The sequence below is a fragment of the Rhodococcus sp. ARC_M5 genome (assembly GCF_022810405.1).
Taxonomy (GTDB): domain Bacteria; phylum Actinomycetota; class Actinomycetes; order Mycobacteriales; family Mycobacteriaceae; genus Rhodococcoides; species Rhodococcoides navarretei.
The window spans coordinates 112,611-152,985 of the sequence record NZ_JALGQE010000012.1 but is presented as its reverse complement, the minus strand read 5'-3'; the positions used below and the strand labels follow the sequence as shown (position 1 = coordinate 152,985).

The 40,375-nt window shown below is 65.2% G+C and carries 38 protein-coding genes (1 of these 38 running past the window's edge); 16 read left to right on the top strand and 22 right to left on the bottom strand.

The features are described from left to right. Positions 1–143 precede the first annotated feature (143 nt). Both MTX34_RS18665 and MTX34_RS18660 read right to left on the bottom strand, forming a co-directional pair. A complete protein-coding gene (locus tag MTX34_RS18665) occupies positions 144–551 on the bottom strand; it encodes a limonene-1,2-epoxide hydrolase family protein (RefSeq protein ID WP_243610360.1) in 408 nt (135 codons plus the stop codon). Then, positions 548–2,140, bottom strand: coding sequence for a serine hydrolase (locus MTX34_RS18660; protein ID WP_374639998.1), 1,593 nt, complete (start codon positions 2,138–2,140; stop codon positions 548–550). Before MTX34_RS18660 ends, MTX34_RS18665 begins: the two co-directional genes overlap by 4 nt. Before the next feature lie 130 nt (positions 2,141–2,270). Here MTX34_RS18660 and MTX34_RS18655 point away from each other — a divergent pair, with 130 nt between their 5' ends. After that, on the top strand, positions 2,271–3,128 hold the full coding sequence (locus MTX34_RS18655; RefSeq protein ID WP_243610358.1) for an acyl-ACP desaturase: 858 nt from the start codon (positions 2,271–2,273) through the stop codon (positions 3,126–3,128). A 76-nt stretch (positions 3,129–3,204) separates the two neighbouring features. Here MTX34_RS18655 and MTX34_RS18650 read toward each other — a convergent pair whose 3' ends face one another. The 4 genes from MTX34_RS18650 to glpX all read right to left on the bottom strand — a co-directional run bounded on the left by MTX34_RS18650 (position 3,205) and on the right by glpX (position 7,146). Continuing rightward, a complete protein-coding gene (locus MTX34_RS18650) occupies positions 3,205–4,047 on the bottom strand; it encodes an IS3 family transposase (protein ID WP_243610357.1) in 843 nt (280 codons plus the stop codon). After that, positions 4,044–4,532, bottom strand: coding sequence for a helix-turn-helix domain-containing protein (locus MTX34_RS18645; protein WP_243610356.1), 489 nt, complete (start codon positions 4,530–4,532; stop codon positions 4,044–4,046). The genes MTX34_RS18650 and MTX34_RS18645 overlap by 4 nt, the downstream gene beginning before the upstream one ends. 125 nt (positions 4,533–4,657) lie before the next feature. After that, on the bottom strand, positions 4,658–6,058 hold the full coding sequence (locus MTX34_RS18640) for a class II fumarate hydratase (RefSeq protein ID WP_243610355.1): 1,401 nt from the start codon (positions 6,056–6,058) through the stop codon (positions 4,658–4,660). A gap of 47 nt (positions 6,059–6,105) precedes the next feature. Next, positions 6,106–7,146, bottom strand: coding sequence for a class II fructose-bisphosphatase (gene glpX / locus MTX34_RS18635; protein ID WP_243595998.1), 1,041 nt, complete (start codon positions 7,144–7,146; stop codon positions 6,106–6,108). A gap of 135 nt (positions 7,147–7,281) precedes the next feature. Between glpX and MTX34_RS18630 the strand changes: the two genes are divergently transcribed. Further along, a complete protein-coding gene (locus MTX34_RS18630; RefSeq protein ID WP_243610354.1) occupies positions 7,282–7,854 on the top strand; it encodes a DUF4245 domain-containing protein in 573 nt (190 codons plus the stop codon). Here MTX34_RS18630 and MTX34_RS18625 read toward each other — a convergent pair. From MTX34_RS18625 to MTX34_RS18615, 3 genes are read right to left on the bottom strand one after another with little or no spacing between them, the layout of a single operon-like run. Next, positions 7,851–8,072 (bottom strand): exodeoxyribonuclease VII small subunit, encoded by a 222-nt coding sequence (locus MTX34_RS18625; protein WP_037191413.1) that lies wholly within the window; start codon positions 8,070–8,072, stop codon positions 7,851–7,853. The genes MTX34_RS18630 and MTX34_RS18625 overlap by 4 nt on opposite strands. 14 nt (positions 8,073–8,086) lie before the next feature. Further along, a complete protein-coding gene (xseA, locus tag MTX34_RS18620) occupies positions 8,087–9,349 on the bottom strand; it encodes an exodeoxyribonuclease VII large subunit (protein WP_243610353.1) in 1,263 nt (420 codons plus the stop codon). Then, a complete protein-coding gene (locus MTX34_RS18615) occupies positions 9,346–9,963 on the bottom strand; it encodes a lipid droplet-associated protein (protein ID WP_243610352.1) in 618 nt (205 codons plus the stop codon). The genes xseA and MTX34_RS18615 overlap by 4 nt, the downstream gene beginning before the upstream one ends. 123 nt (positions 9,964–10,086) lie before the next feature. Here MTX34_RS18615 and MTX34_RS18610 point away from each other — a divergent pair, with 123 nt between their 5' ends. After that, a complete protein-coding gene (locus MTX34_RS18610) occupies positions 10,087–11,094 on the top strand; it encodes a 4-hydroxy-3-methylbut-2-enyl diphosphate reductase (protein WP_243595994.1) in 1,008 nt (335 codons plus the stop codon). An 82-nt stretch (positions 11,095–11,176) separates the two neighbouring features. On the opposite strand, the gene MTX34_RS18605 is transcribed toward MTX34_RS18610, so the two are convergent. Beyond that, complete coding sequence (locus MTX34_RS18605) at positions 11,177–12,346, bottom strand: DUF6542 domain-containing protein (RefSeq protein ID WP_243610351.1); 1,170 nt, start codon at positions 12,344–12,346, stop codon at positions 11,177–11,179. Positions 12,347–12,366: 20 nt separating this feature from the next. Beyond that, on the bottom strand, positions 12,367–13,533 hold the full coding sequence (locus MTX34_RS18600) for a DNA recombination protein RmuC (RefSeq protein WP_243610350.1): 1,167 nt from the start codon (positions 13,531–13,533) through the stop codon (positions 12,367–12,369). A 123-nt stretch (positions 13,534–13,656) separates the two neighbouring features. On the opposite strand from MTX34_RS18600, the gene MTX34_RS18595 reads away from it, so the two are divergent. Then, on the top strand, positions 13,657–14,847 hold the full coding sequence (locus MTX34_RS18595; protein WP_243610349.1) for an exonuclease SbcCD subunit D: 1,191 nt from the start codon (positions 13,657–13,659) through the stop codon (positions 14,845–14,847). Further along, positions 14,844–17,852: an AAA family ATPase gene (locus MTX34_RS18590; RefSeq protein ID WP_243610348.1), complete on the top strand. Its 3,009-nt coding sequence runs from the start codon at positions 14,844–14,846 to the stop codon at positions 17,850–17,852. Before MTX34_RS18595 ends, MTX34_RS18590 begins: the two co-directional genes overlap by 4 nt. Here MTX34_RS18590 and MTX34_RS18585 read toward each other — a convergent pair. The 6 genes from MTX34_RS18585 to MTX34_RS18560 all read right to left on the bottom strand — a co-directional run bounded on the left by MTX34_RS18585 (position 17,834) and on the right by MTX34_RS18560 (position 24,959). Further along, complete coding sequence (locus tag MTX34_RS18585) at positions 17,834–19,075, bottom strand: AI-2E family transporter (protein WP_374230312.1); 1,242 nt, start codon at positions 19,073–19,075, stop codon at positions 17,834–17,836. The genes MTX34_RS18590 and MTX34_RS18585 overlap by 19 nt on opposite strands. A gap of 96 nt (positions 19,076–19,171) precedes the next feature. Further along, positions 19,172–19,669, bottom strand: a complete 498-nt coding sequence (locus tag MTX34_RS18580) for a methylated-DNA--[protein]-cysteine S-methyltransferase (protein WP_243610346.1) — start codon at positions 19,667–19,669, stop codon at positions 19,172–19,174. After that, the gene (locus MTX34_RS18575; RefSeq protein ID WP_243610345.1) at positions 19,666–21,132 is read right to left on the bottom strand and encodes a DNA-3-methyladenine glycosylase 2 family protein; all 1,467 of its coding nucleotides are present in this window, start codon (positions 21,130–21,132) and stop codon (positions 19,666–19,668) included. The genes MTX34_RS18580 and MTX34_RS18575 overlap by 4 nt, the downstream gene beginning before the upstream one ends. A 57-nt stretch (positions 21,133–21,189) precedes the next feature. Further along, positions 21,190–21,360, bottom strand: coding sequence for a YbdD/YjiX family protein (locus MTX34_RS18570; protein ID WP_094641195.1), 171 nt, complete (start codon positions 21,358–21,360; stop codon positions 21,190–21,192). Continuing rightward, entirely contained in the window at positions 21,361–23,634 is a 2,274-nt protein-coding gene (locus MTX34_RS18565) for a carbon starvation CstA family protein (RefSeq protein ID WP_243610344.1), read from the bottom strand. It abuts the gene before it with no gap. Between the two features lie 143 nt (positions 23,635–23,777). Then, complete coding sequence (locus MTX34_RS18560; protein ID WP_243595985.1) at positions 23,778–24,959, bottom strand: ROK family transcriptional regulator; 1,182 nt, start codon at positions 24,957–24,959, stop codon at positions 23,778–23,780. 142 nt (positions 24,960–25,101) lie between these two features. Here MTX34_RS18560 and edd point away from each other — a divergent pair, with 142 nt between their 5' ends. Then, the gene (edd, locus tag MTX34_RS18555; RefSeq protein ID WP_243610343.1) at positions 25,102–26,925 is read left to right on the top strand and encodes a phosphogluconate dehydratase; all 1,824 of its coding nucleotides are present in this window, start codon (positions 25,102–25,104) and stop codon (positions 26,923–26,925) included. A gap of 29 nt (positions 26,926–26,954) precedes the next feature. Then, on the top strand, positions 26,955–27,572 hold the full coding sequence (gene eda, locus MTX34_RS18550) for a bifunctional 4-hydroxy-2-oxoglutarate aldolase/2-dehydro-3-deoxy-phosphogluconate aldolase (protein WP_243610342.1): 618 nt from the start codon (positions 26,955–26,957) through the stop codon (positions 27,570–27,572). A 1-nt stretch (position 27,573) separates the two neighbouring features. Here the strand turns inward: eda and MTX34_RS18545 are convergent, their stop codons facing one another. The 4 genes from MTX34_RS18545 to MTX34_RS18530 are packed head-to-tail and all read right to left on the bottom strand — an operon-like array spanning position 27,574 to position 32,456. Further along, the gene (locus MTX34_RS18545; protein WP_374639985.1) at positions 27,574–29,298 is read right to left on the bottom strand and encodes a glycoside hydrolase family 13 protein; all 1,725 of its coding nucleotides are present in this window, start codon (positions 29,296–29,298) and stop codon (positions 27,574–27,576) included. A gap of 40 nt (positions 29,299–29,338) precedes the next feature. Next, entirely contained in the window at positions 29,339–30,163 is an 825-nt protein-coding gene (locus MTX34_RS18540; protein WP_243595981.1) for a carbohydrate ABC transporter permease, read from the bottom strand. A gap of 2 nt (positions 30,164–30,165) precedes the next feature. Beyond that, positions 30,166–31,113: a carbohydrate ABC transporter permease gene (locus MTX34_RS18535; RefSeq protein WP_243610340.1), complete on the bottom strand. Its 948-nt coding sequence runs from the start codon at positions 31,111–31,113 to the stop codon at positions 30,166–30,168. After that, complete coding sequence (locus tag MTX34_RS18530; RefSeq protein WP_243610339.1) at positions 31,110–32,456, bottom strand: ABC transporter substrate-binding protein; 1,347 nt, start codon at positions 32,454–32,456, stop codon at positions 31,110–31,112. Before MTX34_RS18530 ends, MTX34_RS18535 begins: the two co-directional genes overlap by 4 nt. A gap of 100 nt (positions 32,457–32,556) precedes the next feature. Between MTX34_RS18530 and MTX34_RS18525 the strand changes: the two genes are divergently transcribed. The 3 genes from MTX34_RS18525 to MTX34_RS18515 all read left to right on the top strand — a co-directional run bounded on the left by MTX34_RS18525 (position 32,557) and on the right by MTX34_RS18515 (position 35,166). Beyond that, the gene (locus MTX34_RS18525) at positions 32,557–33,630 is read left to right on the top strand and encodes a LacI family DNA-binding transcriptional regulator (RefSeq protein ID WP_243610338.1); all 1,074 of its coding nucleotides are present in this window, start codon (positions 32,557–32,559) and stop codon (positions 33,628–33,630) included. Between the two features lie 78 nt (positions 33,631–33,708). Then, on the top strand, positions 33,709–34,788 hold the full coding sequence (locus MTX34_RS18520) for an ABC transporter ATP-binding protein (protein WP_243610337.1): 1,080 nt from the start codon (positions 33,709–33,711) through the stop codon (positions 34,786–34,788). Positions 34,789–34,863: 75 nt separating this feature from the next. Next, entirely contained in the window at positions 34,864–35,166 is a 303-nt protein-coding gene (locus MTX34_RS18515) for a CD225/dispanin family protein (protein ID WP_243610336.1), read from the top strand. Between the two features lie 11 nt (positions 35,167–35,177). On the opposite strand, the gene MTX34_RS18510 is transcribed toward MTX34_RS18515, so the two are convergent. Then, the gene (locus MTX34_RS18510; protein WP_243610335.1) at positions 35,178–35,948 is read right to left on the bottom strand and encodes an SDR family NAD(P)-dependent oxidoreductase; all 771 of its coding nucleotides are present in this window, start codon (positions 35,946–35,948) and stop codon (positions 35,178–35,180) included. 102 nt (positions 35,949–36,050) lie between these two features. On the opposite strand from MTX34_RS18510, the gene MTX34_RS18505 reads away from it, so the two are divergent. The 6 genes from MTX34_RS18505 to MTX34_RS18480 all read left to right on the top strand — a co-directional run. Then, the gene (locus MTX34_RS18505; RefSeq protein WP_243610334.1) at positions 36,051–36,887 is read left to right on the top strand and encodes a helix-turn-helix domain-containing protein; all 837 of its coding nucleotides are present in this window, start codon (positions 36,051–36,053) and stop codon (positions 36,885–36,887) included. Between the two features lie 103 nt (positions 36,888–36,990). Next, positions 36,991–38,070 carry a redox-regulated ATPase YchF gene (ychF, locus tag MTX34_RS18500; protein WP_032380545.1) on the top strand — a complete coding sequence of 360 codons (1,080 nt, stop codon included), beginning with the start codon at positions 36,991–36,993 and terminating at the stop codon, positions 38,068–38,070. Positions 38,071–38,296: 226 nt separating this feature from the next. Next, positions 38,297–39,292: an alpha/beta hydrolase family protein gene (locus MTX34_RS18495; RefSeq protein WP_243610333.1), complete on the top strand. Its 996-nt coding sequence runs from the start codon at positions 38,297–38,299 to the stop codon at positions 39,290–39,292. Positions 39,293–39,547: 255 nt separating this feature from the next. After that, positions 39,548–39,868, top strand: a complete 321-nt coding sequence (locus MTX34_RS18490; protein WP_243610332.1) for a DUF1801 domain-containing protein — start codon at positions 39,548–39,550, stop codon at positions 39,866–39,868. A gap of 118 nt (positions 39,869–39,986) precedes the next feature. Next, entirely contained in the window at positions 39,987–40,271 is a 285-nt protein-coding gene (locus MTX34_RS18485) for a type II toxin-antitoxin system Phd/YefM family antitoxin (protein WP_243610331.1), read from the top strand. Further along, a protein-coding gene (locus tag MTX34_RS18480) for a type II toxin-antitoxin system RelE/ParE family toxin (protein ID WP_308198551.1) crosses the window boundary here: on the top strand, positions 40,268–40,375 show its start. The gene runs 156 nt beyond the window's last position; 108 of the gene's 264 nt are visible here — the first part of the coding sequence; its start codon is at positions 40,268–40,270; its stop codon lies off the right edge, out of view. Before MTX34_RS18485 ends, MTX34_RS18480 begins: the two co-directional genes overlap by 4 nt.

Sequence of the window (40,375 nt, the reverse complement as noted above, 5' to 3'; positions counted from 1 at the left end):
ACTGCTACGCAGTGACCAGAACGCCATCCGAACCTGATGAGAGAAACCCGGGTGAACCATCGCAAACATCCCTAATGATCAGGCACGTTGCAACCACCGCTCGAATCCGCCCGTAGCCCACTACGAAGTTCCGCTCACCTGGGTCACCGGCCCACTACGGCCCGGAATGTGCCGCGCACAAGGCCTTTCAGGAAGTCGACGTTGTCGAAGTAATCTCGCCACACGGCTATTCTCCCGTCGCGCAGCTCGAAGGTTCCGCACACCCAGAATTCGATCCGGAGCCGCCGCCAGATCAGAACGTCGGTGCGCTCGGTGAGGACGACAGCTCCGTCGGCGGCGATGTTGTGCACGATCACGTCGAAGCCGAACGCAGGCTTGGCAAGCGTGGCCATGAACCTGCCCACGTTCGAGTGACCGCGTACCTTCGGTAATCCGACGTTGTGCCACACGATCCGGTCGTCGAGGAGAGACATCGCGCGCTCGGTATCTCGACTTCTCAACGCGTCGAACAGATCCACTACGGTCTCGGTTGCCTGCTGCGTCTCGGTCATTTCGTGAACCGCCCCAATCCATCGCCGTCGAAGAACTCGAGTGTCAGCGTATTCGCGTCGAACGTCGCCTGGGAAATGGACCCGTCGGGTGCATTCTCACCGCTCGGCTCGAAGGTGAACGTGTCACCGTCCCAGGGCATCAGTTCGTATGTGGTTCCATCGGGGCCCAGGGTCAACGTCAGCTTCTGGTCGACCTCCGTTACCGTCGCAGGCCCCCAGTAGCTGTTCTGATACACCCCCTCGTACGATGAGAGGGCTTGTGGTTCAGCAGCATTCGAGGGACGGGTCGTGCCCGCGAGCTCGCCCTCCGGCTCACTCATTCCGGCGAAGGCATTCTTGTACAGCGTTCGCCAGTCCTCACGCACCTCGCCGAACTGGACGAGGTCCGCGAACTCGGCAGTCACCGTTTCGGCGATACCGATCGGTGCGGCGTTGGTCAGTACGACGATGGCCACGTCGAGCGAAGGAATCCACACGAAGTTGGTGCCGGCTCCGAGGGCGAACGCTCCCGAATGGCTCACCGTCGTGCGGCCGGCCGCACTGGTGGAGACGTTGAACCCGAAGCCGTAGTAGCCGGCGCGTGAATCCGGGGTCGCGGAGGGGCTCGAGACGATCTGCGCGCTGACGGCAGGCAGGAGGGCGTCGGGATCGACCAGCTGTCGGCCGTCGTGGGTCCCGTCGGCCACGAGCATCGTCAGCCACTTCGCGAGATCGTTCACCGAGGAGCTGACGCCACCGGCCGGGGTCTGTGGATCGGGTTGTCGCTGATACTTCGCCTGGTACTCGCCGTCGACGAGGACATGAGGTACGGCCCGATCGGCCCGAGCCATGTAGTCCGCAAATGACGAGCTCGTCGAGGTCATGCCCAGAGGGCCGTAGATCGTGTCCTGGCTGAGCGTGTCCCAGTCCTTTCCCGACGCGGCGGCGACGGCTTCGGCCGCAGCCGTGATGCCGAAGTTGGTGTAGTGGTAGGTGGACCGGAACGGGTCGAGGGGTACCTCGCGCAACCGCTCCAGGATTTGCCTTCGGTCGTAGCCGAGGTCCTCGAGCAGATCGCCTTCGTGTTCGGGCAGGCCGCTTCGGTGCGCATAGAAGTCGCCGACCGTCACGTTCTGAGTCACCCACGGGTCGTCGAGCGCGAACCACGGCAACTGCGAGACCACCGGCGTCGACCAGTCGATCACACCCGCTCCCACTTGGGACGCGATGACCGTCGCACCGACCGATTTGGACAGTGAGGCCAACTGGAACACCGAGTCACCGTCGACGGGGTCGTCCGTGCCCACTTCGCGAACGCCGAAGCCTTTCGAGTAGACGACGTCCGAGCCGTGCACGATGGCAATGGCCATACCGGGGATGTTCGACGACGCCATCAGCTCCTCGGTGATGCCGTCGAGCTTGCCGACGGCCTCGTCGATGCGACCGGAAGGAACATCGACGCCCGCGACCTGACCGGGGGAGAGGTCGCTGGGCGGGGAGGGCTCGGAGGTCGGGGGACTGGATGCGGTGGGTGCGTCGTTCGAGCACCCGACCAGCGCGACCATCGAGCACACAACAGCAAGACACAGAAAATTTCGACCCGACCGCATCATGAGGAGTCCTCACTTCGATGACTGGATGCACCTGAGAATAGACCTGCGACGACCTGGGCGTTAGGACAATTCACAATGGTCAGGGGCGCGACGTCGGGCGCTCGGGCGCAGGCGCTACGGTTACCGCATGTCTACGAACCTGTCCGACGGTGATCTGCTGGTCCGTTTGGAGCCCGCGGTCGAAGAGAATCTACGACGCCACATCGAGGCTGCCAGCGACTGGCATCCCCACGATCTCGCGCCGTTCGACGAGGGCAAGAACTTCGCGTTCCTCGGCGGCGAGGACTGGACGCCGGAGCAGTCGCACCTCAGTGATGTCGAAATCCTGTCCGCCACGGTCGGCGTGCTGGTGGCGGACAACCTGCCCGCGTACCACCGCGAATTGGCCCACGCGCTCACCGGCCTCGGAGCCTGGTGGAAGTGGACCGGCCGCTGGACCTCGGAGGAGAACCGGCAGTCCATCGTGCTGCGCAACTTTCTGGTGCTCACGCGCGCGGTCGACCCGGTCGCCCTCGAGCGCGTTCGGATGGAGCACATGACACTCGGATTCGATGCGCCCAGCCAGGGTCTGCTCGACATCCTCGCGCACTTCGCCATCGAGGAAGCGGCAGCCTCGCTGCGGAACCGCAACACCATCGCCCTCGGCAAGGACCCGGTGCTCGCCACCATCCTCGGCAAGATCGCCGACGACGACGCGCTGCAGTCGGCATTCTTCGCCAGCATCCTCGACGAGGCCTTCGCCGTGGTGCCCGATCAGGCCGCCCGCGCCATCGCAGACCGCATCAACGGATTCAAGATCCCCGAGGTCGACCTCCCCGACCGCGGCAGCAGCACCGCCGCCCTCGCCGAAGCCGGAATCTACGACGCCGATCAGGAACGCGACAAGGTGTTCAAGCCGCTGCTCGCGGGCTGGAAGATCTTCGATCGCACCGATCTGGGCGAGGACGGCCTGAAGGCACGCGAGGAACTCGCGCACCTGGCCTGAGGTTCGCCCCTTTCGAAACCGTGAATGGTCCATTGCACTGCACTGGACCCCGTGGGTTGGACTGCTAAATCAAATCCTAGGCTGCGAGGGCCTGGGCTCGGTATCGCACCGGGCTCAGGCCGTCGAGGCGTAGCGAGATGCGGTCATTGTTGAACCAGTCGATGTAGTCCTCGATCGCGGTGTGCAAGGCGTCGAGGTTCGAGTATCGGACGTGATGAAACATCTCCTCTTTGAGGTGACCGAAGAAGTTCTCGATGATCGCATTGTCGTAACAGTTCGCTTTGCGGGACATCGACTGGATCGCTCCCGCATCGGCCAGCAACCGCCGCCACGACGAGTGCTGATAGTGAAAACCTTGATCCGAGTGCACAATTGGACACTCCTGCTCGCCGAGGGTGCCCAACGCGGCCCGCAGGGAACGGTTGGTGAACTCCGTCGTCGGAGACTTTCCGATCGAATACGAGATGATCTGGCGGTCGAACAGATCCATCACCGGCGACAGATACAACTTCGCCTCCCCGACCCGGAACTCGGTGACATCGGTGACCCACTTCTCGTTCGGGGTCGCCGCCGTGAACTGACGGTCGAGGATGTTCGCCGCGACCGCCCCGACCTGACCCTGATACGAGACATACCGTCGACGGTGCCGCACACGGCACGCCAACCCGAGCTCGCGCATCACCGCGAGCACGGTCTTCTTCGCCACCCGCCACCCTTCGTCGACGAGGACTCGGTGCACGTAGCGTCGGTGGTTGTTCTCGAAAGCCCTGGTCACCGCGGCTTTCAGCGCAGCCTTCGGGTCGGGTCGGCGTAACTGCGCTTGACGGTAGAAGAACGTCGACCGGGCCAGGCCGGCGACGTCGAGCAGCACATCGAGACGGTACTGCGCCTTGAGGGCGATGACAGCGAGAACCTTCACCGTCGTCCCTGTTCCCTCAAGGCCCGCAATTTTCCCAGGTACGCCACCTGAGTGCGCAACCGCTCGTTCTCCTCACGCAACCGGTCGAGCTCGCTGGCCTCGCCGGGATCAGAACTCGACGGTGCCGGTCGACGTCCCGCGCGCTTCGGTCGTAGCGCCTCGTCGCCGTCGCGGCGGTATCCGCGGACCCAGGGCTCGATGATTTTCGCCGACGACAGTCCGTACTCACATGCGAGCTCGATCTTGTTCTCGCCAGCCAAAACACGTTGCACCACAGCAAGTTTGAACTCGAACGAGAAGTGTTGTCGATCCGGTTTCTCCACCAACGCATTCCTCCCTCGAACCCGCCACCGGTCGTAGAGCAAGATCACTGGGCCTGCCCCGCCACCGACCTTCGCAGCAGCCGAGACGGCACCCACACCATCCTCGAACAACGCTACCGCCGCGACCCGCTGATCCTCGGTAAGTGAACTTCGTGCACGCATACAAAACTCCCCGGTAGTCGGAACTGAATTACTCAGTCCAACTTCCGGGGAGCGGTGCACACACGTCTCGGCGGTGCAATGGACCATTCACGCGTTCAGGGGGTCCGGCAGGGCGAACGGGAAAACTAGTCCTTGACCTTCGCCATGGCGAGGACGTCCAGGCGCTTGTCCAGTTCGGCCTCGCTGAGTTTGTCGCCGATCAGTCCACGGTCGATGACCGTCTGACGGATCGTCTTCTTCTCCTTGAGTGCCTGCTTGGCGACGGCGGCCGCTTCCTCGTAGCCGATCGCGGAGTTCAACGGCGTCACGATGGACGGCGAGGACTCGGCGAGGGTCTTGAGGTGCTCCACATTGGCTTCGAGGCCGACGACGCACTTGTCTGCGAACAGTACCGAGACGTTGGCGAGCAGCTTGAACGATTCGAGCACGTTGCGCGCCATCATCGGGATGTAGACGTTGAGCTCGAATGCGCCCGATGCGCCGCCGAATGCGACTGCGGCGTCGTTGCCGATGACCTGGGCCGCGACCTGCGTAACAGCCTCGGGCAGAACAGGATTGACCTTGCCGGGCATGATGGAGCTGCCGGGCTGCAGGTCAGGAAGGGCGATCTCGCCGAGTCCGGTGAGCGGTCCCGATCCCATCCAGCGAATGTCGTTGGCAATCTTGGTCAGCGAGACCGCGATGGTGCGCAGTGCGCCCGATGCCTCGACGAGTCCGTCGCGGGCAGCCTGCGCCTCGAACGAATCCTTGGCTGCGGTGAGTGCGTCGATTCCGGTCGACTTGACCAGTTCTGCAACGACTTTCGGGCCGAAGCCGTCGGGTGCATTGAGGCCGGTGCCGACGGCGGTGCCGCCGATGGGCAGTTCACCGAGGCGCGGCAGGGTGGCCTCGACGCGTTCGATGCCCGCTTCGATCTGACGGGCGTAGCCGCCGAATTCCTGACCGAGGGTGACCGGAACGGCATCCATCAGGTGGGTGCGGCCGGACTTCACGACGTGCTTCCACTCGGTGGCCTTGGCGACAAGTGCCTCGTGCAGGTGACGCAGCGCGGGCACGAGCGACGTGACGGCAGCCTCGGTGGCGGCGACGTGAGTTGCCGTCGGGAACGTGTCGTTGGAGGACTGCGACATGTTGACGTGATCGTTGGGGTGCACCTCGACGCCGTTCGCCTTGGCGATCGACGCGATGACCTCGTTGGCGTTCATGTTCGAGCTGGTGCCCGAGCCGGTCTGGAAGACGTCGATCGGGAACTGGTCGTCGTGCTTGCCGTCGGCGATCTCGGTTGCCGCGGCGACGATCGCGTCGGCCAGGGCGCCGTCGAGCAGACCGAGATCCTTGTTGACCTGTGCGCAGGCCGCCTTGAGCAGGCCCATCGCGCGGATCTGGGTGCGCTCGAGCGGACGGCCCGAGATGGGGAAGTTCTCCACTGCACGCTGCGTCTGGGCACGCCAGAGCGCATCGATGGGAACGCGAACCTCTCCCATGGTGTCGTGCTCGATCCGGAACTGCTGTTCGTTCTCTGTCATTGACCTCTTGCCTCGGTAGGGGAGCGGAAACTTCGTCGAGCGGACGGTCAGAAGGACGGGATGGCGCCGGAGGTGTCGCCGTCGAAGTCGATGGTCGAGTACTCCTTGAGCTTGTTGAGCTGGTGGTACGCGTCGATCATGCGAACGGTGCCGGACTTCGAGCGCATCACGATGGACTGCGTGTGTGCGCCGCCGCCCGAGTAGCGGACGCCCTGGAGCAGGTCTCCGTCGGTGACGCCGGTCGCGGTGAAGAAGACGTTCTCGCCCGAGACCAGGTCTTCGGTGGACAGGACGCGATCGAGATCGTGCCCGGCGTCGATGGCCTTCTGGCGTTCGTCGTCGTCGGTCGGAGCCAACATGCCCTGGTGCGCGCCACCCATGCAGCGCATGGCGGCCGCCGCGATGATGCCCTCGGGAGTTCCGCCGGTACCCATCAGGATGTCGATGGGTGAGGTGGGCCGAGCGGCGGCGATGGCCCCGGCGACGTCGCCGTCGGAGATCAGTCGAATGCGAGCGCCGGTATCGCGCACCTGCTGGATCAGCTCGGCGTGCCGGGGCCGGTCGAGGATGCACACCGTGACGTCGGAGGTCGATCCCTTCTTGATCTTGGCGACGCGGGCGATGTTCTCCGCGACCGGTGCGGTGATGTCGATGACGTCTGCGAAGTCGGGTCCGACGGCGATCTTCCTCATGTAGAAGACGGCGGACGGGTCGAACATCGCGCCGCGCTCGGCGACGGCGAGAACCGAGATGGCGTTGGGCATGCCCTTGGCCATCAGCGTGGTGCCGTCGACGGGATCGACGGCGAAGTCGACCTCGGGGCCGTTGCCGTTGCCGACCTGCTCGCCGTTGTAGAGCATCGGCGCTTCGTCCTTCTCACCCTCGCCGATGACGACGACGCCACGCATCGAGACCGAGCTGACCAACTGACGCATGGCGTCGACCGCAGCTCCGTCGCCACCTTCCTTGTCGCCGCGACCGACCCAGCGACCCGAGGCGAGCGCACCGGCCTCGGTGACGCGTACGAGTTCGAGTGCGAGGTTGCGATCTGGCGCCATGGCGCGAGTGGACTCGGTGCTGGCCGTCATCGGTTTGTAGCCTCCTGGTTGGTGGGGTGTTACCCAGGCGCGATTATCTCACTTCTGTGATGTCCGCGGTGGGGTCGGGTCGGGTGTGAGGCACGCGCCGACCGAGCACTGCCGCGCACAGGGGATACTGGTGAGGTGGCAAACAGCAAACCTCGGATTCTCAACAACAGCCGCGACATGGTCTGGTCGCTCATTCCGCTGGTCATCGCATGTTTGCTGATTGCGGGTATCGCCAGTCAGTGCTCGCTGAGCCCCGGCGGGCCCAAGCAGGGGCCCATTCCGAACTTCGACATCGATACCGCATTGCAGTACGACGCATCGCAGATCGGCTTTCCGGTGCGCAATCCGGTCGTTCCCGAGGACTGGACGCCGAATTCGGGCAGTAGCGCAACGATCTCGGGCGACAACGGCGGACCGGTGTCGACTGTCGGATACATCACCGGATCGGGTGCGTATCTCCAGCTGACCCAGACCAGCGCCGTCGAGGACGTGCTGGTTCCCTTCGTGGCAGGCGACGAGACGGTCTACGCGTCGGGCGCGCAGAGCGTGTCGGGTCGAGACTGGGTGGTCTACGGCGAGGAAGGTTCGCGGACGTACTGGGTCTCGGACTTCGGCGACGTGCGAATCCTGCTGGGCGGCACCGCGAGCACGGAGGACTTCACCACGCTCGCAGAGTCTCTGGAAGTCACCGAACCGCTCGCGCCCTAGCTGTCCTTCTCGGTGCTCGCGAGCGCGGTCTCGATACGCTTGCGGGCACCGGCGAGTTGCTCCTCGCAGCGAGTGGCCAGCTGCTCCCCTCGCTCCCACAGGGCCAGGGAGGCGTCGAGATCGAGCCCGCCTTGCTCGAGGATCTTCACCACACCCACGAGTTCGTCGCGGGCCTCTTCGTAGCCCAATTCCGATACCGGCTTGTCGTTCTCGCTCATCCGTACTCCTTCTGTCATCTGACTCGTCCCATGACTGCGGCGGTGACGGCACCGTCGGCCACCCGCACTCTGATCTGTGTACCCGGTGGCGCGTCCTCGACCGAACGCAGTACCTCGGGATCCGAACCCGCAACCACCCGCTGTACGACGGCATAGCCCCGAGCCAGTGTGGCAGCCGGTCCCAACGTCGACAGCCGCGCCCGAAGATGTTCGACGAGTGTGTCCTGGGTGGTGAGTTCGCGTTGCACGTCGCGTCGGGCGGCGTCGAGGAGGCGTCGAACCTCCTCGCGACGTTGCTCGAGCGAGGCCAGTGGATCCGCCAGCACCGGCCGGTGTCGGAGCATGTCCAATCCGCGCGCCTCGCGCTCGACCCAATTACGCAGCGCTGCAGCGCTTCTCGACCTCAGTTCCGAGACGAGGGCTTGTTCGGCGACGGCGTCGGGCACCACGAGTTTGGCGGCATCGGTAGGGGTTGCGGCCCGCAGATCCGCGACGTGATCGCTGAGCGGGCTGTCGGGTTCGTGGCCGATGGCACTGACGATCGGCGTCGTCGCCCGAGAGATGGCGCGACACAGAGCCTCATCCGAGAACGGCAGCAGGTCCTCGACGCTACCGCCGCCGCGGGCGAGGATGATGACGTCGACGCCGGGGTCGTCGTTCAGATCCTTCAGTGCGTCCAGAATCGCCGGCACCGACTGCGGGCCCTGGACCGGAGTGTTGCGAACCTCGAATCGGACCGCAGGCCAACGCCTCTGGGCGACGGTGAGTACGTCCTTCTCGGCCGCGCTGGCGCGAGCGGTGATCAAGCCGATGGTGCCCGGCAGGAACGGCAGCGGACGCTTGAGGCGTGGGTCGAACAAGCCCTCGGCGGCGAGCAGGGCTCTGAGCCGCTCGATGCGGGCGAGGAGTTCGCCGACGCCAACAGCGCGAATGTCCGTGGCGCGCAGCGAAATCGTCCCTCGACCGGTGAAGAACGACAGCTTGCCGTAGAGAATGACGCGCGCACCCTCGGTCAGTGGAACCGGAGAACGGTCGAGCAGCTGTGGCGAACACGTCACCGACAACGACATGTCGGCCGACGGATCACGCAGCGTCAGAAAGGCCGTCCTGGTGCCCGGACGAGCGTTGATCTGCGTGAGCTGGCCCTCGACCCAGATGGAGCCGAGCTTGTCGATCCAGCCGGCGACCTTCATGGCGACGGTACGCACCGGCCATGGCTGTTCGGCGGTGCTTGCACCCGGCTGGGTGGGACCGGACTGGGGTGGGGGAGTGCTCACTTGGCCTTGGCGGTGGTGATGCGGTTGGCGAGCATCGTCTGGAAGGGTGCGCGGGAGAGCGTGTCGTTCTCGTAGTCGAGCAGTGTTTCGAGTTCCTCGATCGAGAGTGTGCGCAGACGGGCGCGCAACTGAGCAAGGGCGAGGGTGTCGAAGTCGATCATCTCGACGATCTCGGGCTTGTCTGCTGCGGGACCGCGCTTGGCCGCGGTGTCCTGGACCGGCTCGTCCAGCGGAGGCGTCGAGTACAGCGCGAAGCGGCCGTTCGCCGCGACGGGCTCGGCAACGGGTGCGTCGGGCACGTCGACGTCATCGGTGATGACAGCGGCGTCGAACATCGACTCCGTGACCGAGGCCTCGTCCCCGTCCTCGTCGAAGCTGGCCCAGGCAGGCTGCTGCTCGCTCGGGGTCCCGATGACCGGGAGGCTCGCGATCACCAGATCGCCCTTGATGGCCAACGCGGTCACCTGCTGCTGGAATCGCATGCTGCGCGCCAGTGCCTCGCTGACGACCGTCATCGGCAGCATCAGGGCGGAACCGGGAAGCTTGCGAGCCTCTTCCACGACGGTCACGGCGACGCCTGCAGCCACACGCGCTGCAAAGGGGACTCGAGTCATGTGCACCAGACTGCCCGAAACGGTGAACTTTGGGTAGCCGACAGGCGGTACGACCCCTCGCAGCGGGGGCTGGAGGACGCCGGAAGCGAGGCAGGCGTGCTGGGTGCACGTATCCTGGTAGGTATGTCTTCGGCTGTTCCTCTGAATCTTGGTATTGCACACTCCGCCGGCGCGGGGAAGTCCTCGTACGCCGGGGGTAAACGAGTGCTGCTCGCAGAGCCTCGGGGTTACTGCGCGGGTGTCGATCGAGCGGTCGAGACCGTCGAGAAAGCGCTGGAGCAGCACGGTGCGCCGGTGTACGTGCGCAAGGAGATCGTGCACAACCGACATGTCGTCGAGACGCTGTCCGACCGTGGCGCAGTGTTCGTGGAGGAGACCGACGAGGTTCCCGAGGGATCGCTGCTGGTGTTCTCCGCGCACGGCGTCTCACCTGCGGTGCACGCCTCCGCTGCCGACCGCAGCCTGCGCACCATCGACGCCACCTGCCCGTTGGTGACCAAGGTGCACCAGGAGGCCAAGCGCTTCGCCAGAGACGACTACGACATTTTGCTCATCGGCCACGAGGGCCACGAGGAGGTCGAGGGCACCGCAGGCGAGGCTCCCGAACACATTCAGCTGGTCGACGGCCCCGATTCGGTCGACAGTGTCACCGTCCGAGACGAGAACAAGGTCATCTGGCTGTCCCAGACCACGTTGAGCGTCGACGAGACGATGATGACGGTCGCCAAGCTCCGTGAGCGCTTCCCGACGCTGCAGGACCCGCCGAGTGACGACATCTGCTACGCCACCCAGAATCGTCAGGTCGCGGTGAAGGCAATGGCACCGGAATGCGATCTGGTGATCGTCGTCGGCTCCAGGAATTCCTCGAACTCCGTGCGGTTGGTCGAGGTTGCGCTCGGTGCCGGTGCGCGGGCGAGTTACCTCGTCGACTACGCGAAGGAAATCGATCTGGCCTGGCTCGACGGGGTCGAGACGATCGGCATCACCTCGGGTGCGTCCGTTCCCGAGATTCTGGTGCAGGGCGTCATCGAACTGTTCGCCGAGCACGGCTACGCCGACGTACAGCCGGTCACCACGGCAAACGAGACTCTGGTGTTCTCCCTACCCCGCGAGCTGCGCCCCGCTCGCTAGTGGCAAGGCCCCACAAGAACGCCCCGTATCGGAACCCCTGCCCAGAAGTGAGGGAACCGATACGGGGCGTTTCTCGTGCGGCCTAGTCGCTGGGACGGTCGCGGTAGCGAACCCGCGGCACCGGATGCGGGGGAATGTCGTCCCGATGCGGAGTGGGCAGAGCGTGATCGCCCTGGCTGTCGTCTGCGGAGGAGGCGCTCGTCCGAGGAGTCACGACGGGCCGGGGTCCGGTGCTGTAGGGATCCGCCACCTCGCGCGGAGCGTGAACCCGGGCAGACCGCTCGCGACGAGGTTCGGTCGAATACCGGGCTTGGCCGGAATGACGAGGCTCTGATCCGTAGCGCGACTCGGACGGCTGCGGCCGCTGTGTTTCACGCGACTGTGTTCCACGTGACTGTGTTTCACGTGACTGTGCCGGCCGGGGCTGTGCCTGCGGATACTGCGCTCGCGGGTACTCCGGCGTCTGGTGTTCGGGCTTGCGGTCCTGCCGAGGGGAGTCGGTGGCGGCGTATCGCGACTGCGATGTCGGTGCAGACGAGCGGCGCGGAGTCGCCGGTGAATCAGCCGTGCCACGCGAGCCGGGGCGAGAGGTCGACCGAGGGTCGGTGGCGTTGCGCGGGCGAGAATCGGTGCTTCTGCGACCGACGTACGGCCCGGGCACGATGTCGGTGGCCTCGGCCGCAGAGTCGGGGGTGCGATCGGCTGCGGCTGTTCGCCTGCGAGATCGTTCGGGGCGCTCTTCCTGTGCTCGTCGCTGTGCTCTGGTGGGCTTGTCGTCGCTGAGCTTCGGGCTGCGTCGTTGTGCGGGGGCATGCGTGTTCTGCCGTTTGAGAACGATGCGCAGTGCTCCGAGTCCGACGGCCACCAGGGTGCCGAGAAGCATCAAGGGGAAGCGGTTGACCAGCGGGATGGCGACGTTGAGGATGATGTCCTTGAGTCCGGTGCCGGCGTTGTCGGTGAAGTACTGGTAGGACAGCGGCACCGCTACGAACAGAATCAGTGGGGCTTGCACCATCGCCGTGAACAGTCCACGGAAACGGACGAGAAGAACGCCTGCTATGCAGCCCAGGACGTACATGAACGCGAACGCACCGGTCAGCTCGGTACCGCGGGCGGCATCGACGAGAAATCCGAGAAAGGTCAGTCCCGCGGCGATCGCGACGGCACCCCATGCAGGTACGCCGGGCAGAGTCGCGAGGATGGATCGGTGATCCAGCGGTACCCCGGAGCGGGCACGTTGGGAGGTAGACACCCCCCGAGGTTAGCCGTTGTTCAGCCGACTGCATCGCTGACATGACCGAAGTCGTGCCGGTAGCGGGACGAATCGGACAGTTTCGGTCGCTCGTCCACTCGGGCGATGTCCACCGGCTCGGCGTCGAACAGCTCGAGCTCGTGCAGCTTTCTTGCCGTCACGCTCACCCGGGTATCGACGGACCCGACGGTGGAATTGAAGGACTCGACGGCCTTGCCGAGGTGCGCACCGAGCTTGTCCAGGTGTGTCGACACGACGCCGATACGCGTGTACAGCTCACGTCCCAGCTGCTGGATGCGTGCAGCGTCCTCGGCCAGTGACTCCTGTTTCCACGTGTACGCGACGGTCCTCAGTAGCGCGACCAGGGTGGTGGGGGTGGCCAGGATCACGTTCCGGCCGAAGGCGTACTCCAGCAGACCGGCGTCCGACGTCAGCGCCGCGTCGAGAAACGGGTCGCCGGGAACGAACAGCACGACGAACTCCGGCGTCGGTTCGAATGCCTGCCAGTACGCCTTGTCGGCCAACTGATCGATGTGGGTGCGCAGTTGCTTGGCATGGCGACGTAGGTTCTTCTCGCGCGTGCCGGGTTCCTCGTCCTGAGCGGCGTCGAGGTAGGCCGCGAACGGCACCTTGGCGTCGACCACGATCTGTCGACCGCCGGCGAGACGCACGATCATGTCGGGTCGGATGCCGTCCTTGCCGACCTGAGTGTCGAAATCACAGTGCTTGACCATGCCGGCGAGCTCGACGACGCGCTCGAGCTGGATCTCGCCCCACCTGCCCCGAATCTGCGGCGCGCGCAGAGCCGTGACCAGCTGACCGGTCTGCGTCGACAGATGCATCGACGCGCGATGCATACCGGTGACCTGCTCCGACAGCCCCGCATACGCCCGGATGCGGTTGTGCTCTACCTGCCGTACGTGCTCGGAGAGAGCATCGACGGCGTCGTGCAAGGGCTCCACCAGATGCGAGACCTGCTGACCGATGACGGTCGAATTGCGCCGCGCCGAATCCTCGTTGACCGCACTGAGCGACTGCCGAAGCATGCTCTCGTGCTCACGCAGCGCGGACAGCTGTGCCTCGGCTCGTACGGCACGATCGCCCATCCGGGAGGCATGCAGCAACCAGCCGACGACCGCGCCGATACCGAGGGCGACGAGCAGGCCGAACGCGGTGAGAATGTTCATGGGGCAGATGATGCAGGACGGTACCGACAACTTCGGTTCTCGAAGGCTGTGGACAGCAGCTCACGTCCGACAGGCCGAGGCACCTCGAGGAGTTTGTCGGTGGTTCCCGATAGCGTCGTCCGTATGAGAATCCTGCACACCTCGGACTGGCACATCGGTCGCACCTTTCACGGTGTCGACCTGTTGGCCGATCAGAGCGCTGTGCTGGCGTCCATCGCGGAACTGGTTGCGGCACAATCGATCGATGTGGTGGTGGTGCCCGGCGACATCTACGACCGCGCTGTTCCCAGTGCCGATGCCGTCCTGGTCTGCAACCGCGGGCTCGAGGCGATTCGTGCGGCCGGTGCCGTGATCGTCGCGACGTCGGGAAACCACGATTCACCCGCACGGCTGGGCGCAGGCGCTGCTTTCGCCTCGGCCGGCGGGTTGCATCTGATGACCCGGGTGGGCGACGTCGCCACCCCGGTCGTCATCGACGACGAGCACGGCGGCGTTGCGTTCTACGGGATTCCGTATCTCGAGCCAGAAACCACGCGCCTCGAACTCGACGTTCCCACCGCACGTACTCACTCCGACGTGCTCGGTGCCGCAATGGATCGGGTGCGCGGCGACCTCGCTGCGAGAAGTGAAGCAGGGCAACGCCTTCGCTCGGTCGTGCTCGCCCACGCATTCATCGTCGGCGGTGAGGCGACCGGCTCGGAGCGGTCGATCTCCTCCGGCGGCATCGAAACCGCGCCGGCGTCGGCGTTCGACGGGGTCGACTACGTGGCGCTCGGACATCTGCATTCCCCCCAGACACTGACCGACCGGGTGCGGTATTCCGGTTCGCCGTTGCCCTATTCGTTCGGCGAGCGGTCGCACCGCAAGGCGGTGTGGATTCTCGACCTCGACGCGAACGGGCTCGGCAGCGTAGAGCGAGTTGACCTGCCGGTGGTGCGCGGACTCGCCCGTATCGAAGGCACCGTCGAGGAACTGACAACGGGCACAGCGTATTCCGAGTTCGAGGATCATTACGTTTCCGCCGTGCTCACCGACGAGGTACGTCCGGTCGACGCAATGCGCTTGCTACAGCAGCGTTTCCCGCATGCGATCCACCTGGAATGGCGTCGCCCGGAGGGGTCCGGCGAGCTTCGCTACCGTGACCGCGTGCGCGGCCGTAGCGATCTCGACATCGCCACTTCGTTCGTGACGGATATGCGCAGTGTGCCGACGGCAGCGGAGTCCGCACTCCTGGCTCGCGCTCTGGCCTCCGTCCACCGTGAGGCCGAGACCACCCGCGGGCCGGCCACCGCCGCCGGCCGCGGTGCCGCATGAGGCTGCATTCACTCGAGATCACCGCCTTCGGCCCTTTCGCGGGCACCGAGACGGTGGACTTCGATGCGCTGGGAGCAGACGGGCTCTTCCTGTTGCACGGCCACACCGGAGCGGGCAAGACGACGGTGCTCGACGCCGTGGCGTTCGCGCTGTACGGAACCGTGCCCGGAGCCCGTCGCGAGGGCAAGCGACTGCTGTCCGATCACGCAGCCAAGGGCGCGGTTCCACAGGTCACGTTGGAGGCCACGCTCGGTGGGCGACGCATCAGGATAGTGCGCAGCCCGGAGTTCCTGCGGCCCAAGCTTCGAAGCACGGGTACTACCAAACAGCACGCCAAAGCCAGTCTCACCTGGCTCGACGGCCGCGGGCAGAACCTCACCCGGCTCAATGAGATCGGTGATGCCGTCAATGCGCTGCTCGGGATGAGCGCCGACCAGTTCTTTCAGGTGGTGCTGCTGCCGCAGGGCGAGTTCGCGCGATTCCTCCGAGCCGACAGCGACGAACGCGGAAACCTACTCGAAAGACTCTTCGACACAGGCCGATTCGGTGACGTCGAAGAGTGGTTCGCGCAGCGCCGCCGGGAGCTCGCCGCCGAACTCGCCGACGCCCACCACGCCATCGACATCATGCTGGGGCGCGTATCGCAGGCGTCGGGAGAGCCCGAGCCCACGAGCGAGGACAGCGAACAGCCCGATCCACTCGAGTGGGCGGCCGACGTCCTGGACGATGCCCGGCAGAATCGAACCCTCGCGCAGGGCCGGGCGGTGCTGATCGACGCGGCAGCTCGGCGTGCGTCGGCAGCCCTGGCGAAGGCCACCACCGTTCTCGATCTGCAGCGGCGACGCGCTCTCGCCGAGGGTCAACTCGCGCACTACGAGGAGGGCGAGGCGGCACGACTGGCGCGCAGAACCGAGCTCGCCGACTCCGCGGCCGCAGGACCGATCGCGGACGCGGCCGGAGACCTTCGCCTCGCACGCCTGACCACCGACGCGGCCACCGCCGCACTCGCGGCGGCGGAGCGTGGCCTACCGACAACGGCGGAGGGGCAGCGCTTTCACGCTGCACTGCACTGGCCGCCCGCGCCGACCGATCCGTCGGACGAGCGCGCTGTCGTCGCGCAGTTCGTGCGCGACTGGACCACCGATGTCGCTCGGCTGCAGTCGCTGCTCGGTCTTGCCCGCGAGGCCGACCGACTCGACGGCACTCTCGCCGACTACCGCGCGCAGCAACGCACCACCGCGGCGGCGATCGAGCGCACCGTGCAGTCGCAGGCCTCCGTGCCCGAGAAGATCGCGGCGGTCGAATCACGGATGGCCCGAGCCGCCTCGGCTGCGGCAGAGTTGCCGGGCCTGGAGGAGCGCTGCGGTCGGGCCCGCGCGGCGGCCGAGTCTGCACTCGAATTGGTTCGTCAGCGCGCGACTCTGGCCGAGGCCGAACGTGCCCGCGACGCCGCCGCGGCAGCGCACAACACGGCCTGGGAGCATTTGCTCGATCTCCGTGAGCGACGCATCGACGGGATGGCGGCCGAGCTGGCGGCCCGTCTGGAGGCGGGGGAGCCGTGCGTCGTGTGCGGATCGGAGGTGCACCCGCATCCCGCTGCAGCGTCCACGTCGACGGTGACCAAGGCACAGGAAGACAAGGCCGCTGCCGCAGAACGCAAGGCTGCCGCTGCGCTCGATCGAGCGGTCGCGGAGGTTGCGGAAGCGCGACGTGGCGTCGACCTGCTGCACGACCGTACCGGCGGGGTCTCCGCGGCGGAGTTGACCCAGATGCTCGATGCCGCAACCACTGCAGTGCAGGACGCCCGAGCGCGGGCCGTCGATGTCGAACCGGCAACCGCAGAACTGAACCGACTGCGGAGCGAGTCGCAGGCGCTGACGGTCACGCTCCACGACCTCGTTGCCTCGCGTGGTGCCGTGGACGAACGCATCTCGGCTACCGAGGAATCGCTGGCGCAGATGCGGGCGTCGGTGGCCGAGGAAGTGAACGAGGGCGCGTCGCTGGCAGATCGAATCGCGGAGCGAGAGAACCTGATCGACGGTGCCCGGCGAATTCAGGAAGCGCGCATCGCCTGGCTCGACGCCACCGTGCGGGCGGATGCACTGGCAGCCGAACTGGACCGACGGGTACAGGCGTCGAACTTCGAGTCGGTCGACGCAGCGGCCGAGGCAGTGCTGGCCGCCGACCGCGTCGAGCAGATCGAGACCGAACTGCGCACCGCAGAGGAGACGCGTGCGCATGCCGAGCACGTGCTGCGCGAGCCCGCCATCGTGGACGTGGCAGGTCGACCGCCGGTGGACCTGGAACCGCTCGAGCAGGCGTGCGCCGAGCTGGACGACGCGGTCCGGGCTGCTGCTGCGACGGTGGCGGAAAGCCGAAGGCGCGCAGACGACCTGGAACGCCTGATCGCCGAATTGTTCACCGCCGCCCAGGCCATCGCGCCACAACGCGCCGAATTCGACGAACTCGCCAACCTGGCTGACGTGGTGGCAGGTCGGGGGCAGAATGCGCGCAAGATGTCGTTGCGCTCCTACGTACTCGCGTCGCGGCTCGAGGACGTGGCCGAGTCCGCATCCGCGCGGCTGCGTCGAATGTCCTCGGGGCGCTACGAATTCGTGCACTCCGACGAGGCCGGCGTCCGCGGAAAACGGGGTGGTCTCGGACTGGACATCAGGGACGACTACACCGGCGTCGTGCGCTCGGCCAAGACACTCTCGGGCGGTGAGGCGTTTCTCGCGTCGCTCTCGCTCGCGTTGGGCCTGGCCGACGTCGTGGCCGCCGAGTCCGGCGGTGTCGTCCTCGACACCATGTTCATCGACGAAGGATTCGGCACACTCGACGCCGACACGCTCGAATCCGTGATGGCGGTTCTCGACGAACTACGTGCAGGCGGACGAGTCGTGGGCGTGGTCAGCCATGTCGACGAGATGCGGCAACGCATTCCCAGCCGCCTCTACGTCAAGCGGGAGCGTTCCGGATCCACCCTTCAGGTCGTCGCGTCCTGACCTGAAGCAGGTTTGTCGGATTTCGACTCGTCCTCGTCGTCCAGACCGGCCTGCTCCTCGGTCAGCCCATCGGGCGGCGGGATTTCGTCTTCGAGTTCGTCCTGATCCGGTTCGTTCGAGCGTTCGTCGATCTGCTCGGACAGGTACCGGATCAGCACAGCGGCCACTGCGGCCGCCGGGACGGCGAGGAACGCGCCGATGATGCCGAACAGTGAGCTGCCGCCCGCCACGGCCAGCAGCACGATCGCCGGGTGCAAGTTCATGCTGCGGCTCTGCAGGATCGGCTGCAGCACATTGCCTTCCAACTGCTGGACCGCAACGATGATGGCGAGCACGATCAACGCAGTCGTCAGCCCGTTCGCCACCAGGGCGACCAGTACCGCGAGAGCACCTGCGACGAACGCACCGACGATCGGGATGAAGCCACCGATGAACGTCAGGGTCGCTAACACCAGCGCCAGCGGAACACCCAGAATGACCAGTCCGAGTCCGATGAAGAAGGCATCGATGAAACTGACGATGGCTTGAGTTCGGATGAATCCGCCCAGCGTCGCCCACATCCGTGAGAGCACCTCGCCCAGGTGGCGTCCGGCGCGGCCACCGGAGAACCCGTGCAGCCACGGCAGGAACCTCGGGCCGTCCTTGACGAAGAAGAACGTCAGCACCAACACCAGCGCCAGAGTGACCAACAGCGAGCCGGCCGCGGAGACGCCGGTGAAGACGCCGGTGGCGATGACCTCCCCGCTGTCCTGTAGCCGAGACACGATCGCCGATACCGCCGAGTCGATCTGGTCGTCGCCGATGTTCAGCGGCGGCCCCTTCAACCAGTCCTGAACCTGCGCGATACCGCCGGACGCCTGGTCCACCAACTCGGGGGCCTGTTCGGCGACCGACGGAACGATCAGGGTGATGATGCCGCCGATGACGACGAAGAACACCACGAGCGATACCGACGCGGCCAGTGCGGGAGGAAATCCCAGACGCATCATCAGTTTCGCCGGCGGCCACAGCACCGTCGCGACGATGACAGCGAGCAGAACCGGCAGCAGGATCACCCAGAGGTGGCCGATCAGCCAGCCCAGTACCCACGCTCCGGCAGCGATCGAAATGAGAATGAGCGACCACTTGGCAAGCCACAGACCGCCGACCCCGATGAGGTCACCGCGATCACTGCCGGGCTTCTCGGACTTCGACGTACTACCGGGAACTGCCGATTCGGTCACGGTGGGGTCCTCACAGTCGGCGGTTGGCGGTTCGTGAAGAACCATAACGCCCGGGACCGTTCGGCCGTGGGCCACCGCCACCTGAGGCGGCAGCGGTCAGGCGGCCTCGTGCGCCAGCAACCACTTCTTCGCCGGCAGTCCCCAGCGGAAACCGCCGAGTGCGCCGCCGATGCGCACCACCCGGTGGCACGGCACGAACAGTGCAGCGGCATTGCGAGCGCATGCCGACGCAGCTCCGCGGATGGCCGCCGGTCTCCCGGACAGTTCGGCGAACTCGGAGTAGGTCACCGGCGCGCCGGGTTCGACGGTGCGCAATACGCCCCAGGCATGCATGAGAAATTCGCCGGATCGTTGTGCGACGGCCACGGAGTCGACAGCCCTCAGCTCGCCGCGGTGATAGCTGTCGACGGCGCGGGTCACGTCGCCGAGATCGGACACAGCGCGGACGGTCTCGGGGCGCATCGTCGAGTGGATCAGGACGCGCAGTTCCTCGACGTCGGCGGTCCACCCGGATGCGAGGACGCGCTGATCGGCGTCGACGATGGTGCTGAACGGCCCGATCGGGGTGTCCTGAGTGGCGGCGGTGGCAGTCATGCTCGTCTTCTTTCCAGTGCGGTGATCCACAGGTGCATCGAGACGTACGAACGCCACGGAGCCCAGCGGGCGGAGTCCTTCAGCGAAATGTCCAGGGCTTGTGCGCCCTGGCGGACGACCAGGTCGGTATCGAGCAGAACATCGGGGTCGCCGAGTAGCCGCATCACGACGTACCGGGCGGTCCAGGGGCCGATTCCTTTGAGCGCGAGTAGTTCTCGCTCCAGTTCCGGCCCTTCTCGCGCGGGATGCAGCACGACGGTTCCCGACGCGATGGCGTCGGCGACGCGGATGACGGTCTGGACCCGGGCGGTAGGTCCGGTGAGTACCTCGTGGCCTCGTTCGGCGATGACGGCAGGTTCGGGAAACAACCTGGTGACCGTGTCGTTGCCGAGATCGAGTGGTGCACCGAGAGCGTCGACGAGCCGGGCGGTATGGGTGGCCGCGGCCTTCAGGGAGATCTGCTGTCCGATCACCGTGCGCAGCAACATCTCTGCGCCGTCGACCACTCCGAGGGCGCGAATGCCCGGGTGGGCGTCGACGCTCGCTGCCAACTGCGGGTCTGCGCGCAGGGCGTCGTCGACGGCGAGTGGATCGGCATCGAGGTCCAGCAGGTGCCGGATGCGGGCGACGGCAGGAGCCAGATCGCGCATGTCCTGCAATGTCACTGCGGCACTGACAAATCCGTCCATCACCCGTAGTGCGACGAGTCCGGCGGCGTGCGGCAGGCTCAGGGATCTCACGTATTCGCCGTCCTCGGCGAAGGATTCGATGCCATCGACCACGTGGCCTCGAAGGAACCACTCGATCCAGCCGCGATCGAGCGGTGGGCGGTACGGCAACCGTAGCGTGACGGTTCCGCCTGCGGTCGGTACGGCGGTGCGGTGTGCCTCGCGACGCAGCGTCGACGGGTCGACGGCGAAGACTTCCTTGATGGTGTCGTTGAATTGCCGGACGCTGGAGAACCCGGCCGCGAAGGCGACGTCGGCCATCGACATGTCCGTGGTCTGGATCAGTGTGCGAGCGGTGTGGGCGCGGTGCGCGCGGGCCAGAGCGAGCGGGCCTGCACCGACTTCGGCCGTCAACACGCGGGTCAGTTGCCGGCTCGAGTAGCCGAGGGTGCTCGCGAGGCCGTCGACACCCCCGCGTTCGACGGCTCCGTCGGAGATCAACCGCATGGCGCGAGAACTGAGGTCCGAGTGGATGTTCCACCGTGGGGAACCGGGGGTGGCGTCGGGCTGGCAGCGGCGGCAGGCGCGGTAGCCGGATTGTTGCGCCGCCGCTGCGGTGGCCAGAAACGAGACGTTGCTCGGCTTGGGTGTACGGGCCGGGCAGGAGGGTCGGCAGTAGATGCCGGTGGTGGAGACGGCGGTGAAGAACTGGCCGTCGAACCGTGCGTCACGCGAGGAGACCGCGCGATAGCACCGATCGAAGTCCAGTTCTTGCACCTGCCGTTCGCTGCTCATGCACCTACTGTGTCAGCGCGGACGCGTCGGTGCTAGCGGGAATCGGACATCACCGTGTCAACAGCATCGGGCCCCGGGGTTTCGGTCCGCCTCCGCGTGCCGGTCCTTCCAGTACTGCCGCACGGTCGGCGGTTCCTGATCCGGATGGTGGCGGGCCAGATGGGCGACATAGCGGTCGTAATCGTGGTCGCCCATCACCGAGGTGATCCACCACCACAGCCCGCGCATCTAGTGCGCCGATCCGGGTCGACGGACGGTGCCGGCGTCGATCAGCTCGTCCCATTCGGCCTGGATCTTCTTCTCGGCCGGGGTGAGGACGAAACCGGTGGGACCGAAGATCTTCGACGGCACCTCGGGCTCCTCGTTGTCGGGCAGGGTGTCTCCTCGAACGGCCTTGATGCACACCCACACTCCGGCGAACACGACGACCAGGACGAGTACCGCGAAAATGATCGACAGCGTGCCCTGAATGAAGGTGTTGCGGATGACCGCGTCGATGGCCTCGGGTGTCCCGGCGGTGCGGAACTCGCTGAGGCCCTGAGCCTTGGCGTCGCGGAACTGCGAGTGCTGCGTCCAGTAACCGATGGCCGGGACCGAGGAGAAGATCTTCTGGTACGACGCCGTCATCGTCACGATGAGGTCCCAGGCCAGTGGAACTCCGGGGATCCACGCCCACTTGTAGAGACCTCGTTTGACGACGATGACGAGTACCACCGTCAGCGCGATGGCTGCCAGCAGCTGGTTGGCGATACCGAACAGTGGGAACAGGGTGTTGATGCCGCCCAAGGGATCGGTGACGCCCATGAGAAGGATTGCGCCCCAGGCTGCGACGACGATGATCGAGCAGATCCAGGCACCGGGACGCCACGACGGATCCTTGAACTTCTTGGCCGATGCACCGGGCAGGTTGCCGATGCTGTCGGAGAGCATGAAGCGTGCGACGCGGGTGCCTGCATCGACCGTGGTGAGGATGAACAGCGCCTCGAACATGATCGCGAAGTGGTACCAGAACGACTTGAGTCCCGCTCCGCCGAAGACCTGGCTCAGTACCTCGGACATGCCGAACGCGAGGGTCGGGGCACCGCCGGTGCGGGAGATGATCGACTCCTCGCCCACATCGGCTGCGGCCTGGCTCAATTCGGCCGGGGTGATGTCACCGCCGCTCAAGCCGAGTCCGTTGAGGTATGGCACTGCGGTCTCCGGAGTCCCGCCGGTGAGCGCAGTCGGTGCGTTGAGTGCGAAGTAGAGGTGCTGATCGAGAACGCAGGCGGTGATCAGAGCCATGATGGCGACGAACGATTCGGTCAGCATGCCTCCGTAACCGATCATCCGCATCTGCTTTTCCTTCTCGAGCAACTTCGGCGTGGTGCCCGAGGAGATCAGTGCGTGAAAGCCGGACAGGGCACCGCAAGCAATGGTGATGAACAGGAACGGGAACAGCGAGCCGGCGAACGCCGGGCCGTTGCCCTCGGTGGCGAAGGTGGTCATCGCGGGCATCTGGATCTCGGGACGGGCGATGAGAATTCCGACGGCCAGCAGTGCGATGGTGCCGACCTTCATGAACGTCGACAGGTAGTCACGTGGTGCGAGTAGCAGCCATACCGGCAGGATGCAGGCGAGCAGACCGTAGCCGATGAGCAGCCAGGCGACGGTCACCTTCGACAGCGTGAACCAGTTGTCGCCCCAGTCGGTTTCGGACACCCAGCCGCCGGCGATGATCGCGAACAACAGCAGGACGACGCCGATCAGCGAGACCTCGGTGACGGCACCCGGTCGCAGGAAGCGCAGGTAGACGCCCATGAACAGCGCGATCGGGATGGTGAGTGCGATGGAGAAGACGCCCCAGGGACTTTCGGCGAGGGCGTTGACGACGACCAGTGCGAGCACGGCGATCAGGATGATCATGATGGTGAACACGGCGATCAGGGCGGCGGTGCCGCCGACGACTCCGAGTTCGTCGCGGGCCATCTGACCGAGGCTGCGGCCGTGGCGGCGAGTGGAGATCCACAGCACCAGGAAGTCCTGCACCGCACCGGCGAACACGACGCCGATGATGATCCACATGGTGCCCGGGAGGTAGCCCATCTGAGCGGCGAGGACGGGTCCGACGAGCGGGCCCGCTCCGGCGATCGCGGCGAAGTGGTGGCCGAACAGCACCCGACGGTCCGTCGGCATGTAGTCCTTGCCGTTTTCCAGTATCTCGGCAGGAGTGGCGCGGTCGTCGCGGGGGAAGACGATCTTGCGTTCGATCAGCCTGGCGTAGAAGCGAAAAGCGAAGATGTACGTACACACCGCGGCGATGACGAACCAGACGGCGTTGGGGTTCTCCCCGCGCACGATCGCGATAATCGTCCACGCGACACCGCCGAGGAGGCCGATGGCGACGAGCATCAGACGCTTTGCCGTCGTCATCGGATGTGATTCGACGACTCCGACCGGTGGTAGGTCGGGGTCTGTCTTCAGCAGTTCGACGTGTGGATCGTCGGGCGCTTTCAGTGACATGTGGGGGATCTCCAAGCTCGCAGGTGTGACTGCGATCACCCTATGTGTGGCGCAGGTGCACGTCCTCGAATCGAGGCTTCGTGGTGCGCCCGGCGGTCGCTGGAGTGCGACGAGCGGCAACCGGGCCGGGCGACCGCCTGGTGCTAGCTGCCGAGGGCGTCGTCGACGGCCCGGGCGCTGAGTACCTGATCCAATACCAGTGCTGCGCTGCCGATGACTCCGGAGAGGTCGCCGTGGGTGGTCGACTGGATGGTGAGGGCCTTGGTGGCCAGGGCGGTGGCGTTTCCGTAGACGGTCTCGCGCAGTCCGGCGACGAAGATGTCGTAGGCGTTGGCCATGTCGCCGCCGATGATGAGCACCTCGGGGTTGAGCAGATTCACGGCCCCGGCGAGGGTTTCGCCGATGTGGCGTCCGCTGTCACGGATGAGTCTGCGTGCTTCGGGGTCGCCGCTCACCGCGAGGTCGACGACGCCGCGGATGTGGCCCACTTCTCGGCCCTGCTCGTTGAGTGCGCGCACCAGCGCCCAGCCGCCTGCGATGGCTTCGAGGCAACCGCTGTCGCCGCACCGGCATGCGACCCCGGCGGCGGCTGCAGTCTTGGTGTGGCCGAATTCGCCTGCCGCGCCCAGTGATCCACGTTGTAACGCGCCGCCCGCCACGATCCCGGCACCGAGGCCCGTCGAGGCCTTGACCAACAGGGCGTTCTGGAAGCGATCTCGGTTGTCCCGGCGTTCGGCCAGCACCATCGCGTTGGCGTCGTTGTCGAGAAACACCGGAGCCGACGTGGTGTCGGCGAAGAACGGGGCCAGCGGCACACCGTCCCAGCCGTGCATGATCGGCGAGTCCAGGCTGCACCCGCGTGCGGTGTCGGCGGTGCCGGGGATGGACAGGCCAACGCCGAGGATTCGATGTTCGGTTCGGTGCGACTCGTCGAGCAATGCTTGCAAGCGCTTGGTGATCTGCGGCATCAGCTCGTCCGGGCCGATGCCGATCTCCTGTTCGACGGTATCGCTCGCGAGAAACTCCCCGCCGAGAGTGAACACGCCCAATTGCGAGCGACTGCGGCCGATCGCGGCGGCGAGTACGACTCCCGCGTCGACGTCGAAGGACAGTCGCGCCGGGGGACGCCCTCCCGTCGAGTGGGTGTCCTCGGTTTCGATGATCAAGCCGAGGCCGGTGAGTGCGGCGACGCGGGAGGCGACTGCCGACCTGGAGAGTCCGGTGATCCGGCCCAACTCCGCGCGGGTATCGGCTTCTCCGTCGCGAACCAGAGCAAAGATCTCACCTGCAGTCGCAGGTGGAGCGCTCAGGCGCGGCATCGACATATACGCCATTCAACCAACTGGCAACTTTTACGGCAACACCCTAAGAATTGCTACTTAGAACTTTGAAAAACATAAGTTGGGTTGCCGATGTACTTAACTGGCTTTAGGCTCAGTCGTGAGAGACCGAACATCGGAGATACTCATGGACACACTTCACCCGGTTCTGCGTCAGGTAACCGACCGCATCGCAGACCGCAGCCAGTCCGATCGCACCAAATACCTCGCTCGCATCGCGGCAGCCGGAGACCGCGGCCCGGCCCGTGGCCGACTCGCCTGCGCCAACATCGCCCACGGCTTCGCAGCCTCAGGAACGGCCGACAAGAAGGCGCTCCGCGGCATGGTCAAGCCCAACATCGCGATCGTCTCCGCCTACAACGACATGCTCTCTGCGCACAAGCCGTTCGAGACCTACCCCGCTGTGCTCAAGAAATCCGTCATCGACGCCGGCGGCATCGCGCAGTTCGCCGGGGGCGTCCCCGCCATGTGCGACGGCATCACCCAGGGCCGCGACGGCATGCAACTGTCTCTGTTCAGTCGGGACATCATCGCGATGTCCACGGCAATTGCGCTGTCCCACGACATGTTCGACGCCACCCTCATGCTCGGCGTGTGCGACAAGATCGTTCCCGGAATGCTCATCGGCGCATTGAGTTTCGGACATCTCCCCGCGGTGTTCGTGCCCGCCGGTCCGATGACGTCCGGACTTCCCAACGGCGAGAAGGCGAAAGCCCGCCAGCTCTACGCCGAGGGCAAGGTGGGTCGAGAGGCACTGCTGGACGCCGAGGCCGCGTCGTATCACGGCAGTGGCACGTGCACGTTCTTCGGAACGGCCAACTCCAACCAGCTGCTCATGGAGGTCATGGGTCTGCATCTGCCCGGCTCGTCGTTCGTCAACCCCGGAACCGCGATGCGCGACGCATTGACCCGCGAAGCCGCCCATGTCGTCACCGGTCTGACGTCGTTGGGCGACAACTACACCCCGGTGGGGGAGGTCGTCGACGTCAAGTCCATCGTGAACGGCTGCGTCGCGTTGCTGGCCACCGGTGGTTCGACCAATCACACGATGCACCTCGTCGCCATCGCAAAGGCTGCGGGTATCACGCTGACGTGGCAGGACCTGTCCGATCTGTCGGCTGTGGTTCCGCTGATGGCCAGGATCTACCCCAACGGCAAAGCCGACGTCAACCACTTCCACGCCGCCGGCGGACTCGGGTTCGTCATCGGGTCTCTGCTCGACGCCGGGCTGATGCACGAGGATGTGAAAACCGTTGCCGGGCAGGGTCTGCGCCGCTACACGCAGGAGCCGAAGCTCGACGGCGACGGGGTGATGTGGCAGGACGGCACTCGAATGAGCCACGACGACACCGTGTTACGTGGTGCGAACGAGCCGTTCAGTGCCGACGGCGGACTGAAGATGCTGACCGGACCGATCGGAAAATGTGTCATCAAGACTTCTGCATTGGCTCCCGAACATCGGGTGGTCACCGGACCGGCGCGAGTGTTCGACGACCAAGCGGACTTCCTGGAGGCATTCGACGCAGGGCTTCTCGACGGCGACTTCGTTGCTGTGCTGCGTTATCAGGGCCCGCAGGCCAACGGCATGCCCGAGTTGCACAAGCTCACCCCGGCACTCGGAATCCTGCAGGACAAGGGGCGGTCCGTCGCGCTGATCACGGACGGCCGGATGTCCGGTGCCTCCGGAAAAGTCGCTGCAGCAATTCATCTCACGCCCGAGGCCGCGAGTGGGGGACCGATCGCGAAAATTCTCGACGGTGACATGATCACTCTCGACTCCCTCGACGGCACATTGTCGATCGACGTTCCGCTCGACGAGTTCGAGGCTCGACCGGTCACCGGTCGCGTGTTGGACGCCGACGAGTGGTCGAGCACCGGCCGTGATCTGTTCTCGGGGATGCGTGCGCTCGTCGGCCCGGCCGACGAGGGCGCGATGTTCGTGATGCGTTGAGCCCTGTAACTCCAGAAGAAGGTAAGAACGTGACTGTATCCCTGCTCGACCGCGTACCCGTGATTCCCGTCGTCGTCATCGACGATCTCGAGTACGCCGTTCCGATCGCCCGTGCCCTGGTGCAGGGCGGAGTGCCCGTGATCGAGCTGACCTTGCGGACTCCGGTGGCACTCGACGCCATCGAGCGCATCGCGGCGGAGGTCCCCGAGATCCTCGTCGGCGCAGGCACGATCATCACTCCCGGCCAGGCAAAGCAGGCCGCCGACGCGGGTGCTCAGTTCCTGGTCTCGCCCGGTTGCACGCCTTCCCTGACGAAGGCCATGCGCGACACCGGACTACCACATCTGCCCGGTGCCGCAACGGTGTCCGAGGTGCTCACCCTCCTCGAAGCCGGCTACACCGAACTCAAGTTCTTCCCGGCCGAGGCGTCGGGCGGCGCGAATTTCCTGAAGTCGATCCACTCGCCGATCCCGGCCGCACGCTTCTGCCCGACGGGTGGAATCTCCACCGCCAATGCATCGAGCTACCTGGCGCTTCCCAACGTCGGATGTGTTGGGGGATCGTGGCTCACTCCGGCCGCGGCTGTCGCAGAACAAGATTGGGATGCCATCGTCACTCTCGCGGCAGCCACGGCCGAACTGGTCTGAGCTACCGCACGAGCGTCAGGTGCGGGCCCGCGACCCACGCTGTCGCCTCGGCGGGGAGCCTGCCGTCCTCGAGTGGAACGGTCGAGACGAGGACGTCCCCACCGGGAAGCTCTACCGGCGAGGTGCCGAAGTTGGTCACGATGTGCCAGCCACCGGGTCGAACGAAGTGCAGGGCATCGTCCTGGGTCTCGATCCACTCGAGCGTTTCCGCGCCCTGCAGACGGCGGCGCAACGCGAGAGCGGCGCGGTACAAGCCGAGAGTCGAATCCGATTCGGACATCTGCGCATTCGCGGCATACTCGGCGAACCATTCGGGTTGCGGCAGGTGCGCATCGCCGGAACCGAATCCGAAGGACGGACCGTCGGACTGCCACGGCAACGGAACTCGGCAACCGTCGCGGCCGACCTCGCTACCGTTGCGGAAGAAGATCGGATCCTGACGATCGGCGTCGGGAATCTGGCCGACTTCGGGTAGACCGAGCTCTTCTCCCTGATACAGGTATGCCGAGCCGGGAAGGGCGAGCATCAGCAGGGTCGCGGCCTTCGCGCGGCGGAGGCCACGTTCTGCGTCGACCTCGGCCGGATCGCCGCCACCGAACAGCCAATCGATACCGTCGGTGCCCTTGTTGTTTCCGTGCTGGTCCTTGCCGCCCGTGCCCTTGGGCAGGCCGTATCTTGTGGCGTGGCGGACCACATCGTGGTTGGAGAAAACCCAGGTCGACGACGCACCGGACTGCGCTGCGTACTCCAGGTTGGTCTCGATGATCCGGCGGAACTGGTCGGCGTCGAAATCCGCCTTGAGGAGATCGAAATTGAACGCCTGCCCGAGCCCCGTCGGCGACGCGTACCTGGTCACTCGATGGGGTGGTACCCATACCTCCGCGACTGCCATGCGGGGCGGGGTGTACTCGTCGAACACCGTTCGCCATGCGGCATAGACGGAATGGACGTCGTCGCGGTCCCACAGGGGATGGTCGCTGCGGGTGAAGACCTCGTCGGGATCGGTGGTCCAGTTGCCGTGCACAGCCGCATTCATGTCTTTCTTGAGGGCGTGCGCCACATCGACGCGAAAGCCGTCGACACCTCGGTCGGACCAGAATCGCAGGGTCGTCAGGAAGTCCTCGTTGACTTCGGGGTGGTCCCAGTTCAGGTCCGGCTGCTCCGGGGCGAACAGGTGCAGGTACCACTGGCCGGGCGTTCCGTCCGGCTCGATGATGCGCTCCCAAGCGCTGCCGCCGAACATCGACGTCCAGTCGGTGGGCGGGAGTTCACCGTTCTCGCCGCGACCGTCGTGAAAGATGTAGCGTGCACGGGCCTTCGAATCACGCGGTGATGCGAGTGCCTCCTCGAACCAGGCGTGCCGATTCGAGGTGTGGTTGGGGACGATATCGACGATGATCCTGATTCCAGCGTCGTGTAGACCCGCGACCAGTTCGTCGAACTCGTCGAGCGTGCCGATGGTGGGATCGACGTTGCGATAGTCGTCCACGTCGTATCCCCCGTCGGCCAGCGCCGACGGGTAGAAGGGACTCAGCCACACCGCGTCGATCCCGAGATCGCTCAGGTACGCAACCTTGTTCGTGATGCCGCGGAGATCGCCGATCCCGTCGCCGTTGGAATCGGCGAAGCTGCGCGGGTAGATCTGGTAGACCGCTGCCTGACGCCACCAGTCGGCATCGATGTCGCTCGTCGAGACGGGCTGAACTGAATTCTGGATGTCGGTCATCATATTCTTTCTGGGAGTGCAGCTTTCGATGGTCGTGAGGTCAGCCCTTGACGGCACCGGATATCATCGCTTTCACGAAGTGGCGTTGGAAGATGAGGAACACCACGATGGTGGGAGCCATGATGAGCAACGAGCCGGCGTTGAGCAGAACCACATCGGTGGAGTACTGACCCACGAAGTTCTGCAGCGCCCCCGCCATCGTTCGTTTGGCCGGGTCGTCGATCAAGACGATGGCCTGGAGAAACGTGTTCCACGTCCACAGGAACAGCAGCAGGCACATCGACGCCAGGGCCGGTACTGCCAGGGGAATCTGTATGTATCGGAATGCTTTCCATGCACCCGCGCCGTCGAGTGATGCTGCTTCGGTGAGTTCCTTGGGCATCGACAGGAAGTGCGCGCGCATCCAGAAGACGGCGAAGGGCATGAACGTTCCGATGAGTACGAGGATCAGCCCCAATCGGGTGTTGAGCAAGTTCATCTCGCGCAGCTGGTAGTAGAGCGGAACGATCGTCGCTTCCCTCGGGAGCGTCAGGCCCAGGAGGAGAAGCAGGAACACCGCTGTACCGCCGGGGACTTTCAGCTGACCGAGTCCGTAGCCGGCCATCGCGGCGAACAGGGCCGCGACCGGTACCACCCCCGCGACCAGGATGATGCTCGAGATCAACAGTGGTGTCACCTCGGCTACCCGCCATGCGTCGACGAAGTTGTGCCACTGGGGGTCCGACGGCCAGGACAGGCCGAGCGGAACGGTGCCCTGCGGTTGCAACGCGGCCGAGAGCATGCTCAGCAGCGGCAGGATCGAGAAGATCATCGTGCCGATCAGCAGTACCAGGCCTGGAACCCGTTGACGTACGGAGGTTTTCATGGTCACTTCTCCCTGAAGATGCGCTGGAGGGGCACGATGACCACCAGGATCAACGCGGTGAGGACGACGGCGAGTGCGCTGGCGAGCCCGACCCGGGATTCGGTGAATCCGAGTTGGTAGATCTGCACGCCGGGGACGGTGGTGGAGTATCCAGGACCGCCCTGGGTGGACATGAACACTATGTCGAAGCTGGCGAGGGCGGCGATGACGGTGACGGTGACGCACACACCGATTTCTGCTCGCAGTGCTGGGACGGTGACGTAGCGAAAGGTGTGGAAGAAGCCGGCACCGTCGATGCGGGCGGCCTCGTAGATCGAAGTGTCGATCTTTCCGATGCCGGAGATCAGCAGGATGGTGCAGAAGCCCAATCCGAGCCAGGTGCCGATGATTCCGACGGCGGGCAGTGCCCAGTCGAAGTCGCCGAGCCACGACCGAGTGATGCTCTCCAGGCCGATCGCCGAGAGCGCCTGGTTGACGGTTCCGTTGCTGGAGAACATCCACACCCAGGCCACTGCGGCTGCTGCGCCGGGAATGATCTGCGGCAGGAACAGCAACGTACGGGCAGCAGTTCCGAGGCCGCGTATTCGGATCTCCTGCAACAGAGCAGCGACGAGAAGGCCGCCGATGACCGGGAAGACGGTGAAGAACAGGATGAGGAAGAACGCGTGGCCGATCGACGACAGCAGCTGCGGGTCGGTGAGCACGCGGCCGTAATTGTCGAGCCCCACCCAGCTGCCGACCGAAATGCCGTCCCAGTTGTAGAAGGAATACCAGATGGTCGTCAACAGGGGCCGTAGAACGAACACGCCGTAGACCAACGCTGCGGGGAGGACGAACAGCCAGCCGGTGAGGGCGCGTCGTGCGCGGGTGATTCGTTCCACTCGCCCGGCTGGGTGTCTCGGCATCGTTGCGGCCGTGGAGGACTGGGTTCGGTGCGTGGTGGCGGTCATTTCAGAAGGTCCTGCTCGTAGGCGGATTGAATGGCGTTCATCATCTCGGCGGGCGTGGTCCTGTCCGCGACGAGCATCTGGACCTGCGGCAGCCATGTTCCGGTCATGCCGTTGGTGGCGTTCTGCACGAACTGAACCTGGCCGTTGCCGTCGACGAGTCGCCCGAAGGCGTCCTGGACGTCCGCGCCCACGGATCCGGGCTCGGTGGCGGGCACGTCGCCGGTGCCGGACGGTGCGAACCCGGCATCGACGGCAACCTGCCGACCGGCGTCCGAGCGAAGGAAGTCGAGAAACGCAGCGGCGGCGTTCTTGTTGTCGGAACCGGATGGGATCGCGAAATTCGAGACCGGATCCGACATCGCCAGCACGCTTCCGTCTCGTGTGGGTGGCAGCATGAAGCCGACGTTGTCGCCCAACTTGGTCTGCAGCGTCGAGGAGTCCCAGTTTCCCGACGCGTAGAAGAGTCCCTCGCCCTCGGCGAATCTGCCTGCGGCAGTGGTGGCGTCGGTGCCGTTGGTGTCCTCGGGGTAGTAGCCCTGCTGCGCCCACTCGGCGACCACCGATGCTGCGTCCACTGCGGTCGGAGTGTCCAGGGTTACACCCGGAGCGTTGAAGACCCAGTCGTTCATGGCATCTCGCCCCAGGTAGGTGTTGAGCATCATCTGGACGGCGAAGGTGACCTGAGCGTTCTTGTTGCCGGCCATGATGGGGAGGATTCCTGCGGCTTTCGCGGATGCGAGCGCAGTCTCGAATTCCGCAAGAGTGGATGGTGGTTCGGTCATACCGATCTCGCGGGCGAGTGCCTTGTTGTAGTACAGACCGGTGACGGTGAATCCGCTGGCCATCGTGTACTGCTGCCCGCTGCCTCGGACGCCGTTCTCGTCGACGCGATACATGGCCAGTTGGCCCGCGGGCAGATCGTTCCATCCGTAGGCCTCGGCCCACGGGTCGAGCACGGTCAGCTGGTTGTTGTTCACCGCAGCCGGCAGTGCGATGATCCGCGCGATGTCGGGCGGATCCGCGGAGCTGATCACGCGGGGTGCGTTGACTGCCTGAACGTCGTCCGGGTCGTAGCGGGCGGTGATGGTCACGTTCGGGTGGAGTTCGGTGAACGCTGTGATCAGGGCTTCGTCGATCGCCTTCAGGCCTGCACCGTCGTAGAGGGTCAGCTCGATCGGCTCGGTGCCGAGATCGGTACTGACCTCGACGGGAGCCGCGGGAGAGCTGGTGGTGTTACCACTGCCGGGCGGTGCGCAGGCCGCCGCGGTGGGGAGAAGTGCGGCGCAGGCGGCGACCGCGAGGCGTCGCATCCACCTCGATCCAGCTGTGTGATGTGAATTCATCGTACCTCCGCAGTGAGATGCGCATCACAGTTCGGAAGCGCTTCCGGAGCATATGTCGGAAGCGCTTCCGAAATCAAGTGGTTGGGGTTACGCTCGCCTCGTGACCGACCAACGTGGATCCCTGAGCTTGAGCGATATCGCTCGTGAAGCCGGCGTTTCCCTCACCACCGCCTCACGCGCCCTGAACAATTCCTACGGCGTATCGGCGGCGACGAGAGACAAAGTTCTTGCTACCGCCCGACGCCTCGACTACGTGGTGTCGCCGGACGCGGTACGCCTGGCGAGTGGGAGCCGAACGCAGCGAGTGGCGTTGGTCGTTCCGCACGTCGAACGCTGGTTCTTCGGTGAGATGGTCAATGGAATCGAGACGGTGCTCGCCGCGGCCAACGTCGACCTGCTGCTCTATCAGGTCGGGGGACCCGAGGATCGCCAGGACTTCTTCAGTAGGTTGCCCGCGCGTCGAAAAGTCGATGCCGTTGTGGTGGTTGCCTTTCCGGTCGATCGCGTCGAGCAGGAGAGGCTCGAGCTGATGGGCGTCGGGATCGTCGCGGCAGGTGGGCAGAGTGCCGCGTATCCGTACGTCTGCATCGACGACTATCAGGCCGGTCGAATGGCCGTCGACCACCTCGTCGAGCTCGGCCACCGACGCATCGCGATGATCGCCGCACACGATCCCGACCAGCCGGGGTGGCCGATGCGATCGGGGCGCTCGGAGGGCTACGTCGACGCACTGGCCGCCGCCGGTGTCGCCGTGGACAATTCGCTCATCCGTGATGTGGACTGGGGTGGACTCAACGCCGCGGCTGCAATGGACGATATCTTCGACGCTGCCCATGGCGATCCGCCGACCGCAGTCTTTGCACACAGCGACGAACTCGCACTCGGGGTCATGCGAACTCTGCGTCGACGCGGTATGCGGTTCCCGGAGGATATTTCGATCGTCGGGATCGACGATCATCCCGTCGCCGCGCTGACTGACCTGACCACCGTCCGCCAATCCGTACGCGAGCAAGGCGAAATCGCCGCTCGCCTCATTCTCGACGTGTTGAACCCCGTCGCAGGCGAGGGCGCACCCCGCGCCGTCACCGCACCGATCACCTTGACCGTTCGAGCCAGCACCGGACCGGTGCCCAACCGAACGCGGCCGCCGGCGCAGGCCACCCGAGACCACTAGGAGAGACCCCGCGCTCACCCCTGTTCGGCCCACTCGGATCGTCCGGCACGTTCCTGCCGGTGGAGGGATTTCAATCTCATGGCAACAATCTCGTACGACCGCGCAACCAGGCTTTTCCCCGGATCCAGTACGCCGGCAGTCGACGCGCTCGACCTGCAGATCGAGGACGGCGAGTTCCTCGTCCTCGTCGGCCCGTCCGGCTGCGGTAAGTCCACCTCGCTGCGCATGCTCGCCGGTCTCGAGGAGGTCGACGGCGGCCGCATCATGATCGGCGGCACCGACGTCACGCACTCCGAGCCCAAGGATCGCGACATCGCGATGGTCTTTCAGAACTACGCGCTGTACCCGCACATGAGCGTCGCCGAGAACATGGGCTTCGCACTCAAACTCGCCGGCACCGACAAGTCCGAGATCCGCACACGCGTCGGGGAGGCCGCCGACATGCTCGACCTCGGTGACTACCTCGACCGCAAACCCAAGGCGCTCTCCGGTGGGCAGCGCCAGCGAGTTGCCATGGGGCGAGCCATCGTTCGTCAGCCACAGGTGTTCCTCATGGACGAGCCGTTGTCGAACCTCGACGCGAAACTGCGAGTGCAGACCCGCACCCAGATCGCTCAGCTGCAACGCCGGCTCGGAACCACCACCGTCTACGTCACCCACGATCAGGTCGAGGACATGACGATGGGCGACCGGGTGGCGGTGCTGAAATCCGGTGTTCTGCAGCAGTGCGCGTCTCCTCGCGAGCTCTACCGAAGCCCCGTGAACGTGTTCGTTGCCGGGTTCATGGGCTCACCGTCGATGAATCTGTTCACCGTGCCCATCGCCGACGGCGGCGTGCAGATCGGCGAGCAACTGGTTCCCGTTTCTCGCGACGTGCTCACGGCCGCGAGAGGGCGTGAAGTGGTGTTCGGAATTCGACCCGAGCACGTCCAGATCGCGGATTCGGGCGGTCTGGAACTGACCATCGACGTGGTCGAGGAACTCGGATCCGAGGCATTCGTGTTCGGCAACACCACCATCAACGGTCAGGTTCAGCATCTGGTCGCCCGCGTCGACTGGCGCAACCCTCCAGAGAAGGGGCAGGTCGTCCACGTTCGTATCGACGAGGCACATGCCCACATCTTCGCCACCACCCCCGGCGGAGAACGCCTGACGTAGGGACCGATGGAACCAGACGTGACGATGCGGCGTCCTACTGGTTGTCCGTCATCGAACAATCGGGGGGAAATTCTCATGACAGGTCCGTACGAGCAACCGTTTTCAGCTGTACAACCGTTTCCGCCTGCGCGGACGCCCACCCTGCCGTCGTCGAATGCCGGGTGGGCCGTCGTGGCCATCATCTTCTTCTGGCCGCTGGCCATTCCGGCGTTCAATCACGCACTGAAGGTGCACCCGCTGTGGATGATGGGAGATGTTCAGGGAGCGCAGCATTCGTCGAATCGTGCCGGGTTCTTCGGGAAGCTGTCGCTGATCATCTTCGGTGCCTTCATCGTTCTCTACCTCGCGTTCATCGGCTTGGTCGTCTCGACCATGTGACGGATCACCGCTCACCCGCGGGTGATCGAGATGCCGCCGTCGACGTAGAGCGTCGTTCCGTGGACCATTGCGGCGTTGTCCGAGACCAGGAACAGAACGCCGTCGGCGATGTCCTGCGGAGAGAGCACCGCGCCTGCCGGTGTGCCGGCCGTCATGGCGTCGAGTACCTGACGCGCATCCTCGTTGCCCGGGGTCAGGGTGGCCCCGGGCGCGAGGGAGTTCACCCGCACGCCGCGCGGGCCGAACTCGGCTGCCCAACTGCGGGTCAGTTGCTCGTCGGCCGCTTTGGTGGCGGAGTACATCGCGGCGAATGGGCTGCCCATCGTGGCCATCCACGACCCGATGTTCACGATGACTCCGCTACCGCGCTCGGCCATGGCGGGAGCGAGCGCGCCGACGAGCACGTGTGGAGCTCGGACGTTGACGGCAAGCATCGCGTCGAGCTGATCATCGGGCAGGTCCGCGGTGGCGGTGGCCGGATAGATGCCAGCGTTGTTGACAAGAATGTCGACGCGGCCGCCGAGAGCGTCGGTGCTGCGGGCGGCGAACTCGCGGAGCTCCTGATAGCTGCCCGAGAGATCGACGTCGACGAAGGTCGCAGTGCCGCCTGTCTCGGAAATGCGGAGAGCCAGGGCCTTGCCGCGCTCGGCGTCGCGGCCGCTGACGACCACCGATGCCCCCTCGGCGGCGAGGGTGAGCGCGATGGCAGCACCGATCCCACTGGTCGATCCGGTGACAACGGCGGTGCGTCCGAGCAGCTGCGAAGAAGTAGAAGAAGTCATGACGCCATGTCTACGGTCGGTCGAGGCAGCGAACCAGGCGTCGTTCTGCCTAGGTCTGTCATGACCAGGTTGGCAATCGCCCATGTGGCTACTGTGGAATTCGTGAACAGAGACAGGTCCGCCCTTAGCGCATTTCTGCGTGATCGGCGCGACCGCATGACCCCGATCGAGGCCGGGCTTCGTACGTATCCCGGTGCTCGACGGGTGCCTGGGCTTCGGCGAGAAGAGCTGGCATCGCTGGCCGGAGTGAGTCCGGACTACTACAGCAAACTCGAACAGGGTCGCCAGGCCAACGTGTCGAACGAGGTGCTGCTGGCGATCGCCGGTGCGTTGAAGCTCGATGAGGTCGAGTGTGCACATCTACTCGATCTCGCGTCCCCGGCTGTGCCCACCGAGGATGTTGCGCAGCTCCCGAATTCAGGGCTGCTCCAGGTGATGAAGGCACTCGATCACGTTCCGGTGTTGCTACTCGGGCGTAGCGGGGTCATCCTGGCCGGCAACTCGCTGGTTCGATCGGTACTGAGTCTGCAACCGTCTGCTGAAAACTCGCTGTTCCACTACCTGTTTCGCAATCCCATCGCCCGCGAGCGAATCGTCAATTGGTCGCAGTTCGCGGCGGCCTCGGTCGCGGCGCTGCGTCGCGATCTCGCTCGTCGACCGGGAGACCCGACCTTGGTCGCGTTGATCGACGAATTGCGTTCGTCCGAGCCTTGTTTCGAGCAATGGTGGAGCGATCACGAGGTCGCCGAATTCGCAGGTGCAACCAAGATCATTCAGCACCCGGCGGCAGGCACTCTGCAGTTCGGGATCGAATTTCTGACGTCGCCGAGCGAGCCGGATCAAAGTCTGGTCGTCTACACGGTCGAGGAAGGGTCGAGTACGGCGAAAGTCCTGCCGATCCTGGCGAGCTGGGACCCGAGTTCGGCGATCACCTCGTGACCGGTGAACTCGGTCGGATCAACCGGCTCCAGCGGCCCACGGCCCAGACGCTGGCCGGGCACTGTCCGAGCTGGTGGTGTCGTCAAAGTAGACTCCATAGACCGTGAGCCTCACCCTCGGAATCGTCGGACTGCCCAACGTCGGCAAGTCCACCCTCTTCAATGCACTGACCAACAACGATGTGCTGGCCGCGAACTATCCGTTCGCCACCATCGAGCCCAACGTGGGTGTGGTCGCGCTGCCGGATCCCCGGCTCGAGAAGCTGGCCGAGGTGTTCGGTTCGGAGAAGCTCGTGCCTGCGCTGGTGTCGTTCGTCGACATCGCCGGCATCGTCAAGGGTGCGTCCGAGGGCGCAGGCCTGGGCAACAAGTTCCTCGCCAACATCCGTGAGGCCGACGCCATCTGCCAGGTCGTTCGTGTCTTCGCCGACGACGACGTGGTGCACGTCGACGGTCGCGTCGACCCGACCGCCGATATCGAGGTCATCGAAACCGAACTCGCGATCGCCGATCTGCAGACTCTCGAGAAGGCCATCCCGCGCCTCGAGAAAGAGGTGCGGATCAAGAAGGATCGCAAGCCCGCGCTCGACGCGGCGCTGGCAGCACAGGCTGTGCTGAACGACGGCAAGACGTTGTTCTCGGCGAAGGCGAAGCTGGACTTCGAGCTGCTCGGTGAATTCCAGCTGCTCACCACCAAGCCGTTCCTGTACGTGTTCAACGCAGACGAGTCGGTGCTGACGGACGACGCGAAGATCGGCGAACTCGCTCGCCTCGTCGCTCCCGCCGATGCGGTGTTCCTCGACGCGAAGATCGAGTCGGAATTGCTCGAGCTGGACAAGGAATCGGCAGCGGAACTGCTCGAATCCGTTGGACAGACCGAGCCCGGTCTCGACGCTCTCGCTCGCGCCGGCTTCCACACTCTTGGCTTGCAGACCTACCTCACCGCAGGCCCGAAAGAAGCCCGCGCGTGGACGATTCACCGGGGAGACACCGCCCCGCAGGCAGCAGGCGTCATTCACACCGACTTCGAGCGCGGCTTCATCAAGGCAGAAATCGTTTCGTTCGACGACCTCGTTGCCGCAGGTTCTATGGCCTCGGCCAAGGCTGCCGGCAAGGTACGCATCGAGGGCAAGGACTACATCATGTCCGACGGCGATGTGGTGGAGTTCCGCTTCAACGTCTAGCCTGACCCGCGACGTCAGTAGGTCACCCGGGCATGTCGCTTGTGGGCCGCCCACTGGCAGCTCGCGGCCTCGGTAGGTGCTGAACTACTCCAATCGTGCGGCATAAAACAATCCGAATCCCGGATTTTTCACAAAATGCCGACGGTTTGTCCGATTTTCGCCCTTCCTCCGTGCAAGACTGCCTCGACAACAGCGGTCGCAGAGCGCCGCGGGCAGTGGGGGTTCTATGTTCGGCGTGCGGCCGGTTCTGGTGATGATCGCAGTTCTGCTCACCGTCGTAGCGGGCGTGCCCGCCGCTGCTCAAGACATCGACACCGAAAGTCCTGCACCGAGCCAGCCGGCGCGGATCGAGAACCGAATCGATACCGGCCCGACGCTGACGTGGCTGTCGGTGTACTCGCCGAGCATGGATCGGACCATCGAGGTGCAGGTTCTCACCCCCGCGGAACGTAAAGGCCCGCGCCCGACGCTGTACATGCTCAGCGGATCCGGTGAGAACGAACCGTCGAGCAGCATCTGGCTTCGCAAGGGCAACGCGGCGGAGTTCTTCCGTGACAAGAACGTCAACGTGGTTCTCCCGCTTGCCGGTCCAGCGAGCTTCTACACCGACTGGGAGAACGACGACCCCCGCCTCGGCCGCTACCGCTTCGAAACCTTCCTGACGCAGGAGCTTCCGCCGTTGATCGACGCGGAGTTCGAGGGCAACGGCAGTGACGGTGTGGCTGGCCTGTCGATGGGCGCTCAGTCGGCGATGATGCTGGCCGCCCGGAATCCGGACAAGTACTCGGCCGTCGCGGCGTACAGCGGGTGCTTTCTGTCCGAGGGCATACTCGGGCAAACCGTCATGAGAAGCATCGTCGCCGGGTACGGCGGCAACGCGAACAACATGCTCGGTGGGCCCTTCAACGCGGGCTGGGCCGCACACGACCTACTGGTGAACGCGGAAGCGCTGCGCGGAATGTCCATCTACCTCTTTTCTGCCAGCGGCCTCCCCGGTCCGCACGAGCGGTACGAGACGCTCGAAGACCTCGACACGCTGGTGATCGGCGGGGCGATCGAAGTAGGCACCGACTTCTGCACACGACTGTTGCGCGACAGGCTCGTCGAGCTGAACATCCCGGCCACGTTCGATCTGGGCAGCCCGGGTACGCATTCGTGGCCGTACTGGGCGGACCAGCTTGCGAAGAGCTGGCCGACGCTGGCCGCGGGGCTCGAGCCGTGACGTCTGATCGACGAATGTGCAGAATCCGAGGCGCAGTACGACCGAGTGTCAGTTATTCTTACCGCGGTGGTAGGCGCCACCGACTGCGCTTCCACGTGGCAACCACGTGAATCATCGAGGAGAGGCCTGACCAGCTCAGGACATGTCCGGATGGGGTGCGGCGCAGAAATGCGCCATCTTCATTCCGCCGATGCTCGACATCGGTTGACGAAAGGACATGACATGTCGTCGAAGGACGAAAAGAACCTGGCTCAGGTGATCGAGAAGATCTCGAAGATGGACGAACCGCGGCGTTCGGTCATGAAGCAGGTGCACGAGATCATCGTGTCCGCCGCCCCCATGTTGAAGCCGAGGATCTGGTACGGAATGCCCGCCTATGCGACGTCGGCGAGCACGCCGGCGCTTGTGACGCTGCGCAACGACGATCGATTGAATCTGGCCATCACCGAGAAGGCGGCCTTCCGCGCTGCCGGTGGCGTTGACGGGGAGTTGATGCCGGCGGCATGGTTTTTCGAGACCGTGGACGAGGCGACTGCGCAGCGTATCGCCGGGATTGTCCGTTCGGTGGTCGACTGAAACGCGTTCGGTCGACCATAGGTCCCGGCGGGACAACGAGGCTCGAAGAAACTACCGCCAGGACGGAAGCTCCAGCAGGACCGCGGCGTGCATGGCCATTCGCGCTAGAATTCTGTACATGACGACCCTGCCGCTTGCCGAAGTTCGGGCGAACCTGTCGAAACTCGTAGATGAAGCCGTCCGTACTCATCAGCGCATCGAGGTCACCCGGCAGGGTCGTCGTGCGGTGGTCCTGCTCAGCGCGGACGACTACGACTCGATCATGGAGACGCTCGAAATCCTCGGTGATCAGTCGTTGATGGCAGAAATCAGGGACGCCGAGGCGGCGGAGGATCGAGGCGAGGTCTACTCCCTCGACGACGTCACTGCCGAGATGCGTGAGCGTGGTCGGCTTCCGAAGTGAGCTATGCGATCGAACTGACCGCCGCGGCTCGCACGGCGCTCACCGACCAGCTACCCGAATCGATCGCCGTCGCCTGCTGGGAGTTCATCCGTGGCCCGCTGGCG

Coding starts and splice junctions, on each gene's coding strand:
- MTX34_RS18645 (WP_243610356.1), bottom strand. CDS start 4,532: ATGCGTGCACGAAGTTCACTTACCGAGGATCAGCGGGTCGCGGCGGTA.
- MTX34_RS18570 (WP_094641195.1), bottom strand. CDS start 21,360: ATGCGCGGGCTGTGGTGGTGGATCACCTCGGTGATGGGCGACCACGAT.
- MTX34_RS18595 (WP_243610349.1), top strand. CDS start 13,657: ATGAGAATCCTGCACACCTCGGACTGGCACATCGGTCGCACCTTTCAC.
- MTX34_RS18515 (WP_243610336.1), top strand. CDS start 34,864: ATGACAGGTCCGTACGAGCAACCGTTTTCAGCTGTACAACCGTTTCCG.
- glpX (WP_243595998.1), bottom strand. CDS start 7,146: ATGACGGCCAGCACCGAGTCCACTCGCGCCATGGCGCCAGATCGCAAC.
- MTX34_RS18660 (WP_374639998.1), bottom strand. CDS start 2,140: ATGCGGTCGGGTCGAAATTTTCTGTGTCTTGCTGTTGTGTGCTCGATG.
- MTX34_RS18625 (WP_037191413.1), bottom strand. CDS start 8,072: ATGAGCGAGAACGACAAGCCGGTATCGGAATTGGGCTACGAAGAGGCC.
- MTX34_RS18495 (WP_243610333.1), top strand. CDS start 38,297: ATGTTCGGCGTGCGGCCGGTTCTGGTGATGATCGCAGTTCTGCTCACC.
- MTX34_RS18640 (WP_243610355.1), bottom strand. CDS start 6,058: ATGACAGAGAACGAACAGCAGTTCCGGATCGAGCACGACACCATGGGA.
- MTX34_RS18610 (WP_243595994.1), top strand. CDS start 10,087: ATGTCTTCGGCTGTTCCTCTGAATCTTGGTATTGCACACTCCGCCGGC.
- MTX34_RS18485 (WP_243610331.1), top strand. CDS start 39,987: ATGACGACCCTGCCGCTTGCCGAAGTTCGGGCGAACCTGTCGAAACTC.
- MTX34_RS18590 (WP_243610348.1), top strand. CDS start 14,844: ATGAGGCTGCATTCACTCGAGATCACCGCCTTCGGCCCTTTCGCGGGC.
- MTX34_RS18530 (WP_243610339.1), bottom strand. CDS start 32,456: ATGAATTCACATCACACAGCTGGATCGAGGTGGATGCGACGCCTCGCG.
- MTX34_RS18655 (WP_243610358.1), top strand. CDS start 2,271: ATGTCTACGAACCTGTCCGACGGTGATCTGCTGGTCCGTTTGGAGCCC.
- MTX34_RS18510 (WP_243610335.1), bottom strand. CDS start 35,948: ATGACTTCTTCTACTTCTTCGCAGCTGCTCGGACGCACCGCCGTTGTC.
- MTX34_RS18565 (WP_243610344.1), bottom strand. CDS start 23,634: ATGTCACTGAAAGCGCCCGACGATCCACACGTCGAACTGCTGAAGACA.
- MTX34_RS18520 (WP_243610337.1), top strand. CDS start 33,709: ATGGCAACAATCTCGTACGACCGCGCAACCAGGCTTTTCCCCGGATCC.
- edd (WP_243610343.1), top strand. CDS start 25,102: ATGGACACACTTCACCCGGTTCTGCGTCAGGTAACCGACCGCATCGCA.
- MTX34_RS18535 (WP_243610340.1), bottom strand. CDS start 31,113: ATGACCGCCACCACGCACCGAACCCAGTCCTCCACGGCCGCAACGATG.
- MTX34_RS18600 (WP_243610350.1), bottom strand. CDS start 13,533: ATGAACATTCTCACCGCGTTCGGCCTGCTCGTCGCCCTCGGTATCGGC.
- MTX34_RS18575 (WP_243610345.1), bottom strand. CDS start 21,132: ATGAGCAGCGAACGGCAGGTGCAAGAACTGGACTTCGATCGGTGCTAT.
- MTX34_RS18545 (WP_374639985.1), bottom strand. CDS start 29,298: ATGACCGACATCCAGAATTCAGTTCAGCCCGTCTCGACGAGCGACATC.
- MTX34_RS18580 (WP_243610346.1), bottom strand. CDS start 19,669: ATGACTGCCACCGCCGCCACTCAGGACACCCCGATCGGGCCGTTCAGC.
- MTX34_RS18540 (WP_243595981.1), bottom strand. CDS start 30,163: ATGAAAACCTCCGTACGTCAACGGGTTCCAGGCCTGGTACTGCTGATC.
- MTX34_RS18665 (WP_243610360.1), bottom strand. CDS start 551: ATGACCGAGACGCAGCAGGCAACCGAGACCGTAGTGGATCTGTTCGAC.
- MTX34_RS18560 (WP_243595985.1), bottom strand. CDS start 24,959: ATGTCGATGCCGCGCCTGAGCGCTCCACCTGCGACTGCAGGTGAGATC.
- MTX34_RS18615 (WP_243610352.1), bottom strand. CDS start 9,963: ATGACTCGAGTCCCCTTTGCAGCGCGTGTGGCTGCAGGCGTCGCCGTG.